Consider the following 52,864-nt stretch of genomic DNA (forward strand, 5'->3'; position numbering starts at 1 on the left):
GAGCCCGCGAAAGTCGCATAAGGCTTTAAACCGCGACACCCTGCGCGCGTAGCCTCTCCGCGCGCGCTAGCCATTCGTCGAGCGCCGCCTGACTGTCGAAAGCCATAAAGCCGCCCATGACTCTGGCGAAGCGGATAGCCCAAGGCGGCGCGTCCTGCTCGGCTTCCTTGCGAGTGCTGACTTTGCGGGTGCTGAATTGCTTGCGGTCTCTGTCGGGAATGAAGACGGCGCGCACGAATGCCTCATCTCAAAAGCGTGAGGTCGTGCGGGTCGGCTCCCGCCGCGCGCAAGTCCTCAATCGTCAAACCCAGAGAGGCCAAAACCCTCTTGGCAAGGGCGGGTTCCTTGTGCGTTTCCGCGAGTTCGCCCAAAGCACAAGCTATCCCCTGCAATCGCGCGTCGCCTTGAATGCGTGGTGGTTTCGTCAAGTCTACCATTGTTGATGAATCCAATCGTCTTCTTCGCTCTGGCGCTGCTCCGGCGTCATTCTGGCGCGTCGCCTGTCTTCGGCCTTGGCCATAAGCCAAAGCAGTCCAGCAAGAGCGGCCAGAGAGAGGGGAATAAATAGAATGTTCTGAAGCGTTTCTGACATTTTACTTTGCCAAGGGGACGGAAAGCATCAAAGACTGATAATCAGGGACGGTTATATTCAAAATCTAGCTGGTTTTCGGCTTCATGGCGAAGGATTTTTGCGCGGAAAAGGCCGCGCCCCTGCGGACGCGGCCTCGCGCCGTTCGCTACCCGCTGCGGAAGTCTCCGGCCGACAACCATCCGAATGACGGCGCGCCGTGGTGATCGGGGCTCCACACGACCCAGCAATAGCGATGCCGCGTGAAAACGTCGGGAGCCTGCCCGTAGCGATGCTCTGGCCAGCACACGACGGCGTCGATCGCGTAAATCCGCGCCGGTCGGTTGCGCTGCCAGAATGCCGTCCGGCTCGGATGGCAAAGCGAGGCCAGATTGAGCAGCAAGGCGGTTTTCCCGCCGGTCTGCCGAGTCAACGCCAAAGCCTTCAGCGTGAGGCGTCGGCAAGCCCGCGCCCATAGGGCGGGTTGGCGACGATATGGCGCGCGCGGAGTCTGCTGGGCGAGACAATTAACGCCACTTTCGCCGAACCCGTAAGCGTAACGAGCCGTGATGACTACCTGATGTCCGGCGGCGGAAAGCACTTTGGAGATGGCGCCTTCGCCGGCGTCGCCGGCGCGGAAAACGCCATTTACTCAACGTTTCTGAAAGGCAAGCACTTGGCGCAAGCCGTGAATGGATGGGATGACATCGCCCCAGCCTTGGCCAACATGCGAGGCCGATCATCGAATTTCTCAATAAATTTCTTCCTCCCCGCCCCAATCTCCGCTTGACCGTGTCAAAACTCCCGCTTAATACGAGCCCTGCTTTCGACTGGCTGTAGCGCCACGCCGTCAGAGACGACTCGTCTCAGACACTTCGGTGCTAAACGCTGTCGCCTTGCCTGTGAACGCCACTCGGTTGGTAATCGCTCCCGCGCCTCTTGGGGTTCGGGTCAGGAAGGCACGATCCCGAACTCACCTTCGGGATCCTCTGCATTGAAAGCGCCTCGGCCGCCAATCGGCCGAGCGCGCCATTATCGTTTGCGCCTAATGGCGCAGGCGAAACCTTGAGACACCCATTCGCACCCGCGAAGGAACGCTTGATGCCGACGATCAGCCAGTTGATCCGCAAGCCGCGGCAACCGAAGACATACCGCGAGAAGGCCCGCCACCTCGGCGCCTGTCCGCAGAAGCGCGGCGTATGCACGCGCGTCTATACGACGACCCCGAAGAAGCCGAACTCGGCGCTCCGCAAGGTCGCCAAGGTTCGCCTCACCAACGGCTTCGAGGTCATCGGCTACATTCCCGGCGAGGGTCATAACCTCCAGGAGCACTCGGTGGTCATGATCCGCGGCGGCCGCGTCAAGGATCTGCCCGGCGTGCGTTATCACATTCTGCGCGGCGTCCTCGACACGCAGGGCGTCAAGGACCGTAAGCAACGCCGTTCGAAATACGGCGCGAAGCGTCCGAAGTAAGGAGCGCAGGTCATGTCGCGACGTCACAAAGCCGAGAAGCGGGAAGTCATCGAGGACGCCAAATTTGGCGATCTGGTTCTCGCGAAATTCATGAACTCGATCATGTACGACGGCAAGAAGTCCGTCGCCGAGTCGATCGTCTACGGCGCGTTCGACCAGATCGAGGCGAAGGCGAAGACCGATCCGCTCGGCGTCTTCAAGGCTGCGCTCGAAAATGTCGCGCCCTCGATCGAGGTGCGCTCGCGGCGCGTCGGCGGCGCCACCTATCAGGTGCCGGTCGAGGTCCGCAACGAGCGTCGGCAGGCTCTGGCGATCCGTTGGATCATCACGGCCGCGCGCGGTCGCAACGACAAGACCATGGTCGATCGCCTCTCGGCGGAGCTGCTCGACGCTTCGAACAATCGTGGCGCTGCGGTCAAAAAGCGCGAGGATACGCACCGGATGGCGGAAGCCAACCGCGCCTTCTCGCATTATCGCTGGTAACCCCCCGACTCTCCTGAGGACGACTCCATGCCCCGTTCCCATCCGATCGAGGACTACCGCAACTTCGGCATCATGGCCCACATCGATGCGGGCAAGACGACGACGACCGAACGCATCCTCTACTACTCCGGCAAGAGCCACAAAATCGGCGAGGTGCATGAAGGCGCCGCGACGATGGACTGGATGGAGCAGGAGCAGGAGCGCGGCATCACCATCACCTCCGCCGCGACGACGACTTTCTGGAACGGCAAGCGCCTGAACATCATCGACACGCCCGGCCACGTCGACTTCACGATCGAGGTCGAGCGCAGCCTGCGCGTGCTCGACGGCGCCGTTTGCGTGCTCGACGGCAACCAGGGCGTCGAGCCGCAGACCGAGACCGTCTGGCGTCAGGCCGATAAGTACAAGGTTCCGCGCATTGTCTTCGTCAATAAGATGGACAAGATCGGCGCAGACTTCTTCCGCTGTGTGAAAGAGATCGAGACGCGCGTCGGCGGCCGGCCGGTCTGCGTCCAGCTGCCGATCGGCTCCGAGAACAATTTCAAGGGCGTGATCGACCTTATCCGTATGAAGGCCGTCGTTTGGGAAGACGAAGGTCTCGGCGCAAAATATCACGACGAAGAAATCCCGGCCGAGCTCCTCGATCAGGCCAAGGAATATCGCACGCATCTGATCGAGGCGGCGGTCGAGCTCGATGACGACGCGATGGGCGCCTATCTCGACGGCCAGGAGCCGGACGACGACACGCTGCGCCGCCTGATCCGCCTCGCCGTGCAGAAGATCCACTTCGTGCCGGTCTTCTGCGGCTCGGCCTTCAAGAACAAGGGCGTGCAGCCGCTGCTGGACGCCGTCGTCTATTATCTGCCCTCGCCGATCGACAGAGAAGCCATCAAGGGCGTCGACATGGACTCGGGCGCGGAGATCGTGCGCAAGCCCTCCGACGACGAACCCTTCTCCATGCTCGCTTTCAAGATCATGGACGACCCCTTCGTCGGCACGATCACCTTCTGCCGCGTCTATTCCGGCAAGATCGAGTCCGGCTCGACGGTGATCAACTCGACCAAGGACAAGAAAGAGCGGGTTGGCCGCATGCTGCTCATGCACGCCAACAACCGCGAGGACATCAAGGAAGCCTACGCCGGCGACATCGTGGCGCTCGCGAGCTTGAAGGACACCCGCACCGGCGACACGCTCTGCGATCCGCAGAAGTCCGTGATCCTCGAGCGCATGGAGTTCCCCGAGCCCGTCATCGAGATCGCGATCGAGCCGAAGTCGAAGGCCGATCAGGAGAAGCTCGGCGTCGCGCTTTCGAAGCTCGCCGCCGAAGATCCGTCCTTCCGCGTCACGACCGATCAGGAAAGCGGCCAGACCATCCTCAAGGGCATGGGCGAGCTGCATCTCGACATCAAGGTCGACATTTTAAAGCGCACCTACAAGGTCGACGCCAATATCGGCAAGCCGCAGGTGGCCTATCGCGAGCGCCTCTCGAAGCGCGCCGAGATCGACTACACGCATAAGAAGCAGACCGGCGGCACCGGCCAGTTCGCGCGTGTGAAAATCATCTTTGAACCGAACGAGCCCGGCGTCGGCAACACCTTCGAGAGCCAGATCGTCGGCGGCGCGGTGCCGAAGGAGTACATCCCCGGCGTGGACAAGGGGATTCAGTCGGTCGTTGGTTCCGGCGTCCTCGCGGGCTTCCCGGTGGTCGACCTCAAGGCGACGCTCATCGACGGCGCCTTCCACGACGTCGACTCTTCGGTCTTGGCCTTCGAGATCGCCTCGCGCGCCGCGACGCGTGAAGCGCTGCAAAAGGGCGGCTCGGTGTTGCTCGAGCCGATCATGAAGGTCGAGGTTGTGACGCCCGAAGAATATACGGGCTCCGTCATCGGCGACATCAATTCCCGCCGCGGACAGATTCAAGGCCAGGATATGCGCGCGAACGCCGTCGTGATCGACGCCATGGTGCCGCTCGCCAACATGTTCGGCTACGTCAACCAGTTGCGCTCCTTCACGCAAGGCCGCGCCAACTACACGATGCAGTTTTCTCACTACGAGCAGGCGCCGGACAGCGAGCTGAAGAAGCTTTCGCCCAAGTAAACCGGACCACTCAGCACCTAACGTCGGAACGACCAAGGAGACGGCCATGGCCAAGGAAAAGTTCTCACGCACGAAGCCGCACTGCAACATTGGGACGATCGGTCACGTGGACCACGGCAAGACGTCGCTGACGGCGGCGATCACCAAGGTTCTGGCGGAGACGGGCGGAGCGACGTTCACGGCCTACGATCAGATCGACAAGGCTCCGGAGGAGCGAGCGCGCGGCATCACGATCTCGACGGCTCATGTCGAATATGAGACCTCGAAGCGGCATTACGCGCATGTCGACTGCCCCGGCCACGCCGACTATGTGAAGAACATGATCACGGGCGCGGCGCAGATGGACGGCGCGATCCTGGTGGTCTCGGCCGCCGACGGCCCGATGCCGCAGACGCGCGAGCACATCCTTCTGGCGCGCCAGGTGGGCGTTCCGGCGCTGGTGGTGTTTTTGAACAAGGTCGACATGGTCGACGATCCGGAGCTGCTCGAGCTGGTGGAGCTCGAGGTTCGCGAGCTGCTCAGCAAATATGAGTTCCCGGGCGACGACATTCCGATCACGAAGGGGTCGGCGCTGGCGGCGCTGGAGAACAAGACGCCCGAGATCGGCCATGACGCGATCCTCGCGCTGATGAAGACGGTCGACGACTATATTCCGCAGCCGGAGCGTCCGAAGGATCAGCCGTTCCTGATGCCGGTGGAAGACGTGTTCTCGATCTCGGGCCGCGGCACGGTGGTGACGGGGCGCATCGAGCGCGGCGTGATCAAGGTCGGCGAGGAAGTGGAGATCGTGGGCATCCGTCCGACGTCGAAGTCGACGGTGACGGGCGTCGAGATGTTCCGCAAGCTGCTGGACCAGGGCGAGGCGGGCGACAACGTGGGTTGCCTGCTGCGCGGCACGAAGCGCGAGGAAGTGGAGCGCGGACAGGTTCTGTGCAAGCCCGGCACGGTGAAGCCGCACACGAAATTCAAGGCGGAAGCCTACATCCTGACGAAGGAAGAGGGCGGGCGTCACACGCCGTTCTTCACGAATTACCGTCCGCAATTCTACTTCCGCACGACGGACGTGACGGGCGTGGTGACTCTGCCGGAAGGCGTTGAGATGGTGATGCCGGGCGACAACATCTCGATGGAGGTGGCGCTGATCGTTCCGATCGCCATGGAGGAGAAGCTGCGCTTCGCCATCCGCGAAGGCGGCAGAACCGTCGGCGCCGGCGTCGTCGCCAGCATCATCGAATAAGGATCATGGACCGCGAGTCAAAGTGGCTCGCATTCGGCATGAAGCGAGCCGCGGGCCTCTTGGGCCGCGGCTCGGAGAGGGCGATCCCGTCGGATCGCGGTCCATCGAGGAAGAGACTATGAACGGTCAGAACATCCGGATTCGTCTCAAGGCGTTCGATCACCGGATTCTCGATACGTCGACGAAGGAAATCGTCTCGACGGCCAAGCGCACGGGCGCGCAGGTTCGCGGCCCGATTCCGCTGCCGACGCGTATCGAGAAGTTCACGGTGAACCGCTCGCCGCATGTCGACAAGAAGTCGCGTGAGCAATTCGAGATCAGGACGCACAAGCGGGTTCTCGACATCGTCGATCCCACGCCGCAGACAGTGGACGCTCTCATGAAGCTCGACCTCGCCGCAGGCGTCGACGTTGAGATCAAGCTGTAAGAAGACAACCGGGCGCAAGAGCGCCTTGCGAAGGAAGTAAGCCATGCGATCGGGCGTTATCGCGCAAAAGGTCGGAATGACCCGCATCTTCAACGATGCGGGCGAGCATGTGCCGGTGACGGTGCTGAAGCTCGACGGCTGCCAGGTCGTCGCCCATCGTACCAAGGAGCAGAACGGCTACACGGCCGTGCAGCTCGGCGCGGGCCGGGCGAAGGTGAAGAATGTGTCGAAAGCCGAGCGTGGCCGTTTCGCGGTCGCCAAGGTCGAGCCGCGCATGAAGCTCGTCGAGTTCCGTGTGGACGAGGAGAGTCTCCCGCCGATCGGAGCGGAGATCACCGCCGATCACTTCGTCGTCGGCCAATATGTCGACGCGACCGGCACCACGATCGGCAAGGGCTTCGCCGGCCCGATGAAGCGTTGGAACTTCGGCGGCTTGCGCGCGACGCACGGTGTCTCGGTCTCGCATCGCTCGCATGGTTCGACCGGCGGCCGTCAGGATCCCGGCAAGACCTTCAAGAACAAGAAGATGGCCGGCCACATGGGCGTGGATCGCGTCACCACGCTCAATCTGAAAGTGGTGCGCACCGACGTGGAGCGGGGCCTTGTCATCGTGCAGGGCGCTGTGCCCGGCCACGCCGGCGGGTGGATTTATCTCCGCGACGCGATCAAGCGGGCGCTCCCGGCCGAAGCGCCGAAGCCTGGCAAGTTCCGGGTCGCGGAGTCGGCGGCCGAAGCGCCTGCGCCGCAAGAGTCGCAAGAGAAGACGGAGGACTGACCCCTTGAAACTCGACGTCATCTCCTTTGATGGACAGTCGGCCGGCTCGATCGAGCTTTCCGACGCGGTCTTCGGCCTCGAGCCGCGCCCGGACCTCATCGCGCGCATGATCCGCTGGCAGCTCGCCAAGCGCCGGGCTGGCACCCATGCGGTCAAGAACCGCGCGGATATCGCGCGCACTGGCGCGAAAATGTATAAGCAAAAGGGCACGGGCGGCGCTCGCCACGGCTCCAAGCGCGCGCCGCAATTCGTCGGCGGCGGCCGAGCGTTCGGTCCGCAAGTGCGCAGTCACGAGCACGATCTCAACAAGAAGGTGAAGGCGCTTGCGCTTCGGCATGCGCTCTCCGCCAAGGCCAAGGACGGCGCCATCGTCGTCTGGGAGAACGCGCAGCTCGACGCCCCCAAGACCAAGGTTTTGAAGGCCGGCTTCGATAAGACGGGGATCACAAGCGCGCTGATCATCGACGGCGGCGCGCTGCAGGAGAACTTCGCGCTCGCGGCGCGAAACATTCCGAAGGTCGACGTGCTGCCGGTCGAAGGCGTCAACGTTTATGACATCCTGCGTCGCGAGAAGCTGGTCCTGACCCGCTCGGCGGTGGACGCGCTGGAGGCGCGGCTGAAATGAGCAAGAACCCGAGTCATTACGACGTGATCGTCGCGCCGGTCGTCACCGAGAAGGCCACGACCGCGGCAGAGCACAATCAGTTCGTTTTCGAGGTCGCGCGCAAGGCGACGAAGCCGCAAATCAAAGCGGCGATCGAGGGCCTCTTCGACGTGAAGGTCGTCGGCGTCAACACGCTCGTGACCATGGGGAAGACCAAAGCTTTTCGCGGCGTTCGCGGCAAGCAGAGCGACGTGAAGAAAGCAGTCGTGACTCTGGCTGATGGCCATAAGATCGACGTGACGACCGGACTGTGACGGAAGGCTGAGAGGATGCAATCATGGCGCTGAAGACATTCAAGCCGGTCACGCCGAGCCTTCGTCAGCTCGTCATCGTCGACCGCAAGGACCTGTATAAGGGCAAGCCGGTAAAGACGCTGACCGAGGGGAAGAGCTCGAAGGGCGGCCGCAACAACGCAGGTCGAGTGACCGTGCGCTTCCGTGGCGGCGGCCATAAGCAGGCCTATCGTCTTGTCGACTTCAAGCGCCGCAAGGCCGACGTGCCGGCAAAGGTCGAGCGCCTTGAATATGATCCGAACCGCACGGCCTTCATCGCCTTGATCCGCTATCAGGACGGCGAGCTGTCCTACATTCTCGCGCCGCAGCGACTCGCCGTCGGCGACGTGGTGATCTCCGGCCAGCAGGTGGACGTCAAGCCCGGCAATGCGATGCCGATTGCCAATATTCCGGTCGGCACGATCATCCATAATGTCGAAATGAAGATCGGCAAGGGCGGAGCGATCGCGCGTTCGGCTGGCACCTATGCGCAGATCGTCGGCCGTGATCAGGGATATGTGATTCTCCGCCTCAACTCCGGCGAGCAGCGTCTGGTGCACGGACAATGCTTCGCAACGGTGGGGTCGGTTTCTAATCCCGATCACATGAACATCTCCATCGGCAAGGCGGGTCGTTCGCGCTGGCTTGGGCGTCGACCGCACAACCGCGGCGTCACGATGAACCCGATCGACCATCCGCATGGCGGCGGCGAGGGCCGCACCTCGGGCGGCCGGCATCCTGTCACGCCCTGGGGCAAGCCGACCAAGGGCAAGAAGACTCGCAGCAACAAGGCGACCGATCGATTCATCGTGTCCTCGCGGCATGTCAAGAAGAAGAAGGGCTGATCCATGGCGCGTTCAATCCGGAAAGGTCCGTTCGTCGACGGCTATCTGCTCAAGAAGGCCGAAGCCTCGCGCGCGTCCGGCCGCTCGGAAGTCATCAAGATCTGGAGCCGCCGCTCCACGATCCTTCCGCAATTCGTGGGCCTCACCTTTGGCGTGCATAACGGTCACAAGCACATTCCCGTCAACGTCAGCGAAGACATGATCGGGCACAAGTTCGGCGAATTTGCTCCGACGCGCACCTTCCATGGCCACGCGGCGGACAAGAAGGCGAAGAGAGGCTAAGCGGATGTCGAAGGAAAAGAATCCGCCGAGATTGGGCGAGAACGAGGCGAAGGCGGTGGCGCGCATGCTGCGCGTCTCCCCGCAAAAGCTCAATCTGCTCGCGCAGCTCATCCGCGGCAAGAAGGTCGAGCGCGCGCTCGCCGATCTCGAATTCTCGAGAAAGCGCAGCGCCCTCGACGTACGCAAGACGCTGGAGAGCGCGATCGCCAACGCCGAGAACAATCACGATCTCGACGTCGATGATCTCATCGTGGCGCAGGCTTTCGTCGGCAAGGACATGGTGATGAAGCGGCATCAGGCCAGGGCGCGCGGCCGCGCCGGACGCATCGAGAAGCCTTTCGCCAATCTCACGATCATCGTGCGCGAAGTCGCCACGCAGTCACAGGCCTGAGGAGCGCGTCATGGGTCAGAAGGTCAATCCGATCGGGCTGCGCCTCGGCGTCAACCGAACCTGGGATTCCCGTTGGTTCGCAGCCAAGAACGAATACGGCAAGCTGCTGCACGAGGACATGGCGATCCGCGCGGCGATCTCCAAAGCGCTCAAGCAGGCGGCGGTTTCGCGAATTGTTATCGAGCGTCCGCACCGCAAGTGCCGTGTCACGATCTATTCGGCGCGCCCTGGCGTCGTGATCGGCAAGAAGGGCGCGGACATCGAGAAGATCCGCAGGCTCGTCGGCAAGCTCACCACGAGCGAGGTCGTGATCAATATCGTCGAGGTGCGCAAGCCAGAGATCGAGGCGACGCTTGTCGCGGATTCGATCGCCCAGCAGCTCGAGCGTCGCGTCGCCTTTCGCCGCGCGATGAAGCGCGCCGTGCAGTCGGCCATGCGGCTTGGCGCGCAGGGTATTCGCATCAACTGCTCAGGCCGGCTGGGCGGCGCGGAGATCGCTCGCCTGGAATGGTATCGCGAAGGACGCGTGCCGCTGCACACTTTGCGCGCGGACGTGGACTATGGCGTCGCGACGGCGCACACAGCCTATGGAACCTGTGGGATCAAGGTTTGGATCTTCAAAGGCGAGATCCTCGAGCATGATCCGATGGCGCAGGACAAGCGCTTCGCCGAGCAGGGGGGAAGCGATCATCATCATGGCGAGCGTGATCGCGACCGGGATCGGGGTCGTCGGCGCGACCGCGACCGCGACCGCGACGCGGCCTAAGCCCAGCCACGCCTGACGAAAGCACGAACGATGCTGCAACCCAAACGCACCAAATTCCGGAAGGCCTTCAAGGGTCGGATCCGGGGCGCCGCAAAAGGCGGTTTTTTGCTCAACTTCGGCCAGTTCGGTCTGAAGGCGATGGAGCCGGAGCGCATCACCGCGCGCCAGATCGAAGCGGCGCGTCGCGCCATGACGCGCCATATGAAGCGCGCCGGGCGCGTGTGGATCCGCATCTTCCCGGATGTGCCGGTCTCCAAGAAGCCGACCGAGGTGCGCATGGGCAAGGGCAAGGGAGCGCCAGAATTTTGGGCGGTGCGCGTGGCCCCCGGCCGCATCATGTTCGAGATCGACGGCGTGCCGGCGCCTCTCGCTCGCGAAGCGCTCGATCTTGCCGCCGCCAAGCTGCCGATCAAGACGCGCTTCATCCAACGCATTTCGGAGTGAGGATCAAACGCCATGAAGAGCAAGCAGCGCATGTCGGATCTTCGCGCGTTGAGCGAGGATCAATTGAACGATGAGCTCCTGAAGCTGAAGAAGGAGCAGTTCAACCTTCGCTTCCAGCGGGCCACCGGCCAGCTCGAGAACTCCTCCCGCGTGCGCGTCGTCAGACGCGACGTCGCGAGAGTCCAGACGATCGCCGCACAGGCGCGCAGCCATCAGAAGGGTTGATTGAAGGCCATGCCGAAGCGAATTCTCCAGGGCGTCGTCGTCAGCGACAAGCAGCAGAAGACCGTGGTCGTGAAGGTCGAGCGCCGTTTCACGCATCCGCTGCTGCAGAAGACCGTGCGCCGCACCAAAAACTACCACGCTCATGACGAGGCGGGAGCCTTTAAGGTTGGCGACGAGGTCATGATCGAGGAAACAGCCCCGATCTCGAGGCTCAAGCGATGGCGCGTCGTTGAACGTGCAGCCAAGGCTTGAGCGGCGCGGAATAATTTTGGACTCGGCCGTCAGAGCGTCAATCGCGCTGAAGCCCGAAGCGGAACAACCAAGGCGGATATGCCATGATACAGATGCAGACAAATCTCGATGTCGCCGATAACTCCGGCGCGCGACGGGTCATGTGCATCAAGGTGCTGGGCGGCTCGAAACGCAAATACGCGGGCGTGGGCGATATTATCGTCGTCTCGATCAAAGAGGCGATTCCGCGGGGCCGCGTGAAGAAGGGCGACGTGCTGAAGGCCGTCGTAGTGCGCACCGCCAAGGACATTCATCGCGCCGATGGCTCGACGATCCGCTTCGACTCCAATGCCGCGGTTCTGATCAACAATCAGAAGGAGCCGATCGGGACGCGTATCTTCGGACCCGTCCCGCGCGAGCTTCGCGCCAAGAACCACATGAAGATCATCTCGCTCGCGCCGGAGGTGTTGTGATGGCCGCCAAGATCAAAAGAGGCGACAAGGTGGTCGTCATCGCGGGACGCGACAAGGGTCGCACCGGCGAGGTGCTGCGCGTGCATCCCGACGAGGGACGGGCCGTGGTCGATGGCGTGAATCAGGTGAAGCGCCATCAACGCCAGACTCGTGACCGCGAGGCCGGCATCATCACCAAGTCTGCGCCGATCGATCTGTCGAACCTCGCCATAATCGATCCCAAGGACGGCAAACCGACGCGGGTCGGGTTCAAGATTTTGGAAGACGGCCGCAAGGTCAGATTCGCCAAGCGTTCGGGAGAGCTGATCGATGGCTGAGGATAAGAAAGCGAAGAGCGCGGCCAAGAACGCCGACGCGAAGAAGGGCGGCGAGTCCAAGAAGGCCAGGGCGGCTTCTTCTGCAGCGTCGAGCGACGCGCACGAGAAAGCGGAGCTTCCGACCTCTTACGCGCCGCGCCTGAAGAAGCACTTCGAGGAAGTCGTGCGGCCGGCCTTGACGGAACAGTTCGGCTACAAGAACGCGCTGGAAGTGCCGACGATCGACAAGATCGTGCTCAACATGGGCGTGGGCGAGGCGGTCAACGACACGAAAAAGGTCACAGCCGCCGCGGGCGATCTCGCGCTGATCGCCGGGCAAAAGCCCGTGGTGACGCGCGCGCGCAAGGCGATCTCGACCTTCAAGGTGCGCGAGAACATGCCCATCGGCGCAAAGGTGACCTTGCGGAAGACCCGCATGTATGAATTCCTCGACCGTCTGATCACGGTGGCCTTGCCGCGCGTGCGCGACTTTCGCGGGCTCAATCCGAAGTCCTTCGACGGTCGCGGCAATTACGCGCTGGGCATAAAGGAGCACATCGTGTTCCCGGAAATCGACTATGACAAGGCCGAGTCCATCCTCGGCCTCGACGTGATCGTATGCACGACGGCGAAGACCGACGAAGAAGCACGCGCCTTGTTGAAGGCGTTTAATTTCCCGTTCCGGCAGTGAGGGCCCGGCGCCCTCAAACGCGGTAACTGAAGAGGCAGGACGAGTATGGCCAAGAAGAGCGCGGTCGAGAATAATAAGCGCAAGGAGAAGCTCGTGAAGTCGCTCGCCGGAAGGCGGGCGCGGCTGAAGGCTCGCACCAAGGATGAGAGCTTGACGGCGGAAGAGCGTTTCGAGGCGCATCTCAAGCTCGCGGAGCTCCCGCGCAATTCCGCGGCGAATCGGATTCGCAATCGGTGCGAAGTGTCGGGCCGCCCGCGCGCCTACTATCGCAAGCTCAAGATGTCGCGCATCGCATTGCGCGAGCTCGGCTCCCGCGGCCTCGTGCCGGGTCTCGTGAAGTCCAGCTGGTAAGGAGAGCGGAACAATGGCGATCAACGATCCGCTCGGCGATTTGCTGACAAGAATTCGCAACGCGCAAATGCGGCGCAAGGACAAAGTGTCCTCGCCCGGCTCGAAGCTCCGGGCGAACGTCCTCGACGTGTTGAAGGATGAAGGCTACATCCGCGGTTATTCGACCACGGATTTCGGCGACGGCCGCACCGAATTCGAAATCGAGCTTAAGTATTTCGACGGTCAGCCGGCGATTAAGGAAATCGAGCGCGTCTCGCGTCCTGGCCGCCGCGTCTATGCGGATGTCGCGAGCGTCCCGCGCGTCGCCAATGGGCTTGGCGTGATCATCGTCTCGACGTCTAAAGGCGTCATGGCGGATCATGTCGCGCGCGAGAAGAATGTGGGCGGCGAGCTGCTCTGTCGGGTGTTCTAACCCTGCAGGACGACTCTTTAAGGAACGAAAGACCATGTCTCGTATCGGTAAAAAGCCCGTCGTCGTGCCGGCCGGGGTGACCGCCAAGGTCGACGGCCAGCTCGTCACCGTGAAGGGCGCGAAGGGGCAGCTCGAATTTCTCGTCCCCGACGAGGTGTCGGTGGCGCAGGAAGACAACGCCATCAAGGTCGATCCGCGCGGCGACACCAAGCGCGCGCGGGCGCTTTGGGGCACGGCGCGCGCGCGTGTGAACAACATTGTGATCGGCGTGACCAAGGGTTTTGAGAAGAAGCTCGAGATCACCGGCGTCGGCTACCGCGCTGCCGTGCAGGGCAAGAACCTGCAGCTCGCGCTTGGGTACTCGCATGATGTGAATTTTCCGATTCCGGCGGGTCTCACGATCGTGACGCCCAAGCCCACGGAAATCACGATCAGCGGTATCGACAAGCAACAGGTCGGCCAGACCGCTGCGGAGATACGCGCCCTGCGCGGCCCCGAGCCCTATAAGGGCAAGGGCGTGAAATACGTCGACGAATTCATCTTCCGCAAGGAAGGCAAGAAGAAATAAGGATCGGACCGATGTCGAGCAACATAGAGCTGGAAACGCGTCGCAAGCAGCGGGTTCGCCGCGCCCTGCGCGCGCGCGCCTTCGGACGGCCGCGGCTTTCGGTTTTCCGCTCGTCGAAGCAGATCTATGCGCAGATCATCGACGACGAGCAGGGGGTGACCGTGGTGGCCGCCTCCTCGATGGAAAAAGAGAACCGCGAGAAGCTGAAAACCGGGGCGAACATAGAAGCCGCCAAAGAGGTGGGCAAGCTCATCGCAGAGCGCGCCGTCGCCAAGGGCCTGAAGGCCGTGGTGTTCGATCGCGGCGGTTATATGTATCACGGCCGCGTGAAGGCGTTGGCCGAAGGGGCGCGCGAAGGCGGCCTCGAGTTTTAAGGCGCAACCCCGCCGGGGATGTGACGCACGAAGCGAGCGGCCGGGTGGCTGCGTAAGTGACGGAAGAAAAGAATGGCGCGTGAAGCTGAAGGCGGTCGCGGACGCGATCGCGATAGAGAGGATCGCGACAGCGAATTCGTGGACCGGCTGGTTCACATCAATCGCGTCGCGAAGGTCGTGAAGGGCGGTCGCCGCTTCGGCTTTGCCGCGCTCGTCGTCGTCGGCGATCAAAAGGGACGCGTCGGCTTTGGCCACGGCAAGGCGCGCGAAGTGCCGGAGGCGATCCGTAAGGCGACGGACGCCGCGAAACGCGCGCTGATCCGGGTGCCGCTGCGCGAGGGCCGCACGCTGCATCACGATGTGAACGGGCGGCACGGAGCGGGACGCGTCGTGCTGCGCGCCGCGCCCCCCGGCACCGGCATCATCGCCGGCGGCCCGATGCGCGCCGTGTTCGAGACGCTCGGCGTGCATGACGTCGTGGCCAAGAGCCAGGGCTCTTCGAACCCCTACAATATGATCCGAGCGACTTTCGACGCATTGGCGCGCGAAGACTCGCCGCGCGCCGTCGCCGCCCGCCGCACGCTGAAGGTTTCGGCCTTGCAGGCCCGTCGCCACGGCGTTGACGCTGAAGCCGTCGAAGCGTGACGGGAGGAACGCAGATGACGAAGCAAAAGACAGTCACCGTGGAGCAGACGGGAAGCGCGATCGGGCGCCCGGAGCGGCAGCGCCAGACGCTGCGCGGGCTGGGGCTGACGCGCATTGGTCGACGTCGCACCCTCGAAGACACGCCGGCCGTGCGCGGGCTGATCGCCAAGGTCGCGCATCTCATCAAAATCGTCGACGAGAAGTGAGGGCGCAGCGATGGTGAAGCTCAACGACATCTCGGACAATCCTGGCTCCAGCAAGAACCGCATGCGCGTCGGACGCGGCATCGGCTCAGGCAAGGGCAAGACCGGCGGACGTGGCGTCAAGGGCCAGAAGGCCCGCACCGGCGTGGCGGTGAAAGGCTTCGAAGGCGGTCAAATGCCGCTGCATCGTCGCCTGCCGAAGCGCGGCTTCCACAATCCGTTTCCGACGGATTATAACGAAGTGAACCTCGGCCGCATCCAACAGGCTGTGGAGGCCGGAAAGCTCGACGTTCAGGCTGTTGTGACGCAGGACGCGCTTCTCGCGGCGGGCGTGATCAGCAAGCCGCGCGACGGCGTCAAGATCCTCGGCCAGGGCGCGCTTACCGCAAAGCTCGCTTTCGAGGTCGCCGCCGCCTCGAAGGGGGCGATCGCTGCGATCGAGGGCGCGGGCGGCAAGGTGACGCTGCTTGCCAACGCCGCGGCGTCGGCGGAGTAGAAGCGCAGGTCTCGCCCGCCCTTGCGCGGGCGACGCTCGCGCTTATTTTCCTTCTGCCGAAATGGCGCTAGAGCTGTCACGGAAAAGTGCGAAACAGTTTTCCGTGACAGCTCCGAGTTTTTGATCTGGAGCTCAGTCCTTTTCGATCGCGTGAATCCATGCGATCGGGAAGCGGTTTAGCGGCCGCTACGCCGTCGCCTAGAGCGCGATGCGAAAAAGTGGAAACCGGTTTTCGCGCGAATAGCGCTTTAAGGCATTGGATTTGATCATGTTATCTGCGTTTGAGCGATTTCGCCCAACCGCAGCGTGACCGAGAGAGACAACGACAACAAAAAGCGCCCTTTCGGTTCGCGACCGGAACGGCAAGGGGAAAGGGATCGCCGCCATGGCATCGGCAGCCGAACAGCTCGCGGCCAACGTCAACGTCTCCAACTTCCTGAAGAATGAGGAGCTCAAGCAGCGCATCTGGTTCACGCTGGCCGCGCTCGTCGTTTACCGGCTCGGGACTTATGTCCCGCTCCCCGGCATTGACCCCGACGCCTTCGCGAAGAGCTTCTTCGGCCAATCGAAGGGCGTGCTCGAGCTGTTCAACATGTTCGCCGGCGGCGCCGTGCAGCGGCGCGCGATCTTTGCGCTGAACATCATGCCGTATATTTCGGCCTCGATCATCATCCAGCTGCTCACCACGGTCATTCCGACGTTGGAAGCTGTGAAGAAAGAAGGCGAGCAGGGGAAAAAGGTCCTCAACCAATATACGCGCTATCTGACGGTCGTGCTTGCGACTTTCCAGGCCTATGGCATGGCGGTCGGGCTCGAAGGCCAGCAAGGGGTCGTCACTGATCCGGGCCTTTTCTTTCGCATGAGCACGGTCGTCACGCTTGTCGGCGGCACCATGTTCCTGATGTGGCTTGGCGAGCAGATCACCTCGCGGGGGATCGGCAACGGCTCTTCGCTGATCATCTTCGCGGGCATTGTCGCCGCCTTCCCAAGCGCTACCGTGCAAATGCTCGAGATGGGGCGTCAAGGCGCCATTTCGACGGGCGCGATCATCGGCGTGATCATCATGTGCTTCTTGGTGATCGGCTTTATCGTGTTCATGGAGCGCGCGCAGCGTCGGTTGCTCATCACTTATCCCAAGCGCCAGCAGGGCAATCGGGTCTATGAGGGGCAGACATCCTTCCTGCCGCTGAAGCTGAACACCTCGGGCGTCATCCCGCCGATCTTCGCCTCGTCGCTGCTGTTGCTCCCGACGACGGTCGCGAATTTCTATCAGACGCAGGGTTCCGACAGCTGGCTTGCCGTGGTCTCGGCCTATTTCGGGCACGGGCGCCCGCTTTATATGATCGCCTATGTCGGGCTGATCGTATTCTTCGCCTTCTTCTATACTGCGATCGTGTTCAACCCGGCCGAGACGGCCGATAATCTCAAGAAGCACGGCGGCTTCCTGCTCGGAATCCGTCCCGGCGAACGCACCGCTAAGGAGATTGACTCGGTCCTGATGCGCATCACGGTGCTCGGCGCGGCCTATCTCGCGGTGATCTGTCTCTTGCCGGAGATGCTCATCTCCTACGCCAATGTGCCTTTCTACTTCGGCGGCACCTCGCTCCTGATCGTCGTCAGCGTCACGATGGACACGGTCGCGCAGATCTATGGCCATTTAAACGCCGGCGAGTATGAGCGGGCGATCCGCAAGAGCCGGCTCCGTGGCGGGAAACGCAGTCGATGAGGCTCGTGCTCCTCGGGCCGCCGGGGGCGGGCAAGGGAACGCAGGCCCAGAGGCTCGTCGCCAAATGGGGCATCGTTCAGCTCTCGACGGGCGACATGCTGCGCGCCGCGGTCGCCGCGGGCTCGCCGCTTGGGGTTAAGGCCAAGGAGATCATGGACCGCGGAGAGCTCGTCCCCGATCACCTCGTCATCGAGCTCATCGACGCACGCCTCGACGGCCCGGATGCGACGAACGGCTTCATCCTCGACGGGTTTCCGCGTACCGTAGCTCAAGCGGAAGCGCTGGACGCGTTACTCGAAGCCAAGCGCATGCGGCTCGACGCGGTCATCGAGCTCGTCGTTGACGAGGCCATGCTGTTGAAGCGCGTCGAAAATCGCATTCGCGAGACTTTGGAGGCCGGCGGCTGCGTTCGGGTCGACGACAATCCCGAGACCCTCAAGACTCGGGTTGACGCCTATCGGAAGCAAACGGCTCCGGTCTCGGCCTACTACTCCGGTAAGCAGGCGCTGAAACAGGTGGACGGCATGGCCCCGATCGAAGACGTCGCGCGCGCGGTCGATGCGGCCTTGGCCGCTTGATCCGATTTCTCATCCACGGCGACGGCCTTCGGGAAACTTTTTCGGCGTCGCCGCAGATTTTTCTTGACACGCAATCGAGCGAAGCTTATGCGACGCCAACGCGAAGAGACGTGAGCGCCCGCTTGCCGGGCGCTGCGTGTTTTTGCGTTTGCTGCTCTGCCAGAGCGCGGAATCCGCAAGGGCCGGTCTCCACCGGACGCGGATTGGCGCGGAGGAACCGAGCCTCCGCCTTACTGCGCCGTTAGGCGCTCAACCATGGAGAAGAGACAGTGGCCCGTATCGCCGGCGTAAATATCCCGACTTCCAAGCGCGTCGTCATCGCGCTCCAATATATTCATGGCGTGGGTCCCAAGATCGCGCAGGAGATCTGCGACAAGGTGAAAATCCCCTCCGAGCGGCGCGTTTCCGAGCTCACCGACGCGGAAGTGCTGCAAATTCGCGAGACGATCGACCGCGACTACATGGTCGAAGGCGACCTGCGTCGCGAGGTTGCGATCAACATCAAGCGCCTGATGGACCTTGGCTGCTATCGCGGCCTCCGGCACCGTCGGCAATTGCCGGTTCGTGGCCAGCGCACGCACACCAACGCCCGCACCCGCAAGGGCAAGGCGAAGCCGATCGCCGGCAAGAAGAAGTAATTTAGAAGCCAGAGCGGTCGCGGCGCGGACTACAGGTTCCGTAAGCTGCTCCGCTCGCGCTTTGTTCACCTCAACCCTTAGCGCCTGGCACTACGGGCGCGCTCGAAGGACAAGACCATGGCCAAAGAACCCGCTCGCGTCCGCCGCAGGGAACGCAAGAATATCGCATCCGGCGTCGCGCATGTGAACTCGACGTTCAACAATACGATGATCACCATCACCGACGCCCAGGGTAATACCGTCTCCTGGTCGTCCGCCGGCACGATGGGCTTCAAAGGCTCGCGCAAATCGACGCCTTACGCGGCGCAGATGGCGGCCGAAGATGCGGCGCGCAAGGCTGGAGAGCACGGGGTTCGCTCGCTCGAGGTCGAGGTCTCCGGCCCCGGCTCGGGCCGTGAGTCGGCGCTACGCGCCCTGCAGGCGGCGGGGTTCACGGTGACCTCCATTCGCGACGTGACCCCCATCCCGCACAACGGCTGCCGTCCACGCAAGCGAAGGCGCGTCTGAGCCGGGGCGAGAGGCCGGCTCGTCAGAGCCGCCCTGCGTTTCGCTGAACGTTCCTCGTAATTAAGTTCTCGCCACTCCCCGAAAGGCGCCAAAAGTGAGCATCCAGAAAAATTGGCAGGAACTCATTCGGCCAAACAAGCTGGTCGTGATTCCCGGCGACGACCCGCGACGAGAGGCGACCGCGATAGCGGAGCCTTTGGAGCGCGGCTTTGGTCAGACGCTCGGCAACTCGCTGCGCCGCATTCTGCTCTCGTCGCTGCAAGGCGCCGCGATCACCTCGATTCACATCGACGGCGTCCTGCACGAATTCTCGTCGATCCCGGGCGTGCGCGAGGACGTGACCGACATCGTGCTCAACATCAAGGACATCGCCGTCAAATATCAGGGCGAAGGCCCCAAGCGCCTCGCCTTGAAGAAGCAGGGTCCGGGCGTCGTCACGGCAGGCGATATTCAAACGACCGGCGACGTTCAGATCCTCAATCCCGACTTGGCGATCTGCACGCTCGACGAAGGCGCGGAGATCAGGGTCGAGTTCACGATCAGCACGGGAAAGGGTTATGCGCCCGCCGAGCGCAATCGCGCCGAGGACGCGCCCATTGGCTTCATTCCGGTCGACAGCCTCTATTCGCCGGTCAAGAAGGTCAGCTATCGCGTCGAGAACACGCGCGAAGGCCAAGTGCTCGACTACGACAAGCTCACGCTCACCATCGAGACAAATCGCGCGGTGAGTCCTGAGGACGCGCTCGCCTACGCCGCGCGCATTCTCCAGGATCAGCTCAACGTCTTCGTCAATTTCGAAGAGCCGCGCCGCGAAGAAGCCGCGCCCTCGATCCCGCAGCTCGCCTTCAACCCGGCGCTGCTGAAGAAGGTCGAGGAGCTCGAGCTGTCGGTGCGCTCCGCGAACTGCCTGAAGAACGACAACATCGTCTATATCGGCGATCTCATCCAGAAATCCGAGGCGGAAATGCTCCGCACACCGAATTTCGGGCGCAAGTCGCTCAACGAGATCAAGGAAGTTCTCGCGCAGATGGGCCTGCATCTCGGCATGGAAGTGCCCGGCTGGCCGCCCGAGAACATCGACGATCTCGCCAAGCGGTTCGAAGAGCACTACTGAGGGCAGTAGGCAGCTGGGCAGTCGGCAATTGGGCTTGTTCCGACTGCCGACTGACGATTGCCGACTTCCTCATAATGACGGCCGTACCTTGGCACGGCGGCCGCAAAAAACGGAGAGAGCCAATGTATCATCGTAACGCCAAGCGCCGCTTTGGGCGCACGCATGAGCATCGCAAGGCGATGTTCGCCAATCTCGCACAGGCGCTCATCAAGCATGAGCAGATTGTCACGACGCTCTACAAGGCCAAGGACCTTCGGCCTGTCGTCGAGAAGCTTGTCACGCTCGGCAAGCGCGGCGATCTGCATGCGCGTCGCCAGGCCATCGCGCAGGTGCGCGATCCCTCGCTCGTCAAGAAGCTCTTCGATGTGCTCGGCCCGCGCTACAAGGAACGCCAGGGCGGCTACACGCGCGTGCTGAAGGCGGGCTTCCGTTATGGCGACAACGCCCCTCTCGCGGTGATCGAGTTCGTCGAGCGCGACGTGACCGCCAAGGGTCAGGACTCCGGGCCTCAGCAGATTGGGGAAGAGGCGGCGTGAGGCAGGCATCGGTCGGGGCGCCGGAAAGCGCGCTCGATTGGACCCGGGTCTTGCTCGCCATGGAGGGCGCGGCTCTTTCGGGCGTGGCGGTTTTCGCCTACAGCCGCACTGGCGGCAGTTGGTGGCTCTTCGCCGCGCTCTTCCTCGCGCCCGATCTTTCCATGATCGTCTATCTCGTAGGGCCGCGCCTCGGCGCGGTCGCCTATAATTGCCTGCACGTGACCTTCGTGCCGCTTGTGCTTGTCGTGCTGGGCTACATTTCCGGCAAGCCGCTACTGATTCAAATTGCGCTTATTCACATAGCTCATATCGGCTTCGATCGCGCTCTGGGCTTCGGTCTCAAATATCCGACTGGCTTTCGCGACACGCATCTCGGCCGGGCCGAATTCTCGCTGCCTTGGAGCGGTCGGTCGCTCTCTCATCCATCTTCCTGAAGTCCCTGGTGCGGACGGCGGGACTCGAACCCGCACTCCCTTTTCGAGAAGCAGATTTTCTTGCCACTTCGGCTTTCGCCGCCGCTCCAAAAGCGTTCGTGGTCTGGACTATCCCTTCGCCGTGGCCTGCCAGGCTTTAGGCGCCCCCCGTCTAGTCTCTACACCTTCCGCGGCGCGCCGCGGCTTGGCTCGGGATTGGCATGGGCTGAGAGCCGGTAGCTTTCCCCGAATTTGGGCGGTTCCACACCGCGGATTTCCCCGCGGGCGCTCCAATTGAAGTCTGCTGCGTCTACCATTTCGCCACGTCCGCAAACGCGGTCAGGGTTAGCGCCGCCGACGGGAGATCGCAAGAGCGAGCATCGCGAAAGGCGAGCGCGAGGCGCGATCGGGACGCGCTCGAGAGCTTGTCTTGACGCAGACTTTGCCCCGCGTTTAGGCTCCGTCGCGACGAAGAAGCGAAGCGCGTCGCGCCTTGCTTGCCACGACCCTGTTGGATTGCGACGATCATGGCGGAGAACGAGAGCGAAGCGCCGAAAGCCGCGCCGCCGAGAGAATCGCTCGCAAATAAGCTCGTCTATGGGCTTGGCGGCGTCGTGCTGGTGCCGCTCATCGGATCGCTCATCGGCGCCTATTTCCAGCAGCGCACCTGGAGCAACGAGAATCGCAATGCGCGCGTGAACGCCGACATGCAAAACGCTTTGACGATCGGCTCGAAAGTCGCAACGCTCACGAATGAGCGTTATTCCGCGCTCACTCAGGCCGTCGATCTCGTCGAGCGGCAAAGCGCCGGCCGGGATAGCTGGGAGGCCGCCAATCAGCGCCTGCTCGCCTCGAACAGGGCGTGGGAGGTGAGCTTCACGAATTTCATGTCGCAGTTGAAATACTATATCGATTCGCCTTTCGCCGTTGGAATGGAAAATCCGATGCAGAGAGCGTCGCGCGAGGATTGCACCCAATTGCAGGATGGGCAGAAACTGGAGATGACCTTCGCTGTCTCCGCCGGCTATCTCTTCGCGGCGCTGAACAATTGCTATGCCCATGTAAAGAACGAGCTCGATCAGGCGATCGCCAGCCAAGAGACCCAGAAGGCGGAAACGCGCCGCGCGCATGTCGTAAACGCGCGCGCCGGCCTCTCGCACATATGGCACGCCAATGCGATACTCGGCTGCCAGATCGACGGGCGCGTCCTCAAGATCCGCAAGGCGCTCGACGAGCAGTCCTTTTACAAGTCCCTGGTGAGCGCCGAGGGCCCAAGCCACTATCAACGACCCGAGAAAGAAGGGGACTGCCTGGCGGAATATAAAAACTGAGTTGTCGACGTCGTCAGCGTTTGGCGAAATGGACGCTACAGCCTGACGCCTCTGCCGGGTTCAAATGTGGATGGCGCGCCCAAAAGCGTCGAGCACGCTTTCATGCATGACTTCCGACAATGTCGGATGCGGGAAGATCGTGCGCATCAGCTCCTCCTCGGTCGTTTCGAGATTCATCGCGATCACGAAGCCTTGAATGAGCTCGGTGGCCTCGGGCCCGAAGAGATGCGCGCCGAGAAGCCGCCCCGAATCCGCGTCGAAGATCGTCTTGACCAGACCTTCCGTTTCTCCGAGCGCGATGGCCTTGCCGTTGGCTCGCAACGGAAAGCGTCCGATCTTGAGCCCGAGCCCCGTCTCCTTCGCCTTTGCCTCCGTAAGGCCGACCGACGCGATCTGCGGGCTCGTGTAGACGCAGCCGGGGATGCGGCTCTTGTCCAACGCATGCGTGGCCACGCCGGCGATCGCCTCGACGCAGGCGACTCCCTCATGCTCGGCCTTGTGCGCGAGCATTGGCGCGCCCGCGACGTCGCCGATCGCGTAGATCCCGGGCACGCTGGTGCGCCCCAGGCCGTCGGTCGCGATCACGCCCTTCTCGATCCGGACGCCGAGAGCCTCGAGCCCCAATCCCTCGACATTGGCTGAGACGCCGACCGCCGAAAGCACGCGCTCGGCCTCGATCTCGCGGGTTGAGCCGTCCGCTTGACGCAGTGTGGCGCGCAGCGCGCCTGGCTCTTTCGTGAGCGCCGCGACGGTCGTCGCGGTCAAAATCTCGATTCCCTGGCGCTCAAAGGTTTTTCTCGCCAAGGCGGCGATCTCGGCGTCTTCGGAGGCGAGAATCTGCGGCAGGGCTTCGACGAGCGTCACTTTCACGCCGAGAGCGCGGTAAAAGAACGCGAATTCGACGCCAATCGCGCCCGCGCCGACGACGAGGAGCGAAGCGGGCAGCCGCTGCGGCTTCATCGCCTCGAAATAGGTCCAGATGCGGTCGCCGTCCGGCTCAAGTCCTTTGAGCATTCGGGGCCGCGCGCCCGTCGCGACGATAATATGGCGAGCCTGATAACGGCCCGGCCCCAAGGCGCCCTTGGGCGGCGGCGCCTGCGGGAGGACCGGAGGCTTGGCGCTCGGGGCGACTTCGACGGAGCCGGCGCCCACAAGCCTCGCCTCGCCGAAGATCACGTCCACCTTGTTCTTCTTGAGCAGAAACGCGACGCCCGCATTGAGGCGACCGGAGACCTCGCGCGACCGTGCGACCATCCTGACGATGTCCGCGACGGGCGCGTCGCGCGAGACGCCGAATTCCGCGCTGGCGCCGGCGAGGTGAAAGACTTCGGCGGAGCGCAGCAGCGCTTTCGTGGGGATGCAGCCCCAATTGAGGCATATGCCGCCCAGATGCTCGCGTTCGACGACAGCGGTGCGCAAGCCGAGCTGCGCGGCGCGGATCGCCGCGACGTAACCGCCGGGGCCCGCGCCGATGATCAGAACATCGTAAGCTTCGTCCATCCTGGTCCGTCCGAAAGCGCCAAGCTTCGCTCTGAGAGCCGTTTTCGCCTTGATCTAGAAGCAGCGCACCTGGGCTTCCGCCTGGGCGCGGCGCAACTCGTCGAGCGCGTCGCGCACGACCGCGGTGTTGCGGAACATATTGCCGAGCTGCCCCGCTTGCTGGTTGATGCTGGCGACTGTCTCGCCCGCGACATAGCGCTGATAGGGCAGAATCGACGCGATGACGTCGATCGAGCAGGAGCATTGGTCGAGCGCTTGTCGCGTCTCGCCGTTGGACTTCATGCAGGCGAAGACGTAATCGGCGCGCGCCGCGGTCGGATAGTCGTTGAGATCGCCGGCCAGCGCCGGCGTCGAAAGGGCAAGGAGGAGAGCGGCGGCAAGGCGCATGAGGTATCCGCAAGTTGAACTGCGTCGGCAGGGCTCGGAAGCTCAGAGACTAGGTCATGGGCGCGCTTTTGTCATGGCCAAAGCCGTCTCCAAGGGCGTTGGCCACGCGCAATCTTGACAGGCCGGCGAAGCGTCGGCGAAGAACAGGCCCGCCGCGCGCGGCGGAAGGCTAACCCCAGGGGCGCCATGCGGATATTCGTCACGGGCGCCGCCGGCTTCGTCGGCTTCCATCTATCCAGACTGCTGCTCGAGCAAGGCCATCTCGTCTTCGGCTATGACGGCGTGACACCCTATTATGACGTGGCGCTCAAGAAGGCCCGTCTGGCGATCCTCGAGAGCTCGCCCAATTTTCGCATCGACGTCGCCCTGCTCGAGGACATGTCGGCGCTTGAAAAAGCGGTCGAGGCCGCCTCGCCCGACGTCATCGTGCATCTCGCGGCGCAGGCCGGCGTGCGCTACAGCCTCGAAAATCCGCGCGCTTACGTCGACTCCAATCTGGTCGGCGGCTTCAACGTCTTAGAAATGGCGCGTCGCTCGGCTCCGAGTCACCTTCTCATCGCGTCGACGAGCTCTGTCTATGGCGGCAATCTTGAGGTCCCGTTCCACGAGACCGACAAGGCCGACTACCCGCTCTCGCTTTACGCCGCGACGAAGAAGGCCAATGAGGCGATGGCGCATAGCTATGCGCATCTCTGGTCGATCCCGACGACGATGTTCCGCTTCTTCACGGTCTATGGACCCTGGGGACGGCCGGACATGGCGCTCTTCAAATTTGTCGAGGCGATCGAGAACGATCGTCCGATCGACATTTACAACCATGGCGCCATGTCGCGCGATTTCACCTACATCGGCGATTTGGTCGAAGCCGTCGCGCGCCTCATCGATCGGCCGCCGACGCGCGAGACGGACGATCCTGGCGTCTCGCCCTGGGGGCCATATAGAATCGTCAACATCGGCCGCGGCGAGCCCGTGTCGCTCATGGATTTTATCGAGGTCGTCGAGAAGACGCTCGGCAAGAAAGCCATTCGCAACTATCTCGAGATGCAGAGAGGCGACGCGCCGCAAACTTACGCCGATTGCGCGCTCTTGGAGCGGCTGACAGGATACCGGCCTTCGACCGGTGTCGAGCAAGGCGTCTCGGCTTTCGTCGATTGGTACCGGGAATATTGCGGGCGAGGGTAGAGCGCTGAAGCCTGAGTTCTTCGCTTCAGGGTCACTCTGCTTGGAAGACCCCAGCGCCGCGCATCGCTCCTAGCTCTGGACGGTGTGTGCGTTCGCGCAACGCGCCTAGATTAACAGATCCCTACCGTGTTGAGGCTCCGCAAGAGAGCGACCGTCGATCACGGGGAGGGGTCCATGTTCAGCATCAATCTCATGAAGGTCGTCACGATCCTGTTCGCCGCGACGGCCTGCATGGTTGGCTATCCCTGCGATGCATCGGCTCATGCTCAGGACCCGCACGTCGTGGGCGGCAAGTAGGGGCGATCGGGTGAACATTTGCTCCCCGCGACCTCATCCTGAGGAACCCGCGAAGCGGGCGTCTCGAAGCATGGATAAGATCGCAAGATCTGCGCAGCCCCATCCTTCGAGACGCGCCCCGTGGGCGCTCCTCAGAGGCTGTGACTTAATTGCGAGGAGGGTGAGCGGCGTGAGATGTGGGGGGTGGCGTGCTTCTTTTTTATTGCGGCGCGCCACTGCTTTCTGGTTTTTTGCATGCGCTTAGGCGGTCTGCAGCCTCGCTTCGGTCAGGATGTTGGACGCCAGGCTAAACCAGCGCATCAAGGTCTCGATTTTTTCCTTGCCGCGAAGCAACGGGCGGTCGAGACCGAGGTTGCGGAGTTTGGCGTGGACAAGCTCGCAGCGTGAACGGCGTCGATAGGTTCTTTTGCCCTCGTCGCTCGCCATGCGCTCGCGCCACGCGGCCACCGAAGGCGTATCGCCCGGGCGGACGAGATAGGGGTCGCGCCCTGATTTCGACTTGAGCGGCGGACAATAAAAATCTGTGCCGGCCCGCGCCGCCGCATCGATGTCCTCCGCCGCCAGATAACCGCCGTCGACCAGATAGACCTTCGCGCGCCGCCCATAGGTCGTTTCGATCCTTTGCGCCATCGGTTCGGCCAAGCCCCGATCCGACCCGATCGTTTCGCACGAGACACATACGATCACGCCGGTCTCGGGCAAGCTGGTAAACTGCACATTATAAGCAGGGCGAAAGCCGCCATCGGCCATCTTCAGGACCCGAGCCTGCGGATCGGTGGTGGAGGCGCGCGGCTCCTTTTGCCGCTCCGTTTCCTTCTTGTTGGTCTTTTGCCGCTTCTCGCGCAGCTTTTCGGCTTCGCAAAGCGCCGCCAACGCCGCTTCCACCTTCGCCTGCCGCTCGCGCGCGGCCCGTTCGCGCGCAGCCTTTTGGCGCTTGCCCGAAGCGCCGGGATCGTCGTCTTCGTCCTTGGACAGGCGCTCCACCAGCGCCTTGGCCTTCGCCAATTCACTTTCCAGCGTCTTGCGGCGGCGGAAAGAGGCGGCTCCGGCGTTCGCGCGCAAACGCACGCCGTCCTGCGCGATTTCGCCGAGACTGATCACGCCGGCCACCGAAAGGCTGGCCACATGCTCGGCCAGCAGCCGGCCGATCAGATCGCCGCGCTGGCTGCGAAACTCCGACAGAAGCCGATGATTGACGCTCACGCCGCCGCACAGCCAGCGAAAGGCGACGGCGCACTCGCACAATTGCGCCAGCGCCCGCGCGCTGCCGACGCCCCGCGCGGTCGCATAAAGCCACAGCGCCAGCAAAAGATGCAGCGAGGTTTGCGGCATGCCCGGCGCGCCCTCGCGCGATTTCACATCCGCTTCGAGGACGGAAAGATCGACCTTCGCGGCATATGCCCAGATGATCCGCGCCGGATGATCCTCGTCAATCAAGGCGTCGAGGTCGCAAACCTGTAAGCTCACCTGATCGCGCACCGGCTCCCGAAGCCGGGCGCGGCCTGTTGTTTTCGCCGCGCACGCATCAACAACGGGAAGATCATCAAAAAGCTCGCCCACGACTCATGCTCCCTGGAAGGAATCCAGCGAATCACGAGTTGTGGGCGTCAGCAATCGAAAAAGTCACAGCCTCTCAGGATGAGGCTCGGGCAAAAGACCGCTCACCCGATCGTCCTGTCTCGAGCCCCGGCCGCATTGACAAGCGCCGCCGCCCGCCGCATTCCCCTCGCCATTCTTCCCACGCGAGGCGGCGACAATGGCCAGGATCTTCATCGACGGCGACTCGGGCACGACCGGGCTCGAGATTCGGGAGCGACTCGCCGGCCGCGCCGGCATTGAGATTGTCTCGATCGCGCCGGAGCGGCGCAAGGATCCCGAGGCCAAGCGCGAGCTGCTGGCGAGTGTCGATCTGGCGATCCTCTGCCTGCCGGACGACGCGGCGCGCGAGACGGTCGCGCTTTGCGATCGGCTGGGAGAGGGCGCGCCCCGCCTCCTCGACGCCTCGACCGCCCATCGCGTTCAGGCCGGCTGGGTCTATGGCTTCGCCGAGCTTTCGGCCGATCAGCCGCAAAAAATCGCCGCCGCCCGCCGTGTCGCCAATCCGGGCTGCTATGCGACGGGCGCGATCGCGCTGCTCGCGCCGCTTGTCGCGGCCGGGCTCGTCGCGCGCGACGCGCCGCTGACGATCAATGCGGTTTCCGGCTATTCGGGCGGCGGCAAGAAGATGATCGAGGCCTATGAGGCTAGCGCGGCCCCGCCTTTCGAGCTCTACGCGCTGGGGCTCGATCACAAGCACCTGCCCGAAATCACAGCCCATGCGGGGCTGACGCGGGCGCCCCTCTTCGTGCCTTCCGTCGGCAATTTTCGGCAGGGTATGCTCGTCTCGATCCCGCTCTGGCTCGACGATCTGCCGGGGCGCCCCACGGGCTCGGATCTCGAGGCCGCGCTCGGGCGTCATTACGCGGGGGCGCGGTGGGTGAAGGCGCGCCCTGCTCCTGGCGACAGACTGGACGCGACCGCGCTCAATTTCGCAGACGAAATGGAGCTCTTCGTTTACGCAGTCGAAGCGAAGCGTCAGGCGGTGCTCGTCGCGAGGCTCGACAATCTCGGCAAGGGCGCGTCGGGCGCCGCGGTCCAGAATCTCGAGCTGATGCTCGGCGCCGCCTGACGGCGCTTCTTTCGCTATTTATCCTCGACGTAGGCTGTGGCGCCGGCGGCGTTGGCCGCCGCGACCGCCTCGGGCACGCGGGCTTCCGCGTCGCGGAAGCGGTCGACGCGCGCCATCATCATGGCCTCGAAGGCGTCATGGACCTCTCGCAGCGACTTCGGCTTCAGCCGGCCGTTGAGGCTTGCAAAAAAGATCGACCTGTTGGCGCGCGCGGGCCGCGGCAACAGCTTGGCGGCCGAAATCTGCGGGTCCTGGTCCATCTTGGCCATGAAGCGCCGTGCGTCGTCGGGGCCAAGGAAGTGGATCAGATAGGTCTCGCCCGCGGTGAGCTGGCGCCCGATCTCCTCGGAGATCTTCGCCCCCTCGTGCTTTAGAATTTCCGCAGCGAGCACTGCAGAGAGATAAGGGTCATTGCGCAGCTTCAGAATCTCGGAGCGCGAGGCGACCGCGGGCTTCGCGGGCTCCGTCTGAGGAGCCTTCGCTTCTTGCTGGAGGTGGCGCCAGCCGAAGGCCTTCATCGCCGTCATCCAAGTCGAATCGATGAATTGGAAGAGTCCGCTCGCAGAGGAGGTGCTCGCTTTGGCTTTGAGGATGAAGCTTGATTCCTTGTCGGCGATGCTGAGCAGCAGCGCCGGATCCGAGCCGGTTTCCGCCGCCGCCTTCACGACGCGTTCGATGATCGAGCGCTGCACCTTCTGCGTCCCGAAGCGCATTAGCTCGGGGTCATAAGGCTCGGACTGGGCGAAGAGCCGACGGTCCCAAGTCTGCGCCGCCGTCTGGAGCGAGAAATCGGCGTCGAGCGGGAAATCGTCCGCCTTCGCAAGCGACAGAACAGGAGAGGGCGCGCGGGCGCTCCGTGCGAGCGGGCTCGTTCGCTTTTCCGTCGCCAAATGTGGCGCCGAGGCCGCGATGAAGATCGCCGCGGCGAGCAACCCAGCCACCGAGAGTGCGCGAAGGGCAGGGGCAAGCTTGGCCTTGCTGCGCGGGAAGCCGATCCAGCAGAAAAAGCGCTCGGCCGGCGAAATCTTGCGTTCCGGCTTCTCTAAAACCTCAGGGTACGAATAAGACCAATAGGCCTCGAACAGACTCATGCGTCGCGCCTCGTTTGTCGATTTACGGTGAATCGGACGTTAACGCGTCCAGTGGGCGAAAAATCGACAAGCGTTGCCCAGCCCGCGCCATAATCAAGGCAGGGCCGGGCGTTAGGAACATCGGCGGTTTGGAGAGGAGGGAGTTGGCTTGGCGTCGTTACGCGCGTGTCAATATGGCGTCAAAGCCGGTAGACCTCGCGCCATGAAAATCGCAAAGGGCGCTTTGGCCCAGACCAACAATGTCGAGGGTCTATTCGAAGGGAATGCTGTTCAAAAGAGAATGCTGAAGTTGATTGAATTTGCCTGAGGGAGATTGGCGATCAGATTTTGATCTTGTTTCTTGTCGCTCGAAGAATCTCGCTCGAATATTAAGTGCTTTAGAAAGGCATCATGTTCGAAACACTAGAGGCCGCTGACAGCATGCTCCTCACGAGATTTGTCTCGGAGCCCGCGCTCGGCGTCGCGCGGGTCTGGAAGTCGATGACCTTGCCATCCTCCAGGCTGTAATCCGCCGTGCGCTGAACCTTCTTCGCCTTGTCGAAATAGACGGCGAGGACGTGCTGGTCGACGATATGCTCGGGCATGAATGCAAGCGAGCGTTCCGAGCGCTGGCTCACATAGTACCAAGCTTCCCCGCCGATGGTTGAGGTCGTGGAGGGCGTGCCCAGAGTGGAGAGCACCTGTTGGGCGGGCATGCCCGGCTTGACCTGGGCGACCTTGCGTTCCTCATAGACGGCGCCGCGGGTGATGACGCCGTCATAGCCGAGACAGCCGCCGAGCGGCGCCGCGAGCGCCAGAGCGATCGCCAGCCGGGCCATCGCCGCTCGGCGCGACGGGGATCGGGAAACGATGGGCAGGGCGAACGCCATGAGGATCTCCGCTTCAAAACCTTAAGGACGCGTCCGAGCGACGGAACCTCGCTGAGGAAGGCCGCGTCGCTCAGAGGCTTCGCCTCGGCAGGCGTAGTCGCGCCGCCGGGCGAAAGCAAGCCGACGATGAGCGACTGGCGCCTGATTGGAGATCGCTCTACTTTGTGGCGAAGACGGGGCGAAGCCGGAGCGGGCGGACAGCGGTGACGAAAATCGTAAAGCAAAAAGAAAATTCGACCTCCGATCGCCGCGCCGACGCGCCGCCCTTGTCGAGGCCCCTGGCTGTGGCGAGCGTGCCCGCGGAAGGGCTCGAGATCGTGATTCGCGCAAACGAGCCCGAATGCGCGGCCCTCGCGCGCCTGAACGCGCTGCCCGGCGTGCTTTGGCTCGAGGCGCCGTTGCGCATCACGCGCATCGGGCGGGACGGCCTCAAGGTCGTCGGAGTCCTTCGGGCGGAGGTCCGTCAGACTTGCGTGGTGACGCTTGAGGAATTCGACGCGGTCATCGAGGAGCCGGTCTCCGTGCGCTTTGCCCCGCCCAAGGCGGAGGAGGGAGCCGCGCACGGCCGGCGCGAGACGCTGACCGCCGACGACGTTATGGGTTTGGACGACGACGACGGTGCGGATCCGCTCGTTGGCGGTCACATTGATCTTGGCGCGCTGGCGGGCGAGTTTCTGACGCTTGGCCTCGATCCGCATCCCCGCAAGCCTGGCGCCCGGTTCGAGGAGCCGGCTCCCGCCATCCCCGACGACAATCCCTTCGCCGCCGTTTTGAAGCGGGGAGCGGACACAGACGACGCTTGAAGGCTTAACGCGTTCTTTCGCGAGGAGTCTCTTGCGTGTGTCCCCGCCAAATGGCAAGTGACCGGCGAACAGGGAGCCGCGCGCGCATGCAGCGCCGCGGCGTCCGGCTCCAGCGCGACGATGGAACGTCCTCGCGCCGCCTCTCCGGCAGGATTTGGCGGAGCCACAGCATTGCGGCGCCGCCGCGGAGCACGGATCGAAACGATGGGCAATGCTGTTCGGATCGCGGTCGACGCGATGGGAGGCGACATCGGGCCTTCCGTTACGCTGGCCGGCGCGGCTAGCGCCCTCAAAACTCATCAAAGCAGCGAGTTTCTCCTCTTTGGCGACGAGGCCGTCGTCACGGCGGAGCTCGCCAAGTTCCCCGAGCTTGCCGCGCGCGCCCGCATCATTCCCGCGAGCGTGTCGATTGGCATGGACACCAAGCCGAGCATCGCCCTGCGACAGGGTCGGCGGGTCTCCTCCATGTGGATGGCGATCGAGGCCGTAAAGAAGGGCGAGGCGGAAGTGGCCGTTTCCGCCGGCAACACCGGCGCGCTGATGGCCATGGCGACGTTCTGCCTGAGAACCATGTCGCAGATCGACCGGCCGGCCCTTGCTTGCCTCTGGCCGACCCTGCGCGGCCATTCCGTCGTTCTCGACGTGGGCGCCGCAATCGGCGGCGACGCTGTGCATCTCGTCAATCTCGCGATCATGGGCGCGGCCATGGCGCGCATCATGCTCAATGTCGAATGTCCGCGTGTGGGTCTGCTCAATATTGGCGTCGAGGAGATTAAGGGCGTCGACCAAGTCAAGGAGGCGTCCAAGATTCTCAAGGAGCTCGAGCTCCCCATGCTCGACTATCGCGGCTTCATCGAAGGCGACCGCATCGGCTGGGGCGAGGTCGACGTCGTCGTGACCGAGGGATTTTCGGGCAATATCGCGATCAAGACGGCCGAAGGCACGGCGAAGCAATTCGCCGCCCTGCTGCGCGAGGCGTTGGGGCGCTCGCTCGTCACGAAGCTCGGCGCCTGGATTGCGCGCTCGGCCTTCACGGAGTTGAAGACGAAGATGGATCCGCGTCAGGTCAATGGCGCGGTGTTCCTGGGGCTCGAGGGCGTCGTGATCAAGAGTCACGGCGGCGCCGACGCCTTTGGTTTCGCGCGCGCGGTGGAGATCGGATGCGAGATGGTCGAGCAGGACCTGCTGGCGCGCATTCGACAGGCCGCCACGCTCGTTGAGGGAAGAGGCGCCCCACGCGCGGCACAGGCGCAGGAAGCAGCGAAGTGACGATCAAGGACGGGATTTTGCGCTCGGTCGTGCGGGGCGTCGGAAGCGCTCTGCCCAAAAAGACGCTCACCAATGACGACCTCGCGAAAATTGTCGATACGAGCGACGACTGGATCGTCCAGCGCACCGGCATCGAGAGGCGTCAGATCGCCGGAGAGGGCGAGACGACCTCAACGCTCGGGACAAAGGCGGCGCGCGCAGCGATGGCGCAGGCCGGATGGGCGCCCGAGGACATCGATCTCATCGTCGTGGCGACCTCCACGCCCGACAACACCTTCCCCTCCTCCGCGACGCAGATTCAGGCGGCGCTGGGCATAACGCAAGGCGTAGCCTTCGACCTTCAGGCGGTGTGCGCCGGCTTTGTGTTCGCGGTCGCCACGGCCGACAAGTTCCTGCTCTCCGGCTCGCACCGGCGCGCGCTGGTGATCGGGGCGGAGACTTTCTCGCGCATCCTCGATTGGAACGATCGCTCGACCTGCGTTCTCTTCGGCGACGGCGCCGGCGCGATCGCGCTCGAAGCTGTTCCCGGCCGCGGCGACACGCGCGATCGTGGCGTGCTCACCACGCAGATTCGTTCGGACGGACGCCATCGCGCCAAGCTTTTCGTCGACGGCGGGCCTTCCTCGACCCAGACCGTCGGCCACCTGCGGATGGAGGGCAAAGAGGTCTTTCGTTTCGCCGTCGGGCAGGTGACGGGCGTGGTCAAGGACGCCTTCGAGGCGACGGGGCTCACGGCGGAAGATCTCGACTGGTTCGTGCCGCACCAGGCCAATCGCCGGATCATCGACATGTCGGCGCAAAAGCTCGGCATCGCGCCCGAGAAAGTGGTCGTGACGGTCCAGGACCACGGCAATACCTCGGCCGCATCCGTGCCGCTGGCGCTCTCCGTCGCGGTCGCCGACGGACGCATCAAGCCCGGGCATCTCGTGATGCTCGAGGCCGTGGGCGGCGGCTTTACATGGGGCGCGGCGCTCTTGCGCTGGTAAGCCCGGAAACTCGGCTCACGGGCTCCAGGCCGGCGCTTCTTCTTCCGTCGTCTCAGCCGCTCCGCGTTGCGCGTCGATTTGGCGTTGGAGCGCGCGCAGCGCCTCATTGACGCCATCGCCGCTCGCCGAGGAGAGGAGCAACGGCGCTGCCGGCTTTCCGGCGATTGCCGGACCCGCCGACTTTATCGCGCGCATCAGCCTCTCGCGCTGTTTCTTGAGATGGTCGGGATCGACGGCGTCGGTCTTGGAGAGAGCGACGATCTCGGGCTTGCTCTCGAGCCCGCCGCCATAGGCCGCGAGCTCCGCCCGGACCGTTTTGTAAGCTTTGCCGGCGTGTTCGTCGGTCGCATCGATGAGATGCAGCAGCACGCGGCAGCGCTCCACATGGCCAAGAAAGCGGTCGCCGAGCCCGCGTCCTTCGTGCGCCCCCTCGATGAGGCCGGGGATATCGGCCAGCACGAACTCGCGCCCGTCGAGGTTCACGACGCCGAGACCTGGGTGGAGCGTCGTGAAGGGGTAGTCGGCGATCTTTGGCCGCGCCGCCGTGACGCGGGAAAGAAAGGTCGATTTCCCGGCGTTGGGCAGTCCGACCAGTCCGGCGTCGGCGATGAGCTTGAGACGCAGCGTGATGGCGCGCTCCTCGCCCGGCTGGCCGGGATTGGCGCGGCGCGGCGCGCGATTCGTCGAGCTCGTGAAATGGGCGTTGCCGAAGCCGCCATTGCCGCCGCGGCAGATGACGACGCGTTGGCCGACCTCGGTAAGATCCGCGATCGGCTCCTCCTCGTCCTCGACGAAAATTTGCGTGCCCACGGGGACTTTCAACACCGCATCGGCGCCGCGAGCGCCGGCGCGGTTCTTGCCCATGCCGTGGACGCCGGTCTTGGCCTTGAAGTGCTGCTGATAGCGGTAGTCGATGAGCGTGTTGAGCCCCTCGACGCAGAGGGCGACGACATCGCCGCCGCGCCCGCCGTCGCCGCCGTCGGGCCCGCCGAACTCGATGAACTTCTCGCGCCGGAACGAGACGCAACCGGCTCCGCCGTCGCCCGAGCGCACATGCACCTTGGCCTGATCGAGGAATTTCATCGCTTTGAGCTCATGAAGCGGCGCGTCTCGCCGGCAGTGCGCCATAAGGCGCATGCGCGGCGCCGCGTTTCAGCAGTGTCGTGGTCATTTGGAGCGCGCCGCCGCGCGCCGGCGCATCCGCCGTCTTCTCGCCGGTGACGACGAAGCCGAGCTTCTCTTGCACGCGCAGCGAGGCCGTGTTCGTCGCGAGCGCCGAGGAAACGATGTGATCGAGGCTCGTGATGTTCAGGACGAGATCGACAAAGGCGCGCGCCGCCTCGGTCATGAGACCCTGGCCCCAGGCGCTGCGGGCCAGAACGAAGCCGAGATTGCCTTCGCCGCGTGTTTCGGCCCCCATCAGCGAGATCATGCCGATCGCTTCGCTTTGCTGGCGTTTGAGCGCCAGCGCGAGATGCAGCGCCGCGCCCGCGGCATTCTCTGTGCGCGCGTGCAGCACGAAGCCCTCTGCGTCGCTGCGCGCATAGGGGTAGGGGATGGCGGTCGTCTTCAGGGCGACCTCGGGATCGTTGCAATAACGCGCGATCGCATCGGCGTCGGCGGCGCGCGGCCAGCGCAGCCACAGCCGCCGGGTCTCCAGCCTGAAAATGTCGTCGCGCGTGATCTCGGGGAACATCTATAAGCTCCAAGCAGGAACCGAATCGGTTCGGAAACGAAAAAGCTGGACTTGGCTTTCCGTTCCCCGCGGGTCTTTTTTCGACCCTTAATCGGACTGCGCCAGGAGCTCTGCTCTTAAGCTTTGGGACTTTTTAGACTTAACGAAGATCCCAAACGTCCGCCGGGGGTTGGAGCCGGCGGAACGTCTTAGACTCCCGCCTTACTCGGCCGCAGCGTCGGCCAATACGCTGACGCTCATGCGATCGCGGTCGGCTTTGAACACGACCTTGCCGCTGCAGAGCGCAAAGATCGTATGGTCCTTGCCTATGCCGACATTGCGGCCCGGATGGACCTTGGTTCCGCGTTGGCGGATAATGATATTGCCGCCGATGACCGACTCGCCGCCGAATTTCTTCACGCCGAGGCGACGGCCGTCCGAGTCGCGGCCGTTGCGGGAGGAGCCGCCCGCCTTCTTATGCGCCATTGTTCTTCTCCGACCTCTTCAGCCTGCGCCTCGGTCGCCTCGGGCGACACGGGCCGGCAGTAAAACACAAAATCCGCGATTTTTCCACGCGGCCCGGCAGATTTTCAGCCCTCGATCGCCGTGATCTTGACGAGCGTCAGATCCTGGCGATGGCCGCGCTTCCGCTTGCTGTTCTGGCGGCGGCGCTTCTTGAAGGCGATCGACTTGGGGCTGCGGGCCTGTTCGGCGATCTCGCCCAAAACCTTCGCGCCCGCGACCGTCGGGGCCCCGATCTGTGCGCCGCCGTCCTTGGAGACGAGGAGAACCTCGTCGAAAGTGACGGCGTCGCCCGCCGCGCCCTCGAGCGCCATGACGGTAATAATATCTCCGGCGGAAACGCTATATTGCTTGCCGCCGGTCCGGATCACTGCGAACATTGTTCTTCCTCATGTTCGATACCGGCGCTGACGGCTTGTGCCGCCGGCCGGCTTCTTGGCAGTTGGGACCTTTTGGATCTTGTTGGCCTCGGGCTCTCAGCGCGGAGCGCCAAAGAAAAACGCGGCGTAAACGCCGCGCCGAAGCAGACTTTTCATTAGCGCAGACCTGAAGGGCCTGTCAATCGCCGAGTCGGCTCGGCGGAAGGTCGGTCCCTTCGCCATCCAACGAGACGAGTTCGAAAGGGAGGCGACCGATGAAACCCATACTGGTTGTATATGGCACGACCGAAGGCCACACGCGCAAGATTGGCGAGTTCCTCACGGAGCGACTGCGCGCGGCCGGCAAGGAGGTGGATCTCATCGACAGCGCAACGCCCCAGGCCAAGGAGGTCCCTCTCGTCTACGCGGGCGCGTTCATTCTCGGCTCGGTGCATTTCGATCGGCATCAAAGCGCGCTGGTTCATTTCGTCAAAGAAAACCTGGGCTGGCTGAATGCAATTCCGACGGCGTTCTTCTCGGTCAATCTGAACATGACGCATCGCGACCCCGAAGCCCGCGCCGAGGCGCAAAAATGCCTCGACGGATTTCTCGAGGAGACGGGTCTGAAGCCGTATATGGCCAGGCTGGTCGCGGGGGCGCTCAAATACACGCAGTATGATTACTTCAAGCGCGCCCTGCTGCGTTACCTCGTCCGTCCCGGCGGCGTCGAAGCAAGCGCGACGCCGGACGTCGAATACACCGACTGGGAGGAAGTCGGTCGCTTCGTCGATGAATATCTCGAGGCGACGCAAAGCCCGGGCAGATAATTCGCGGGAGCGCCTGCCGTTTCACGCCAGCGCTCTCGTCGCGATGTCGTTCGTATCGCCGGAAAGCGTCGGCACGGCGGCGACCCGGCGTAGCGCTTCCTCCGCCAGCCTGCGGCGATCCGGCTCCAGCGTGCGCCAGGAGCGAAGGCTCGTGAGCAGCCGCGCCGCGAGCTGCGGATTTTTCGGGTCGATCGAGATGACGGCGTCGACGAAGAGCGCATAGCCCGATCCGTCGCGCGCATGGAAGCGCGTGGGATTGCCGGCGGCGAAAGCGCCGAGCAGGGCGCGGGCGCGATTGGGATTGGAGAGCGAGAAATCCTTATGCGCCAAGAGATCGAGGACGCGGCGCGTCGTCGCTTCCTCCGGAATGGTCGCCTGCAACGAAAACCACTTGTCGATGACGAGCGAATCCTCGGCGAATTCCTCATAAAAGCGAGCGAAGGCGTTTTCTCGCGCATCCCCGCCGACAAGCGCCAAGGTTCCGAGCGCCGCAAGACGGTCGGTCATGTTGCGCGCGGCGTTGAAATGCGCCTCCGCCAATTGCGTCCCGAGCGCGCCGTCGCCCGCGGCGAGGAGATCGAGCGCGACATTGTGCAGCGCGCGCCGCCCCGCGCTCGCCGCATCCGGCGAATAGGCGCCCTGCTCGGTCAGTCGTTCGAGAATCTTTGCGAGCGAAGTTTTGAGCGCATGCCCCAACGTCTCCCGCAGGGCTTTGCGCGCAGCGTGGAGGGCGTCCGGATCGACGTCTTCGCCCTGCTCGCGCGCAAGATCGGCTTCGCTCGGAAAGGTCAGCGCCAGGGCCGTGAAGGCGGGATCGTTCGACTGAGAAATGAGGCGGCCTAGCCCATCGGCGAAAGCGTCGTCCGTCCTCTCCTCGCCGCGCACGCGCGCGAAGATCGAGCGCAGCGCCAAGCTTTGCGACGCCTGCCAGCGGTTGAACGGGTCGTCGTCATGGGCGAGTAGCCGCAGGAGATCGGCCTCGCCGACCGGCGGCTCGAGCCGCGCCGGCGCGGAGAAGCCGCGCAGCAGCGAGACGGACGGCGCCGCCGCGAGATTGGGGAAGCGCAGGGTTCGCGTCTCGCTCGAGAGCACGATCCGACCCTGCGCGATCTCGTCGGCCTTCGCGTCGTTCGTCTCGAGCGCGAGCTTGTTTCCAGCCGCGTCGAAGAGCGCAAGAGCAATCGGGATTTCGAGCGGGAGCTTTTGCTCCTGGCCAGGGGTGGGCGGCGTCGATTGAGACAAGGTCAAGGAGAAGACGCGCGTTTGCGGATCATGGCGCGTCGCGACCTCGACGACGGGCGTTCCCGCTTGCGAATACCAGCGCGCAAATTGCGAAAGGTCGCGCTTTGCGCTCTCCGCGAAGCAGGAGAGAAAATCTTCGACAGTCGCCGCGGTCCCGTCAAAGCGCGTGAAATAAATCTCCATCCCGCGTGCGAAGGCCTCGGCGCCGATGAGGGTGTTCAGCATGCGCACGATTTCGGCGCCCTTCTCATAGACGGTCGCCGTGTAGAAATTGTCGATCGCGCGATAGGAATCCGGGCGCACAGGATGGGCGAGCGGTCCCGCGTCCTCCACGAATTGCGTCAATCGCAGCGTTCTCACGTCGTTGATGCGCTTGACCGCGCGCGAGCGCATGTCGGCGGAAAACTCCTGGTCGCGGTAGACGGTCAGGCCCTCCTTGAGGCAGAGCTGGAACCAATCGCGGCAGGTGATGCGATTGCCGGTCCAATTGTGAAAATATTCATGAGCGATGACAGCCTCGACCGCGGCATAGTCGGCGTCCGTCGCCGTCTGCGGCGAGGCCAGCACATATTTGTCGTTGAAGATATTGAGTCCTTTGTTCTCCATCGCGCCCATGTTGAAGTCGGAGACGGCGACGATGTTGAAAACGTCCAGATCATATTCGCGGCCGAAACGCTCTTCGTCCCAGCGCATGGCGCGCTCGAGCGCGTCCATCGCATAGTCGGCGCGCGCCTCCTTGCCGTGCTCGACGAAAATCGACAGCTTCACCTTGCGGCCCGACTTTGTCGTGAAATCCCGCGAGATCGAGCCGAGATCGCCGCCGACGAGCGCGAAGAGATAGCAGGGCTTCGGATAGGGATCGCGCCAGACCGCGAAATGGCGGCCCGCTTCGAGCGCGCCGGCTTCGACGAGATCGCCGTTGCTGAGCAGCAGCGGCGCCTCGCTCTTGTCGGCCTCGATGCGCGTCGTGTAGACGGCGAGAGCATCCGGCCGGTCGAGAAAATAAGTGATGCGGCGAAATCCCTGGGCCTCGCACTGCGTGCAATAGTTCGCGCCGGAGCGATAGAGGCCGGAGAGCTGCGTGTTCGCGGTCGGATCGACGAGCGTCTCGATTTCGAGAATGAATGGTCCTTCCGGCGGCTGTGCGAGCTTGAAGTTCTCAGGGCCGGTTTCGTAAGCTTCCCGGTCGAGCGGCCGTCCGTCGAGCGAGACGCGTTCAAGCGTCAGATCGTCTCCGTCGAGCACAAGCGGCGCCCCGGAGCGCCCCTTCGGATTGCGTCGCAAGGCGAGACGCGAACGCACGCGCGTCTTCGATTTATGCAGCGAAAAGAAAAGCTCGACGCTGTCGATCAGGAAGTCCGGCGGCGCATAATCTTTCAGACGGATCGGTTGCGGCGGGGGATTGCGCATTGCGTTCTCGCGACTCGGGGGTTCGAGGGTTCTCGGACGCCCTATATAGTCCGCCTCGACGACAAGGCGAAAGACCGGCTGGAAGGCGTGAGGTCCCGAGACGCTCGAAGGTCGCGACGCGCGACGCGACCGGCCGGCCGCAGCGTCAAATAGTAAATCACTCGACGCGATCGCCGAGCAAAAATTCGAGCGCGCGGTCGAGCCGGATATGCGGCAGGGGCAGACACTCCCCGTCGCGGGCGAGCTTCGCTTTGGGCGGCCGGAACTTGAGGAAGCGGAAGTCCGCCTCCTCGTCGCTCATCGCCAGCGCGTCGCCGCGGAAGACGAGGCGCGGATCGGCGGGAAGTTCGCCGGGAAAGATCGCGCCCTCGGCGAGGCCGTCGAAGGCGTCCGCGCCGATACGCTCTCCCGCGACCGGCGTCCCGATGATCGCGGGAAGCAGCTCGCCGTCATGCCGAACCGTGGCCTCGCGCGTTGCGCGCACGGCGGCGAGCGCGACGGCGTCGATCTTGGCGCCGACCCCTTGCGCGCGATTCATCGCGCGCGCCGTGAGATGACGCAGGATCGCCTCGAGGCGGTCATGGCTCGTGTGGTGAAGCTGATCGGCCTTCGTCGCCGCGAAGAGGATCTTGTCGATCTTAGGGCGAAAGATCGAGCTGAAGAGATTCGCGCGTCCAGTGCGGAAGGCGATGAGCACCTCCGCGAGCGCCGTCTCCAGGTCTCGCACGGCCGCGGGACCCGAATTCAAGACGCCGAGCGCGTCGACGAGCACGATCTGCCGATCCAGCCGCGCGAAATGGTCGCGGAAGAAGGGCTTCACGACCTGCGCCTTGTAAGCTTCGTAGCGCCGCTCCATCTCGCTCGCGAGGCTCCTTGGGGGATAGAGCGCGCCCTCCGTCACGTCGAGCGGGGCGAAGGTCAGCATTGGCGAACCCTCGAGATCGCCCGGCATCAAGAAGCGGCCGGGCGGGAGCGTCGAGAGCGCGTAGCGGTCGGTTCGCGCCGCCCGCAGATACTGGGTGAAGAGTTGCGCGAGCTGGCTGGCCACCGGCTCCCGCAGGCGCGCCTTGGGATCGGCGAGGGCGTTTGCCCCGCGCCATTCGGCCGCAATGGTCGCGCGCGCCGCGGCGCTCGACGCCTCGAGGGTCTCCCGCGACCATTGCGCGTAGGATTTTCCGAGCAGTGGCAGATCGAGGAGCCATTCGCCAGGATAGTCGACGATGTCGATATCGAGCCGCGTCGGATCGGCGCCATGGAAGAGAGAGCCGGGCTTTCGCCGATATTCGAGCGTCAGGCGCAATTCGGAGATCCGGCGCGTCGACAGCGGCCAATGTCGCTCCGGGCCCGTTAGAGCCGCGAGATGCTCCTCATAGGCAAAGCGCGGCACATTATAGTCCGGCTGCGGATCGAGATGCGCGGCGTCGAGACGGTTTTCGGCGAGGAATCGAAGCAGCGGCAGCGGCGTCCTCGAGCCCGTCCCGGCGGCAAGCGCCCGGGTGAGCTGCTGCACGAAGGCGGTGATGAAGACCGTCTTGCCGGAGCGGGAGAGCCCGGCAACCCCAAGACGCAGCCGCCCGCCCGAAAAATAGTCCTTAAGGCTCTCCGCGGCGACACGCGTTTCGAACCAGAGATCGGAGAGTTGAGACACGGGCTTCCGTCCAGTGAAAAGACGGGCCTGATGTAACGCCCTTCGGGGCGTTTGGGTAGGGCGCGAAAAGCCTCATTCGCCTTCGGAAAAACCCGAAGTCGAGCGTGGAGCGTCAGGCTGCTTCGCCTGCACGAAGATCGAAAGCAGCCTGCGGCGGTCTGCGCTCTCGCCGACGAGAATCTCGAAAACGCCAGGCTCGCAGCAAGGCGTAAGGCGTGGGCCTGGAAAGGAGAAATCCTCCAAGGACAGAGAAAAGACGATCGTCTGGGTCTCGCCCGCCTCGAGCCGCGCCTTCCGCCAAGTCTTGAGCTCGATGAGCGGGCGCGCCACGCTCGCCACGACGTCGTGGATGAAGAGGAAAAGCGGCGCCTCTATCGCGCGACCGCCTCGATTGGTCGCGTCGATCTCGACGGCGAGCGTGAGCTCGCGTTCGATCGTGAAGGTCTCCGCGCTCGCGCGCAGATGGGTGAGCTCGACCGCGCCATAGGAGAGCCCGTGACCGAAAGGGAACTGGGGTTCGTTCGTGACGTCGAGATATTTGCTGGTGAACAGATTTTCCGGCTCGGCCGGGCGGCCGCTCGGCCGCTCGGCGTAGAAAATCGGGATCTGCCCTATCTCCCGCGGCCAGGTCACGGGAAGACGCGCGGAAGGGTTGAAGCGTCCCGTCAAAATGTCGGCGATCGCCGTCCCGGCCATGGAGCCGGGGAACCAGGCCGCAACCACAGCCTGGGCGCTTTCGAAAAGCCAGGGCAGGGCGAGCGGCCGGCCCGAGAAGAGGACCACGACGACCGGCGGACCTAGCGCCAGAACGGCCCGGGCGAGCGCAGCTTGACGCCCCGGGAGAACCGGCGCCGCGCGGCTCGCCGCCTCGCCGCTCATCCTGCCCGATTCGCCGAGGCAAAGCAGGATGAGGTCGGCGCCAGCGCAGCGCCGACAGGCTTCTTCTATCCCGTCTGCGTCCTCGCCCTCGATCTCGACGCCCGGGGAAAAGACGATTTCGCAGTCCGGAAGCGCCGCCGCGAGACCTTCGCGGATCGAGACATTGCTTTCGCCGCTCGCCGCCAGGCTCCAGGGTCCCTGCATCTCACCGGCGGCGTCCGCGAGCGGGCCGATCAACGCAATGCGTCTGACGCCCGCGGAAAGCGGCAGGACGCCGCTGTTCGTGAGCAGCGTTATCGAACGCCTCGCGGCGTCGAGGGCGAGGCCCTTGAAGCGCTCCAACGGAGCGTCCGCAACCGCGACGCGGCGGAAAGGATCGTCGAGCAGGCCGAGATCGCGTTTGAGACGCAGCACGCGGCGCGCCGCTTCGTCAATCTGTCGTTCCTCGACCAATCCCCGCGCGAGCGCCTCCGGCAGCGCGCTCACATAGGCTCCACTGACCATGTCCATATCGACGCCGGCGGTAAGAGCGAGCGCTGCGGCTTCGACGATATCGCCGGCGACGCCATGCTGGATGAGCTCGGCGACGGCCCCGTAATCGCTCATGATCACGCCCGCAAATCCGAGCTTTTGTCGTAAATATCCATTGAGCAGCTCGCGGTTGGCGGCCATCGGAATTCCGGCGACGCTGGGGTAGGCGGCCATGACAGCGACGCATCCCTCTCGAAGCGCGGCGTGAAAGGGCGGTAAATAGATTTCATGCAAGGCGCGATCGGAAACATCCGCGGCGGCGTAGTCGCGCCCCGCGAGCGCCGCCCCATAAGCGCAGAAATGCTTGGCGGTCGCGCCGATTGCGTCGCGCGCCGAGAGGCGGGCGCTCTGAAAGCCCCTGACCTTCGCGGCTGCGAAGGCGGCGCCGACGCGAGGATCCTCTCCGGGGCTCTCGACCATTCGTCCCCAGCGCGGATCGCGCGCGACATCGAGCATGGGAGCGAAGGTGAGATCGATCCCGTCGGCGGCGGCTTCGCAAGCCGCGGCCCGCGCCGTGCGCTCCCAGAGATCCGCGTCGAAAGCGCTCGCCTCGGCGAGCGGAACGGGGAATATCGTTTGTTGGCCGTGCAGTACGTCCATGCCGAAGAGAAGCGGCAGACCAAGCCGCGTCTCCTCGACGGCGAGCTTTTGCAGCCGCGTGATTTTCTCGCGGCCCCAAACATTGAAGACTCCGCCGATCCGGCCTGCGCGAATATTGGCGATCATGTCGTCAGAGCCGACCGAACCCGTGACGGCCTGGTCGACCGTGATCAGGTTGAGCTGTCCGATCTTTTCCTCGAGCGTCATTTCGGACAGGAGCTGATCGATCGAAATCATCGCGAGCCCGCCATATTTGTCGACGGGCCATCTCCGCCCGGTCATGAGAGCATACAACGAATATCGGGAGAAATGGATCGCGGGCGAGCGGCGGCTTTTCCGACGCGGGATGGCGCCCTTCCCGCGCTACGCTCCCATTGCGTTGCAGGACGGTTCGGCGGCATGATCTCGACAGTTCACGACAGGGAGCGCGCGGGGTGAGGGAAGAAGCGCTAAAGAGAACGCAAGATCCTGAAAACGTTGAACGAGGCTTTGGCGCCTTCTTCGCGCAAGCGTCGATGATGTTTTCGGTTCTGCGCGCCGCGAGCGGCCGCGTTCGCCTCTTTTGGCTCAACGCGTCGCTGATCGGCGTGATCGCCGCGACCGCCTATTGGCAGATTGAGCTCAACGCCTGGAACAAGCCCTTTTATGATGCGCTTTCGCGCCGGCATTTGGGGGACTTCCTCTCGCAGCTCGGCATGTTCGGAAAGATCGCGGGCGCGCTGCTCGTGCTGAATGTCGCGCAGACCTGGCTCAATCAAATGCTGCGCATGACGTTGCGCGCGGCCTTCACGCGCGACCTCTTCGCCGAATGGCTCGCGCCGCGCCGCATTTTCCTGCTGTCGCAAGCCGGACGGATCGGCGTCAACCCTGACCAGCGCATCCACGAGGACGCGCGTCATCTCGCGGATCTCACGACCGATCTCGGCGTCGGGCTGCTTCAGGCGGCTCTGCTGCTCGGCTGCTTCATTGGCGTGCTCTGGGGGCTTTCGGCTGGCGTCGTTCTATCCATCGACGGGCGCGACTTAATCATCCCCGGCTACATGGTCTGGTGCGCGTTTATCTATTCCGGCGTCGCGTCAACCGCGGGCTGGCTCGTGGGCAGACCCTTGATCGGCCTCAACGCGGAACATTACGGGCGCGAGTCGGATCTCCGCTTCGCTCTCGTGCACTTGAACGAGCATGGCGAAGACGTCGCGCTTTATCGTGGAGAAGCGACGGAGCGCAAACGCCTCGATCTCGTCTTGGAGCGCCTTCTCTTCATCCTGCGCCGGCTCGTAGGCGCAACGACGAATTTGACGTGGGTGACGGCGGGATACGGCTGGTTCACGATCGTCGCGCCCATCATCGTGGCGGCGCCCGCCTTCTTCGACGGCAAGCTCACTCTCGGCGGTCTGCTGATGAGCGCCGGCGCCTTCACTCAGGTGCAGCAATCGTTGCGCTGGTTCATCGACAATGCAGGCGCTCTCGCCGACTGGCGCGCGACGCTGCATCGTGTCGCAGCCTTCCGTCTGGCGCTGCTGGAATCGGACGGGGCCGCGTCGAGCGAGAGCCGCATCGAGATCGAAACGACCACGGACGATCGCCTCCGCATGGAGAATTTGGAGGTTCTGTTCCCTTACGGAACCATCACGTTGAGCAAGCCCGTCGTCGAGCTCGCTCCCGGCGAGCGCGTGCTGATCGTCGGCGCGCCGGGCGCCGGGAAGACGAGCCTCTTTCGCGCCTTGGCGGGCCTCTGGCCACGGGGATCGGGGAAAATCTCGCTTCCAAGCGGCGGCGCGGTGATGTTCATGCCCAAGAGTCCCTATTTTGCCGTGGGGAGCCTGCGCGAAGCCCTCGCTTATCCGGGCCCGCCGGAGCGATTCCCGCAGGAGGCTTACGAGCGGGCGCTCAGGCGGCTCGGCCTCGGGCGTCTCTCGCCGGACCTCGACAGAAGGGCGCGCTGGGACCAGGAGCTGAGCGATCCTGAGCAGCAGGCGCTCGCCTTCGCGCGCATGCGGCTGCACGAGCCGTCTTGGGTCGTCATCGACGAAGCCTTCGAGGCGTTGACGTCCGAGGCGCTCGAGGCGGTTTTCGACATTCTCGCGAATGAACTTGCGCGCACGGCGGTCCTCTATATTGGCGGAGGACACACCAAGCGCGAGCGCCGAGCGAAGGTGCTGGCGCTCAATTTCGAGCCCTACGAACCTCGCACGCCTGTTCCTTCTTCGGCGCGATAGGAAATCGCGAGAGCGCTCTATGTTTCCAGCTGACGAGGCGCATTTGAGCGGTTCCGCTCAGACGCAGATTGCCTGATCTAGAGCATGTCCCGGAAAAGTGCGAAGCGGTCTTCCGGTCAGGACATGCTCCAACATTTTGATTTAGCGCGATTCCTTATCGCTCGAACGATTCCGTTCGAGCGGGAAACGCGCTAGGGAGCGGCGGCGATGCGAAGCGGCAAGCTCGGCCTTCTCGGCGACGTCGGCGCGACGAACGCTCGCTTTGCGCTGCTCGGCCCCGATGGGGGCATGACCGTCCCGAAGACTTGCGCCGTCGCTGACTTCGCTTCGCTCGCCGAGGCGATCGAGGCCTATCTCGTCAAGGAGGGCGGCGCGCGCCCGCGCCTCGGAGCGCTCGCCGTAGCAGCGCCCATCGTTGGCGACGCCGTCTCGATGACAAACCATCCCTGGTCGTTTTCCATCGCAGCGCTCCGCGCGCGTCTCGGCCTGGAGCGGCTTATCATCCTCAATGACTTCAACGCCAATGCGCTGGCCATTCCGCATCTCGAGGCCGCCGACGTCGCCAAAATCGGCGCTGGCGCGCCGGTGGCGGGCGCGCCCATCGGCGTCATCGGTCCCGGCAGCGGGCTTGGCGTCAGCGGGCTGATAGGGATCGAAGGCAGGGAGGTCGCGCTAGAAGGGGAGGGCGGCCATGTTACTCTGGCGCCCGCCAACGCTCGCGAAAGCGCCGTGTTGGAGCGGCTGCGCGCCCGTTTCGGCCATGTTTCCGCGGAGCGCGCGCTCTCAGGGCCGGGGCTCGTCAATCTTTACGGCGCGCTCTGCGAGCTTGCCGGAAAATCCGCGCCTTCGCTCACCGCCCGGGAGATCACCGATCCGAGCCGCGCTACGCAGGATCCGCTGGCGCATGAGGCCGTCACGATGTTTTGCGCGATGCTCGGCACGCTCGCCGGCGATCTTGCGCTTACGCTCGGCGCGCGCGGCGGCGTCTACATTGCGGGCGGCATCGCGCCGAAGCTCGGGCCTGCGAGAATCGGACCGCCCTTTCGAGAGAGGTTCGAGGATAAAGGTCGATTTCGCGGCTATCTCGCTTCGACGCCGACCTATCTGATCTTGCGGCCCACGCCGGCCTTGCTGGGGCTGGCGGCGAGATTGAAGCGCGAAGGCGAATAGCGCCGAGGATTTTCGATGCGGCTTGACGCTTGGCCGGCTCATGCCGATCTAACCCTTATCAGAGCAGCGACGGGGTCCGAAAATGGGCGCGTATCGCATCAGAGAAGTCAGGATCGTCGACCAGGCCGTCGACGCGGCGAAGACCGAAACATTGCGCGAATACGAACGCGACTCAGACAGCGAGCGCGCCATCGTCGAACAGGCCCGACATTTCTTCGAATTGGAGGTGCTGAGTCCGAAGGCGCCTCAGACAGTTGATTTCGACGCCCTGATCGTCCTCGATGCTCACGGAAGAGAGATCGCGCGCTTTAACGTTTCCGACGTTTGGAGACGCGAGGCGGAGGCGGTCAACTCCGGCAAAGCGTTTACCCACTGGGCCTGATCTCGCCGCCCTTCTTTCCGATCCGACGCGATTTCTCCTTGCTTGAACGATTCCGTTCGAGGGACAAGCGCGCTAGATCCGGGAGGCGGATGGCTCTCCAGAAGGGAAAGCGCCTTTATCATGGGCTGGTCGGTCACCATTGGGCGGTTCTTCGGAACCTATGTGCGCATCCACATCACCTTCCTAATTTTTCTCGCTTGGATCGGCTTTTCCGCCTATCAGCGCGCAGGGATCGAGGCCGCCAAACAAAGCGTCGTCTTCATCGTGGCGATCTTCGCCTGCGTGGTGCTGCATGAATTCGGGCACATATTGACGGCGCGGCGCTACGGCGTGCGCTCGACGCAGGTGACGTTGCTCCCGATCGGCGGCGTCGCCGATCTCGACAAGATGCCGGAGAAACCCTATCAGGAATTGCTGATCGCGCTTGCGGGTCCGCTCGTCAATCTCGTGATCGCCGCGATCCTGCTGGTCATTGCCGGCGCCATGGACGGCGAAATTTTGCGGCGTATCGACGATCCGTCAATCGGCCTCGTCGAGAAGCTTGCCGCGACGAACGTCTTTCTCGCAGTCTTCAATATGGTTCCCGCTTTTCCGATGGACGGGGGCCGCGTGCTGCGGGCGGCGCTCTCCATGTGGCTCGGCAAGCAGAGAGCGACAATGATCGCCGCGCAGATTGGCCAGGCCTTCGCTTTCGCGCTCGGCTTCCTTGGCCTCTTCGGCAATCCGATCCTGATCTTCATCGCCTTCTTCGTCTATTTCGCTGCTGCTGCGGAGGCGCAAAACAGCTTCGTGCAGCAGGCGACACACGAGGTGAGGGTCGTCGATGTCATGGAGACGCGCGTCGTCTCGATCTCGCGCGGGGCGACGGTTGGCGAGGCGGTCGACATATTGCTCGCCACCTCGCGGGAGAGCTTCCCCGTCTTGAACGCCTCAGGCGGACTGATCGGCTTGCTTTCGCGCGACGACATTGTCGAGGCGGTTCGCGACGGAGACACCAATGCGCCGGTGGCGCCTTTCGCGCATAAGGAGATCGCGACGATAACGCCCGAGCAAACTCTCGACGCGGCGCTGGAGCAACTCGTCGACGCCCCTGCCGTCGGCGTTGTCGCCGCCGATGGCCGCCTTCTCGGACTCGTCACGAAGCAATCGGTCGCCGAAGTGATGCTGATCAAGGCCGCCCGACCGGATTGGCAATTTTCGAGAGGCGGCCGGGTGGGGTGACGAGCGACGCGGTCTAGAGCGTTTCAACATTTTTCAGAATCGGGAGGATTCCCAATTCTTTTGGATTGTGATTCAAGATGCTGGCTGGGCAGGAGGCCAGCATTGGATGACGCGACCCCTTTCCAATGATCTTCGCGAGCGTGTCGTGGCGGCCGCGGCGGCGGGCGAGAGCTGCCGTTCGGTGGCGCAGCGTTTCGGCGTCGCGGTTTCCTCGGTGGTGAAGTGGTCTCAGCGCCGCCGCGCCACGGGTTCCGTCGCGCCCGCCAAGATGGGCGGCTATCGCAAGCCGACGCTCGAGGCGCACAAGGACTTCATCGTAGAGCGGATCGAGCAGACGCCGCATCTGACCTTGCACGGCCTCAAAGACGAGCTCTTGGCGCGCGGCGTGAAGGTTTCCCACAACGCCGTCTGGCTGTTCCTGCGTCGTGAGGGACTGAGGTTCAAAAAAAACGCTGTTCGCGCTTGAGCAGGCGCGCGCCGACGTCGCTCGCAGGCGTCGGCGTTGGCGATCCTGGCAGGATCGTCTCGATCCCCGGCGCCTCGTCTTCATCGACGAGACCTGGATCAAGACCAACATGGCGCCGCTGCGCGGTTGGGGAGCGAAGGGCAAGCGCTTGCGCGGCTTCGCCCCGCACGGCCACTGGCGCACATTGACCTTCGTCGGCGCGCTGCGTCATGACCGCCTCGCCGCGCCCTGCGTTTTCGACGGGCCCATCAACGGCGAATGCTTCCGCGCCTATGTCGAGCAGCAGCTTTTGCCGATCCTCCAACCAGGCGACATCGTCGTCATGGACAATCTCGGCAGCCACAAGTCTGCAGCCGTGCGGCGCATGATCCGGGCGGCCGGCGCAAGGCTTTGGTATCTTCCGCCCTATTCGCCCGACCTCAACCCGATCGAGCAGGCCTTCGCGAAGATCAAGCACTGGATGCGGCAGGCCCAGAAGCGAACGATCGAGGAGGCCTGGCGCCACATCGGCTGTCTCACCGACGCCATTGAACCCGGCGAATGCGCAAACTATCTGCGCAACGCCGGATACGCTTCCGTTAAAACGTGAAACGCTCTAGCGCGCTTCCCGCTCGAACGGAATCGTTCGAGCGATAAGGAACCGCGCCAAATCAAAATGTTGGAGAATGTCCTGACCGGCAAACCGCTTCGCACTTTTCCGGGACATGCTCTAACCGCAGCCGCGCAGTTCGGAAGTCTCAAGGGTTGGCGCGTTGGCCCGATCGCAAGCTGACGAGCGCCGCTTTGCAGGCGCCGCCAGGGTCCGCCACGCCTTTCTGCCGCGCGCGGCTGAAATCGGCTTCGGCCGCGGCGAGCGAGCCCAATGCGACCCAAGCGCAGCCGCGGTTATTGTAAGCTAGAGCGTCGTTCGGATCGAGCTGAAGGGCCTTGTCGTAGCCGGCGACGGCGCGGGAGTAATCGCGCTTGAAGTAGTAAACATTCGCTTGGTCGCCATAGAGTCCGGCGACGGCAGGGGCGAGCCGGATCGACTCGGCAAGGTCGGCGAGCGCTCGATCGTAGTCGCCGCGCCGGTAATAGGCGACGCCGCGGCTCCTGAATGCGTCTCTGCGTGAAACTCCGTCCAGGGCGTCGCGCGCCAAAAGGCGTGAGCAGGCGGCGATGACCCGATCGGGCTCGCCTTTCAGACGACAGGCCTCGGCGTTGGATTCCCCGCCCGGGGGCTGGGGCGACGGCTCGGATCGCTGCGGAGCCGGCGGCTTGGACGCCGTCGGCGCCGGGGTCTTCTCGGCCGCGGGGAAGTCGGCCTTGGTGATCTCGGCGCGCACAGCCTGATCTTTCAAGAAGACGCGATATTCGAGCGCGATCGCGGGTCGATCGGCCCCCGAGACGAGGGATGCTGCGCAGGACCTTGCGCCCTGGCCAGCCGACAATTCTCGAACGCCCTGCAGCGTCGCGGAGCCCAGAGAACTTTCTTGCTGCGGTTTGAGGGCGGTCAGCGCGACCTCGACCGCCGCCGGCGAATCGCATGAGGGCAGGCTGTCGCCGACGAAGCGGCCGGTGAGCTTCGCCAGTCCAAAGACGAGCGCTATCGCCGCCGCCGTCGCGAGGATCCAGCGGGGGGGCGCGCTCCCGAACCGCGCCGGGCTGCGGGCGTCGCGAATGATCAGAGCAGAGCCCGTTCGAGCCGACAAGGCCGGAAGCTGTGCTTGTAGCGCGTTGGGGCGCCGCGCCAGTTTTGTAGCGAAGCTGCCAGCGAAGGCGGAGATTTCGCCGAGCGGAGTCGCGGTCGCATCGTCGCCGATCGTCGCGAGCGTGGCGCTCGAGGCTTGCCCTCTCGCGATGAGGTCTCGCACCTGCGCTTCTTCGAGCGGTCCGAGCCGAGCGAGTTCGCCTTGCAGGCGGTACAGGATTATCGGCGGCGTCTTTGGGGTCTCATCGGACATTTGCGCTCTCCTGCGCTCAGCCCCCGTGAACTCGAACGCGCCTCAGGCGGCGCGCATCTTCGGCGCCAAAAGTTTGCGATTGATCAATGTTTCGGCGATCTGCACGGCGTTCAGGGCCGCGCCCTTGCGCAGATTATCGGCGACGACCCAGAGCGCCAGCCCGTTCTCCACCGACGGGTCGCAGCGAATGCGCGAGACATAGGTCGCGTCCTCGCCGGCCGCCTCATGCGGCGTGATGTATCCGCCGGGCTCGTGCTTATCGATCACCAGCACGCCGGGGGCCTCGCGCAGAATGTCGCGCGCCTCCTCGGGCGAGATCGGATGCTCGAACTCGATGTTGACCGACTCCGAATGCCCGATGAACACCGGCACGCGCACGCAGGTCGCGACGAGCTTGATCTTGGGATCGAGAATCTTCTTGGTCTCCGCCGTCATCTTCCACTCTTCCTTCGTGAAGCCATCCTCCATGAAGACGTCGATCTGCGGAATGACGTTGAACGCGATGCGCTTGGGGAATTTCTTCGCTTCGATCGGATCGGAGACGTAGATCGCGCGGGTCTGCGCGAAGAGCTCGTCCATCGCCTCCTTGCCCGCTCCCGAGACGGACTGATAGGTCGACACGACGACGCGCAAGATTTTCGCCTTGTCGTGCAGCGGCTTTAGCGCCACGACAAGCTGCGCCGTGGAGCAGTTGGGATTGGCGACGATATATTTGTTCACGAAGCCCGCCACGGCCTCGGCGTTGACCTCGGGCACGATGAGCGGCACGTCGGGATCCATCCGGAAGGCGCTCGAATTGTCGATGACGACGCAGCCCTTCGCGCCGATCTTGGGCGAGAAGGCGCGCGAGACGTCGCCGCCGGCCGACATCAGGCAAATGTCCGTGTCCGCGAAGTCGTAGTTTTCAAGATTGCGGCACTTCAGAACCTTGTCGCCGAACGAGACTTCGCGTCCGACCGAACGCGGCGAAGCCAGCGCGACAACCTCCGAGACGGGAAACCGGCGCTCTGCGAGCACGTCGAGCATTTCGCGGCCCACATTTCCCGTGGCGCCGGCGATGGCGACCTTGAACTTCATCCTTGACTCCGTCCCGCTCGACTTCGCGCCGCCGCGGTGATTTGGAAAAGCTTTAGAAGGTCAGTCCGACCGCTGGCTTGCCGGAAGGGCTCATGGAGAGCGGGTTCTTGCTCCCGGAGCTCGGCTCCTCCTCGCCAGCTTTCGCTCCGCTCTTGGGGCTCTTGCCCGGCGACCAGCCCTCGAGCTCACCGAATTGCCGATCGCCTCCAGGCTTTCCGGATTTGGCCTCAGATCCGGCAGACTGCTGCGGCTTTTGCTGAGCGCTCTTCTTGCTCTTGGGCTTGGTTTTGCCTTCCGGCTTCGCGCCCTTGGTGTCGAGCATGGCAGGATCCAGGCTTTCCTGCGCCGTCGCGCGCCCGGCCCATCCCCCGACCAGCGACAGGGACGCCACAATCAGAATCATGCGCGAAAGTCCGCGCCAGGGGAAGCACATCTTCGTCTCTCCTGAAGTTGAAGCGGGCTTCCATAAAGAGCCATCGCGGCGCAATGAAGGCAAGCCCGGATCTCTTCACTCCACGAGCTTCGGCGCCGAGCCCGAACGCTCTGTCTCTTGGAGAATGCCGAGGCGCCGAGCGACCTCTGTATAGGCTTCGACCAAACCGCCCATGTCGCGGCGGAAGCGATCCTTGTCGAGCTTATCGTTCGACTTGATGTCCCAAAGCCTGCAGGAGTCGGGAGAGATCTCGTCGGCGACGACGATTCGAACCATGTCGCCCTCCCACAAGCGCCCGCACTCCATTTTGAAATCCACGAGACGAATGCCGACCCCGAGGAAAAGGCCGGACAGGAAATCATTGACCCGAATGGCCAACGCCATGATGTCGTCGATCTCCTGCGGGCTCGCCCAGCCAAAGGCGGTGATGTGTTCTTCCGAGACCATCGGATCGTTGAGCTGGTCGTTCTTATAGTAGAACTCGATGATGGAGCGAGGAAGCTGCGTTCCTTCCTCCATGCCGAGCCGTTGGGCGAGCGAGCCGGCGGCGACGTTGCGCACGACGACCTCGAGCGGAATGATCTCGACTTCTCGGATCAGTTGCTCGCGCATGTTGAGCCGACGTATGAAATGCGTCGGCACGCCGATCGAGTTCAAGTTTTGGAAGATGTGCTCGGAG

Annotated in this window: 64 protein-coding genes (1 of these 64 running past the window's edge); 45 read left to right on the forward strand and 19 right to left on the reverse strand. The window is 63.8% G+C overall.

Annotation, left to right across the window (positions count from 1 at the left end):
- Positions 1 to 25: 25 nt before the first annotated feature.
- The 3 genes from QMG80_RS08215 to QMG80_RS08225 all read right to left on the reverse strand — a co-directional run bounded on the left by QMG80_RS08215 (position 26) and on the right by QMG80_RS08225 (position 1,169).
- Positions 26 to 235 (reverse strand): hypothetical protein, encoded by a 210-nt coding sequence (locus tag QMG80_RS08215; protein WP_085772380.1) that lies wholly within the window; start codon positions 233 to 235, stop codon positions 26 to 28.
- 195 nt (positions 236 to 430) lie between these two features.
- Complete coding sequence (locus QMG80_RS08220; protein ID WP_158658811.1) at positions 431 to 592, reverse strand: hypothetical protein; 162 nt, start codon at positions 590 to 592, stop codon at positions 431 to 433.
- A 145-nt stretch (positions 593 to 737) separates the two neighbouring features.
- Complete coding sequence (locus QMG80_RS08225; RefSeq protein WP_158658812.1) at positions 738 to 1,169, reverse strand: hypothetical protein; 432 nt, start codon at positions 1,167 to 1,169, stop codon at positions 738 to 740.
- A 500-nt stretch (positions 1,170 to 1,669) separates the two neighbouring features.
- Between QMG80_RS08225 and rpsL the strand changes: the two genes are divergently transcribed.
- The 33 genes from rpsL (at position 1,670) to QMG80_RS08390 (ending at position 22,532) form a co-directional block, all read left to right on the forward strand.
- Complete coding sequence (gene rpsL, locus QMG80_RS08230) at positions 1,670 to 2,041, forward strand: 30S ribosomal protein S12 (RefSeq protein ID WP_085772384.1); 372 nt, start codon at positions 1,670 to 1,672, stop codon at positions 2,039 to 2,041.
- Between the two features lie 12 nt (positions 2,042 to 2,053).
- Positions 2,054 to 2,524, forward strand: coding sequence for a 30S ribosomal protein S7 (rpsG, locus tag QMG80_RS08235; protein WP_085772385.1), 471 nt, complete (start codon positions 2,054 to 2,056; stop codon positions 2,522 to 2,524).
- 27 nt (positions 2,525 to 2,551) lie between these two features.
- The gene (gene fusA / locus QMG80_RS08240) at positions 2,552 to 4,621 is read left to right on the forward strand and encodes an elongation factor G (protein ID WP_085772386.1); all 2,070 of its coding nucleotides are present in this window, start codon (positions 2,552 to 2,554) and stop codon (positions 4,619 to 4,621) included.
- A gap of 46 nt (positions 4,622 to 4,667) precedes the next feature.
- Positions 4,668 to 5,858, forward strand: a complete 1,191-nt coding sequence (tuf, locus tag QMG80_RS08245; RefSeq protein ID WP_085772126.1) for an elongation factor Tu — start codon at positions 4,668 to 4,670, stop codon at positions 5,856 to 5,858.
- Positions 5,859 to 5,976: 118 nt separating this feature from the next.
- Positions 5,977 to 6,285: a 30S ribosomal protein S10 gene (gene rpsJ, locus QMG80_RS08250; RefSeq protein WP_085773755.1), complete on the forward strand. Its 309-nt coding sequence runs from the start codon at positions 5,977 to 5,979 to the stop codon at positions 6,283 to 6,285.
- Positions 6,286 to 6,328: 43 nt separating this feature from the next.
- Positions 6,329 to 7,060: a 50S ribosomal protein L3 gene (gene rplC / locus QMG80_RS08255; protein WP_085772387.1), complete on the forward strand. Its 732-nt coding sequence runs from the start codon at positions 6,329 to 6,331 to the stop codon at positions 7,058 to 7,060.
- A 4-nt stretch (positions 7,061 to 7,064) separates the two neighbouring features.
- Entirely contained in the window at positions 7,065 to 7,685 is a 621-nt protein-coding gene (gene rplD / locus QMG80_RS08260; protein ID WP_085772388.1) for a 50S ribosomal protein L4, read from the forward strand.
- The gene (locus QMG80_RS08265; RefSeq protein WP_085772389.1) at positions 7,682 to 7,978 is read left to right on the forward strand and encodes a 50S ribosomal protein L23; all 297 of its coding nucleotides are present in this window, start codon (positions 7,682 to 7,684) and stop codon (positions 7,976 to 7,978) included. The genes rplD and QMG80_RS08265 overlap by 4 nt, the downstream gene beginning before the upstream one ends.
- A 23-nt stretch (positions 7,979 to 8,001) precedes the next feature.
- On the forward strand, positions 8,002 to 8,841 hold the full coding sequence (rplB, locus tag QMG80_RS08270; protein ID WP_085772390.1) for a 50S ribosomal protein L2: 840 nt from the start codon (positions 8,002 to 8,004) through the stop codon (positions 8,839 to 8,841).
- A 3-nt stretch (positions 8,842 to 8,844) separates the two neighbouring features.
- Positions 8,845 to 9,123 carry a 30S ribosomal protein S19 gene (rpsS, locus tag QMG80_RS08275; RefSeq protein WP_085772391.1) on the forward strand — a complete coding sequence of 93 codons (279 nt, stop codon included), beginning with the start codon at positions 8,845 to 8,847 and terminating at the stop codon, positions 9,121 to 9,123.
- Positions 9,124 to 9,127: 4 nt separating this feature from the next.
- Entirely contained in the window at positions 9,128 to 9,514 is a 387-nt protein-coding gene (gene rplV, locus QMG80_RS08280) for a 50S ribosomal protein L22 (RefSeq protein ID WP_085772392.1), read from the forward strand.
- 10 nt (positions 9,515 to 9,524) lie between these two features.
- Entirely contained in the window at positions 9,525 to 10,280 is a 756-nt protein-coding gene (rpsC, locus tag QMG80_RS08285) for a 30S ribosomal protein S3 (RefSeq protein WP_085772393.1), read from the forward strand.
- A 30-nt stretch (positions 10,281 to 10,310) separates the two neighbouring features.
- Positions 10,311 to 10,724: a 50S ribosomal protein L16 gene (gene rplP / locus QMG80_RS08290; protein WP_085772394.1), complete on the forward strand. Its 414-nt coding sequence runs from the start codon at positions 10,311 to 10,313 to the stop codon at positions 10,722 to 10,724.
- A gap of 12 nt (positions 10,725 to 10,736) precedes the next feature.
- A complete protein-coding gene (gene rpmC, locus QMG80_RS08295) occupies positions 10,737 to 10,949 on the forward strand; it encodes a 50S ribosomal protein L29 (protein WP_085772395.1) in 213 nt (70 codons plus the stop codon).
- Between the two features lie 9 nt (positions 10,950 to 10,958).
- Positions 10,959 to 11,201, forward strand: coding sequence for a 30S ribosomal protein S17 (rpsQ, locus tag QMG80_RS08300; RefSeq protein WP_085773756.1), 243 nt, complete (start codon positions 10,959 to 10,961; stop codon positions 11,199 to 11,201).
- A gap of 83 nt (positions 11,202 to 11,284) precedes the next feature.
- Positions 11,285 to 11,653: a 50S ribosomal protein L14 gene (gene rplN, locus QMG80_RS08305; protein WP_085772396.1), complete on the forward strand. Its 369-nt coding sequence runs from the start codon at positions 11,285 to 11,287 to the stop codon at positions 11,651 to 11,653.
- On the forward strand, positions 11,653 to 11,970 hold the full coding sequence (rplX, locus tag QMG80_RS08310) for a 50S ribosomal protein L24 (protein WP_085772397.1): 318 nt from the start codon (positions 11,653 to 11,655) through the stop codon (positions 11,968 to 11,970). The genes rplN and rplX overlap by 1 nt, the downstream gene beginning before the upstream one ends.
- Positions 11,963 to 12,640 (forward strand): 50S ribosomal protein L5, encoded by a 678-nt coding sequence (gene rplE, locus QMG80_RS08315; protein WP_085772398.1) that lies wholly within the window; start codon positions 11,963 to 11,965, stop codon positions 12,638 to 12,640. Before rplX ends, rplE begins: the two co-directional genes overlap by 8 nt.
- Before the next feature lie 45 nt (positions 12,641 to 12,685).
- On the forward strand, positions 12,686 to 12,991 hold the full coding sequence (gene rpsN / locus QMG80_RS08320; protein ID WP_085772399.1) for a 30S ribosomal protein S14: 306 nt from the start codon (positions 12,686 to 12,688) through the stop codon (positions 12,989 to 12,991).
- Positions 12,992 to 13,004: 13 nt separating this feature from the next.
- Complete coding sequence (gene rpsH / locus QMG80_RS08325; RefSeq protein ID WP_085772400.1) at positions 13,005 to 13,403, forward strand: 30S ribosomal protein S8; 399 nt, start codon at positions 13,005 to 13,007, stop codon at positions 13,401 to 13,403.
- 34 nt (positions 13,404 to 13,437) lie between these two features.
- Positions 13,438 to 13,971: a 50S ribosomal protein L6 gene (gene rplF, locus QMG80_RS08330; RefSeq protein WP_085772401.1), complete on the forward strand. Its 534-nt coding sequence runs from the start codon at positions 13,438 to 13,440 to the stop codon at positions 13,969 to 13,971.
- 11 nt (positions 13,972 to 13,982) lie between these two features.
- A complete protein-coding gene (gene rplR, locus QMG80_RS08335) occupies positions 13,983 to 14,345 on the forward strand; it encodes a 50S ribosomal protein L18 (RefSeq protein WP_085772402.1) in 363 nt (120 codons plus the stop codon).
- Between the two features lie 72 nt (positions 14,346 to 14,417).
- Positions 14,418 to 14,990, forward strand: a complete 573-nt coding sequence (gene rpsE, locus QMG80_RS08340) for a 30S ribosomal protein S5 (RefSeq protein ID WP_085772403.1) — start codon at positions 14,418 to 14,420, stop codon at positions 14,988 to 14,990.
- A gap of 14 nt (positions 14,991 to 15,004) precedes the next feature.
- The gene (rpmD, locus tag QMG80_RS08345; RefSeq protein WP_085772404.1) at positions 15,005 to 15,196 is read left to right on the forward strand and encodes a 50S ribosomal protein L30; all 192 of its coding nucleotides are present in this window, start codon (positions 15,005 to 15,007) and stop codon (positions 15,194 to 15,196) included.
- Positions 15,197 to 15,209: 13 nt separating this feature from the next.
- Positions 15,210 to 15,689, forward strand: coding sequence for a 50S ribosomal protein L15 (rplO, locus tag QMG80_RS08350; RefSeq protein ID WP_085773757.1), 480 nt, complete (start codon positions 15,210 to 15,212; stop codon positions 15,687 to 15,689).
- A gap of 385 nt (positions 15,690 to 16,074) precedes the next feature.
- Positions 16,075 to 17,415, forward strand: coding sequence for a preprotein translocase subunit SecY (secY, locus tag QMG80_RS08355; RefSeq protein WP_085772406.1), 1,341 nt, complete (start codon positions 16,075 to 16,077; stop codon positions 17,413 to 17,415).
- On the forward strand, positions 17,412 to 17,993 hold the full coding sequence (locus QMG80_RS08360; RefSeq protein WP_085772407.1) for an adenylate kinase: 582 nt from the start codon (positions 17,412 to 17,414) through the stop codon (positions 17,991 to 17,993). Before secY ends, QMG80_RS08360 begins: the two co-directional genes overlap by 4 nt.
- 269 nt (positions 17,994 to 18,262) lie before the next feature.
- Positions 18,263 to 18,631 (forward strand): 30S ribosomal protein S13, encoded by a 369-nt coding sequence (gene rpsM, locus QMG80_RS08365; protein ID WP_085772408.1) that lies wholly within the window; start codon positions 18,263 to 18,265, stop codon positions 18,629 to 18,631.
- A gap of 117 nt (positions 18,632 to 18,748) precedes the next feature.
- The gene (gene rpsK / locus QMG80_RS08370) at positions 18,749 to 19,138 is read left to right on the forward strand and encodes a 30S ribosomal protein S11 (RefSeq protein ID WP_085772409.1); all 390 of its coding nucleotides are present in this window, start codon (positions 18,749 to 18,751) and stop codon (positions 19,136 to 19,138) included.
- A gap of 94 nt (positions 19,139 to 19,232) precedes the next feature.
- Positions 19,233 to 20,252: a DNA-directed RNA polymerase subunit alpha gene (locus QMG80_RS08375; protein WP_085772410.1), complete on the forward strand. Its 1,020-nt coding sequence runs from the start codon at positions 19,233 to 19,235 to the stop codon at positions 20,250 to 20,252.
- Between the two features lie 122 nt (positions 20,253 to 20,374).
- Positions 20,375 to 20,788: a 50S ribosomal protein L17 gene (gene rplQ / locus QMG80_RS08380; protein WP_085772411.1), complete on the forward strand. Its 414-nt coding sequence runs from the start codon at positions 20,375 to 20,377 to the stop codon at positions 20,786 to 20,788.
- A gap of 59 nt (positions 20,789 to 20,847) precedes the next feature.
- Positions 20,848 to 21,222 (forward strand): DUF4260 domain-containing protein, encoded by a 375-nt coding sequence (locus QMG80_RS08385; protein WP_085773758.1) that lies wholly within the window; start codon positions 20,848 to 20,850, stop codon positions 21,220 to 21,222.
- Positions 21,223 to 21,728: 506 nt separating this feature from the next.
- Positions 21,729 to 22,532, forward strand: a complete 804-nt coding sequence (locus QMG80_RS08390) for a hypothetical protein (protein WP_085772413.1) — start codon at positions 21,729 to 21,731, stop codon at positions 22,530 to 22,532.
- A 60-nt stretch (positions 22,533 to 22,592) separates the two neighbouring features.
- Here QMG80_RS08390 and lpdA read toward each other — a convergent pair whose 3' ends face one another.
- Together lpdA and QMG80_RS08400 are read right to left on the reverse strand one after the other, a co-directional pair.
- Positions 22,593 to 24,032: a dihydrolipoyl dehydrogenase gene (lpdA, locus tag QMG80_RS08395; RefSeq protein ID WP_085772414.1), complete on the reverse strand. Its 1,440-nt coding sequence runs from the start codon at positions 24,030 to 24,032 to the stop codon at positions 22,593 to 22,595.
- Between the two features lie 54 nt (positions 24,033 to 24,086).
- Complete coding sequence (locus QMG80_RS08400; RefSeq protein ID WP_085772415.1) at positions 24,087 to 24,419, reverse strand: hypothetical protein; 333 nt, start codon at positions 24,417 to 24,419, stop codon at positions 24,087 to 24,089.
- A 186-nt stretch (positions 24,420 to 24,605) separates the two neighbouring features.
- Here QMG80_RS08400 and QMG80_RS08405 point away from each other — a divergent pair, with 186 nt between their 5' ends.
- Both QMG80_RS08405 and QMG80_RS08410 read left to right on the forward strand, forming a co-directional pair.
- Positions 24,606 to 25,601, forward strand: coding sequence for an NAD-dependent epimerase/dehydratase family protein (locus QMG80_RS08405; protein WP_085772416.1), 996 nt, complete (start codon positions 24,606 to 24,608; stop codon positions 25,599 to 25,601).
- A gap of 174 nt (positions 25,602 to 25,775) precedes the next feature.
- Positions 25,776 to 25,898 (forward strand): hypothetical protein, encoded by a 123-nt coding sequence (locus QMG80_RS08410; RefSeq protein WP_280949988.1) that lies wholly within the window; start codon positions 25,776 to 25,778, stop codon positions 25,896 to 25,898.
- 240 nt (positions 25,899 to 26,138) lie between these two features.
- Here QMG80_RS08410 and QMG80_RS08415 read toward each other — a convergent pair whose 3' ends face one another.
- Positions 26,139 to 27,458, reverse strand: coding sequence for a transposase (locus QMG80_RS08415; RefSeq protein ID WP_085770069.1), 1,320 nt, complete (start codon positions 27,456 to 27,458; stop codon positions 26,139 to 26,141).
- Positions 27,459 to 27,654: 196 nt separating this feature from the next.
- Here QMG80_RS08415 and argC point away from each other — a divergent pair, with 196 nt between their 5' ends.
- Positions 27,655 to 28,566, forward strand: a complete 912-nt coding sequence (gene argC, locus QMG80_RS08420) for an N-acetyl-gamma-glutamyl-phosphate reductase (RefSeq protein WP_085772417.1) — start codon at positions 27,655 to 27,657, stop codon at positions 28,564 to 28,566.
- A gap of 14 nt (positions 28,567 to 28,580) precedes the next feature.
- On the opposite strand, the gene QMG80_RS08425 is transcribed toward argC, so the two are convergent.
- Both QMG80_RS08425 and QMG80_RS08430 read right to left on the reverse strand, forming a co-directional pair.
- Positions 28,581 to 29,657: a transglycosylase SLT domain-containing protein gene (locus tag QMG80_RS08425; protein WP_085772418.1), complete on the reverse strand. Its 1,077-nt coding sequence runs from the start codon at positions 29,655 to 29,657 to the stop codon at positions 28,581 to 28,583.
- A 377-nt stretch (positions 29,658 to 30,034) separates the two neighbouring features.
- Entirely contained in the window at positions 30,035 to 30,526 is a 492-nt protein-coding gene (locus tag QMG80_RS08430; protein ID WP_085772419.1) for an outer membrane protein assembly factor BamE, read from the reverse strand.
- A 203-nt stretch (positions 30,527 to 30,729) separates the two neighbouring features.
- On the opposite strand from QMG80_RS08430, the gene QMG80_RS08435 reads away from it, so the two are divergent.
- The 3 genes from QMG80_RS08435 (at position 30,730) to QMG80_RS08445 (ending at position 33,584) form a co-directional block, all read left to right on the forward strand.
- Entirely contained in the window at positions 30,730 to 31,329 is a 600-nt protein-coding gene (locus QMG80_RS08435) for a YceD family protein (protein WP_245299941.1), read from the forward strand.
- A gap of 204 nt (positions 31,330 to 31,533) precedes the next feature.
- The gene (plsX, locus tag QMG80_RS08440) at positions 31,534 to 32,598 is read left to right on the forward strand and encodes a phosphate acyltransferase PlsX (protein WP_085772420.1); all 1,065 of its coding nucleotides are present in this window, start codon (positions 31,534 to 31,536) and stop codon (positions 32,596 to 32,598) included.
- Positions 32,595 to 33,584, forward strand: coding sequence for a beta-ketoacyl-ACP synthase III (locus QMG80_RS08445; RefSeq protein ID WP_085772421.1), 990 nt, complete (start codon positions 32,595 to 32,597; stop codon positions 33,582 to 33,584). Before plsX ends, QMG80_RS08445 begins: the two co-directional genes overlap by 4 nt.
- A 15-nt stretch (positions 33,585 to 33,599) precedes the next feature.
- Here the strand turns inward: QMG80_RS08445 and obgE are convergent, their stop codons facing one another.
- The 4 genes from obgE to rplU all read right to left on the reverse strand — a co-directional run bounded on the left by obgE (position 33,600) and on the right by rplU (position 36,161).
- A complete protein-coding gene (gene obgE / locus QMG80_RS08450; RefSeq protein ID WP_085773760.1) occupies positions 33,600 to 34,667 on the reverse strand; it encodes a GTPase ObgE in 1,068 nt (355 codons plus the stop codon).
- A gap of 10 nt (positions 34,668 to 34,677) precedes the next feature.
- Complete coding sequence (locus QMG80_RS08455; protein WP_085772422.1) at positions 34,678 to 35,280, reverse strand: GNAT family N-acetyltransferase; 603 nt, start codon at positions 35,278 to 35,280, stop codon at positions 34,678 to 34,680.
- Positions 35,281 to 35,481: 201 nt separating this feature from the next.
- Complete coding sequence (gene rpmA, locus QMG80_RS08460) at positions 35,482 to 35,745, reverse strand: 50S ribosomal protein L27 (protein ID WP_085772423.1); 264 nt, start codon at positions 35,743 to 35,745, stop codon at positions 35,482 to 35,484.
- 104 nt (positions 35,746 to 35,849) lie between these two features.
- On the reverse strand, positions 35,850 to 36,161 hold the full coding sequence (gene rplU / locus QMG80_RS08465; RefSeq protein WP_085772424.1) for a 50S ribosomal protein L21: 312 nt from the start codon (positions 36,159 to 36,161) through the stop codon (positions 35,850 to 35,852).
- A gap of 254 nt (positions 36,162 to 36,415) precedes the next feature.
- Between rplU and QMG80_RS08470 the strand changes: the two genes are divergently transcribed.
- Positions 36,416 to 36,967, forward strand: coding sequence for a flavodoxin domain-containing protein (locus QMG80_RS08470; protein WP_085772425.1), 552 nt, complete (start codon positions 36,416 to 36,418; stop codon positions 36,965 to 36,967).
- Positions 36,968 to 36,988: 21 nt separating this feature from the next.
- Here the strand turns inward: QMG80_RS08470 and pepN are convergent, their stop codons facing one another.
- From pepN to QMG80_RS08485, 3 genes are all read right to left on the reverse strand, one after another.
- The gene (gene pepN / locus QMG80_RS08475) at positions 36,989 to 39,619 is read right to left on the reverse strand and encodes an aminopeptidase N (RefSeq protein WP_085772426.1); all 2,631 of its coding nucleotides are present in this window, start codon (positions 39,617 to 39,619) and stop codon (positions 36,989 to 36,991) included.
- Between the two features lie 157 nt (positions 39,620 to 39,776).
- Complete coding sequence (locus QMG80_RS08480) at positions 39,777 to 41,267, reverse strand: YcjX family GTP-binding protein (protein ID WP_085772427.1); 1,491 nt, start codon at positions 41,265 to 41,267, stop codon at positions 39,777 to 39,779.
- A gap of 72 nt (positions 41,268 to 41,339) precedes the next feature.
- Positions 41,340 to 43,514 (reverse strand): glycoside hydrolase family 3 N-terminal domain-containing protein, encoded by a 2,175-nt coding sequence (locus QMG80_RS08485; RefSeq protein ID WP_085773761.1) that lies wholly within the window; start codon positions 43,512 to 43,514, stop codon positions 41,340 to 41,342.
- A gap of 197 nt (positions 43,515 to 43,711) precedes the next feature.
- On the opposite strand from QMG80_RS08485, the gene QMG80_RS08490 reads away from it, so the two are divergent.
- From QMG80_RS08490 to QMG80_RS08510, 5 genes are all read left to right on the forward strand, one after another.
- Complete coding sequence (locus QMG80_RS08490; RefSeq protein ID WP_245299943.1) at positions 43,712 to 45,493, forward strand: ABC transporter ATP-binding protein/permease; 1,782 nt, start codon at positions 43,712 to 43,714, stop codon at positions 45,491 to 45,493.
- 207 nt (positions 45,494 to 45,700) lie between these two features.
- Positions 45,701 to 46,663 (forward strand): glucokinase, encoded by a 963-nt coding sequence (glk, locus tag QMG80_RS08495; protein ID WP_085772428.1) that lies wholly within the window; start codon positions 45,701 to 45,703, stop codon positions 46,661 to 46,663.
- An 82-nt stretch (positions 46,664 to 46,745) separates the two neighbouring features.
- Positions 46,746 to 47,045 carry a hypothetical protein gene (locus QMG80_RS08500; RefSeq protein WP_085772429.1) on the forward strand — a complete coding sequence of 100 codons (300 nt, stop codon included), beginning with the start codon at positions 46,746 to 46,748 and terminating at the stop codon, positions 47,043 to 47,045.
- A gap of 120 nt (positions 47,046 to 47,165) precedes the next feature.
- Complete coding sequence (locus QMG80_RS08505; protein WP_085772430.1) at positions 47,166 to 48,266, forward strand: site-2 protease family protein; 1,101 nt, start codon at positions 47,166 to 47,168, stop codon at positions 48,264 to 48,266.
- A 106-nt stretch (positions 48,267 to 48,372) separates the two neighbouring features.
- Positions 48,373 to 49,321 (forward strand): IS630 family transposase gene (locus tag QMG80_RS08510; protein WP_102938102.1). Its coding sequence is split into 2 segments (ribosomal slippage): positions 48,373 to 48,708 and positions 48,710 to 49,321, totalling 948 coding nucleotides; the frame shifts between segments, so codons are not numbered across the junction.
- Between the two features lie 148 nt (positions 49,322 to 49,469).
- Here QMG80_RS08510 and QMG80_RS08515 read toward each other — a convergent pair.
- The 4 genes from QMG80_RS08515 to purC all read right to left on the reverse strand — a co-directional run.
- Positions 49,470 to 50,675 carry a tetratricopeptide repeat protein gene (locus QMG80_RS08515; protein ID WP_085772431.1) on the reverse strand — a complete coding sequence of 402 codons (1,206 nt, stop codon included), beginning with the start codon at positions 50,673 to 50,675 and terminating at the stop codon, positions 49,470 to 49,472.
- Between the two features lie 42 nt (positions 50,676 to 50,717).
- Complete coding sequence (locus QMG80_RS08520) at positions 50,718 to 51,752, reverse strand: aspartate-semialdehyde dehydrogenase (protein WP_085772432.1); 1,035 nt, start codon at positions 51,750 to 51,752, stop codon at positions 50,718 to 50,720.
- Positions 51,753 to 51,804: 52 nt separating this feature from the next.
- Entirely contained in the window at positions 51,805 to 52,185 is a 381-nt protein-coding gene (locus tag QMG80_RS08525; RefSeq protein ID WP_085772433.1) for a hypothetical protein, read from the reverse strand.
- A 75-nt stretch (positions 52,186 to 52,260) separates the two neighbouring features.
- On the reverse strand, positions 52,261 to 52,864 hold the 3' portion of the coding sequence (gene purC, locus QMG80_RS08530) for a phosphoribosylaminoimidazolesuccinocarboxamide synthase (RefSeq protein WP_085772434.1). The gene runs 158 nt beyond the window's last position; 604 of the gene's 762 nt are visible here — the last part of the coding sequence; its start codon lies off the right edge, out of view; its stop codon occupies positions 52,261 to 52,263.

It is taken from the genome of Methylocystis bryophila (assembly GCF_027925445.1).
Taxonomy (GTDB): domain Bacteria; phylum Pseudomonadota; class Alphaproteobacteria; order Rhizobiales; family Beijerinckiaceae; genus Methylocystis; species Methylocystis bryophila.

Bases quoted from the DNA above. Each gene is read 5' to 3' on its own strand.
- QMG80_RS08485 (WP_085773761.1), bottom strand. From the start codon at position 43,514: ATGATTTCGATCGATCAGCTCCTGTCCGAAATGACGCTCGAGGAAAAG.
- QMG80_RS08220 (WP_158658811.1), bottom strand. From the start codon at position 592: ATGTCAGAAACGCTTCAGAACATTCTATTTATTCCCCTCTCTCTGGCC.
- obgE (WP_085773760.1), bottom strand. From the start codon at position 34,667: ATGAAATTCCTCGATCAGGCCAAGGTGCATGTGCGCTCGGGCGACGGC.
- rpsN (WP_085772399.1), top strand. From the start codon at position 12,686: ATGGCCAAGAAGAGCGCGGTCGAGAATAATAAGCGCAAGGAGAAGCTC.
- QMG80_RS08525 (WP_085772433.1), bottom strand. From the start codon at position 52,185: ATGTGCTTCCCCTGGCGCGGACTTTCGCGCATGATTCTGATTGTGGCG.
- QMG80_RS08500 (WP_085772429.1), top strand. From the start codon at position 46,746: ATGGGCGCGTATCGCATCAGAGAAGTCAGGATCGTCGACCAGGCCGTC.
- rpsL (WP_085772384.1), top strand. From the start codon at position 1,670: ATGCCGACGATCAGCCAGTTGATCCGCAAGCCGCGGCAACCGAAGACA.
- QMG80_RS08515 (WP_085772431.1), bottom strand. From the start codon at position 50,675: ATGTCCGATGAGACCCCAAAGACGCCGCCGATAATCCTGTACCGCCTG.
- rpmC (WP_085772395.1), top strand. From the start codon at position 10,737: ATGAAGAGCAAGCAGCGCATGTCGGATCTTCGCGCGTTGAGCGAGGAT.
- rpsE (WP_085772403.1), top strand. From the start codon at position 14,418: ATGGCGCGTGAAGCTGAAGGCGGTCGCGGACGCGATCGCGATAGAGAG.
- argC (WP_085772417.1), top strand. From the start codon at position 27,655: ATGGCCAGGATCTTCATCGACGGCGACTCGGGCACGACCGGGCTCGAG.
- QMG80_RS08410 (WP_280949988.1), top strand. From the start codon at position 25,776: ATGTTCAGCATCAATCTCATGAAGGTCGTCACGATCCTGTTCGCCGCG.
- rpsH (WP_085772400.1), top strand. From the start codon at position 13,005: ATGGCGATCAACGATCCGCTCGGCGATTTGCTGACAAGAATTCGCAAC.
- rpsK (WP_085772409.1), top strand. From the start codon at position 18,749: ATGGCCAAAGAACCCGCTCGCGTCCGCCGCAGGGAACGCAAGAATATC.
- lpdA (WP_085772414.1), bottom strand. From the start codon at position 24,032: ATGGACGAAGCTTACGATGTTCTGATCATCGGCGCGGGCCCCGGCGGT.
- rplQ (WP_085772411.1), top strand. From the start codon at position 20,375: ATGTATCATCGTAACGCCAAGCGCCGCTTTGGGCGCACGCATGAGCAT.
- rplV (WP_085772392.1), top strand. From the start codon at position 9,128: ATGTCGAAGGAAAAGAATCCGCCGAGATTGGGCGAGAACGAGGCGAAG.
- QMG80_RS08455 (WP_085772422.1), bottom strand. From the start codon at position 35,280: ATGTTCCCCGAGATCACGCGCGACGACATTTTCAGGCTGGAGACCCGG.
- QMG80_RS08400 (WP_085772415.1), bottom strand. From the start codon at position 24,419: ATGCGCCTTGCCGCCGCTCTCCTCCTTGCCCTTTCGACGCCGGCGCTG.
- QMG80_RS08405 (WP_085772416.1), top strand. From the start codon at position 24,606: ATGCGGATATTCGTCACGGGCGCCGCCGGCTTCGTCGGCTTCCATCTA.
- rplU (WP_085772424.1), bottom strand. From the start codon at position 36,161: ATGTTCGCAGTGATCCGGACCGGCGGCAAGCAATATAGCGTTTCCGCC.
- rpmA (WP_085772423.1), bottom strand. From the start codon at position 35,745: ATGGCGCATAAGAAGGCGGGCGGCTCCTCCCGCAACGGCCGCGACTCG.
- rplB (WP_085772390.1), top strand. From the start codon at position 8,002: ATGGCGCTGAAGACATTCAAGCCGGTCACGCCGAGCCTTCGTCAGCTC.
- QMG80_RS08390 (WP_085772413.1), top strand. From the start codon at position 21,729: ATGGCGGAGAACGAGAGCGAAGCGCCGAAAGCCGCGCCGCCGAGAGAA.
- rplP (WP_085772394.1), top strand. From the start codon at position 10,311: ATGCTGCAACCCAAACGCACCAAATTCCGGAAGGCCTTCAAGGGTCGG.
- glk (WP_085772428.1), top strand. From the start codon at position 45,701: ATGCGAAGCGGCAAGCTCGGCCTTCTCGGCGACGTCGGCGCGACGAAC.
- rpsJ (WP_085773755.1), top strand. From the start codon at position 5,977: ATGAACGGTCAGAACATCCGGATTCGTCTCAAGGCGTTCGATCACCGG.
- rpsC (WP_085772393.1), top strand. From the start codon at position 9,525: ATGGGTCAGAAGGTCAATCCGATCGGGCTGCGCCTCGGCGTCAACCGA.
- secY (WP_085772406.1), top strand. From the start codon at position 16,075: ATGGCATCGGCAGCCGAACAGCTCGCGGCCAACGTCAACGTCTCCAAC.
- rplC (WP_085772387.1), top strand. From the start codon at position 6,329: ATGCGATCGGGCGTTATCGCGCAAAAGGTCGGAATGACCCGCATCTTC.
- pepN (WP_085772426.1), bottom strand. From the start codon at position 39,619: ATGCGCAATCCCCCGCCGCAACCGATCCGTCTGAAAGATTATGCGCCG.
- QMG80_RS08520 (WP_085772432.1), bottom strand. From the start codon at position 51,752: ATGAAGTTCAAGGTCGCCATCGCCGGCGCCACGGGAAATGTGGGCCGC.
- QMG80_RS08505 (WP_085772430.1), top strand. From the start codon at position 47,166: ATGGGCTGGTCGGTCACCATTGGGCGGTTCTTCGGAACCTATGTGCGC.
- plsX (WP_085772420.1), top strand. From the start codon at position 31,534: ATGGGCAATGCTGTTCGGATCGCGGTCGACGCGATGGGAGGCGACATC.
- QMG80_RS08425 (WP_085772418.1), bottom strand. From the start codon at position 29,657: ATGAGTCTGTTCGAGGCCTATTGGTCTTATTCGTACCCTGAGGTTTTA.
- rplN (WP_085772396.1), top strand. From the start codon at position 11,285: ATGATACAGATGCAGACAAATCTCGATGTCGCCGATAACTCCGGCGCG.
- QMG80_RS08385 (WP_085773758.1), top strand. From the start codon at position 20,848: ATGGAGGGCGCGGCTCTTTCGGGCGTGGCGGTTTTCGCCTACAGCCGC.
- fusA (WP_085772386.1), top strand. From the start codon at position 2,552: ATGCCCCGTTCCCATCCGATCGAGGACTACCGCAACTTCGGCATCATG.
- rpsQ (WP_085773756.1), top strand. From the start codon at position 10,959: ATGCCGAAGCGAATTCTCCAGGGCGTCGTCGTCAGCGACAAGCAGCAG.
- rplF (WP_085772401.1), top strand. From the start codon at position 13,438: ATGTCTCGTATCGGTAAAAAGCCCGTCGTCGTGCCGGCCGGGGTGACC.
- rpsS (WP_085772391.1), top strand. From the start codon at position 8,845: ATGGCGCGTTCAATCCGGAAAGGTCCGTTCGTCGACGGCTATCTGCTC.
- rplX (WP_085772397.1), top strand. From the start codon at position 11,653: ATGGCCGCCAAGATCAAAAGAGGCGACAAGGTGGTCGTCATCGCGGGA.
- QMG80_RS08470 (WP_085772425.1), top strand. From the start codon at position 36,416: ATGAAACCCATACTGGTTGTATATGGCACGACCGAAGGCCACACGCGC.
- QMG80_RS08360 (WP_085772407.1), top strand. From the start codon at position 17,412: ATGAGGCTCGTGCTCCTCGGGCCGCCGGGGGCGGGCAAGGGAACGCAG.
- QMG80_RS08430 (WP_085772419.1), bottom strand. From the start codon at position 30,526: ATGGCGTTCGCCCTGCCCATCGTTTCCCGATCCCCGTCGCGCCGAGCG.
- tuf (WP_085772126.1), top strand. From the start codon at position 4,668: ATGGCCAAGGAAAAGTTCTCACGCACGAAGCCGCACTGCAACATTGGG.
- rplR (WP_085772402.1), top strand. From the start codon at position 13,983: ATGTCGAGCAACATAGAGCTGGAAACGCGTCGCAAGCAGCGGGTTCGC.
- rpmD (WP_085772404.1), top strand. From the start codon at position 15,005: ATGACGAAGCAAAAGACAGTCACCGTGGAGCAGACGGGAAGCGCGATC.
- rplE (WP_085772398.1), top strand. From the start codon at position 11,963: ATGGCTGAGGATAAGAAAGCGAAGAGCGCGGCCAAGAACGCCGACGCG.
- rpsG (WP_085772385.1), top strand. From the start codon at position 2,054: ATGTCGCGACGTCACAAAGCCGAGAAGCGGGAAGTCATCGAGGACGCC.
- QMG80_RS08265 (WP_085772389.1), top strand. From the start codon at position 7,682: ATGAGCAAGAACCCGAGTCATTACGACGTGATCGTCGCGCCGGTCGTC.